Source organism: Bacillus swezeyi, from assembly GCF_001969815.1.
GTDB lineage: Bacteria > Bacillota > Bacilli > Bacillales > Bacillaceae > Bacillus > Bacillus swezeyi.
The window spans coordinates 1-57,671 of sequence record NZ_MRBK01000025.1 but is presented as its reverse complement, the minus strand read 5'-3'; the positions used below and the strand labels follow the sequence as shown (position 1 = coordinate 57,671).

56 protein-coding genes, 11 pseudogenes and 1 riboswitch (1 of these 68 running past the window's edge) are annotated in these 57,671 nt (G+C 39.4%); of the genes and pseudogenes, 59 read left to right on the top strand and 8 right to left on the bottom strand.

Going from position 1 to position 57,671, the window contains the following annotated elements:
- Positions 1-264, top strand: partial view of an NAD(P)/FAD-dependent oxidoreductase gene (locus tag BTA30_RS18185; protein ID WP_076762709.1) — the 3' end only. The gene continues 786 nt to the left of window position 1, outside the view; only the last 264 of its 1,050 coding nucleotides appear in the window; its start codon lies beyond the left edge, outside the window; it ends in the stop codon at positions 262-264.
- 347 nt (positions 265-611) lie between these two features.
- Positions 612-1,208, top strand: a complete 597-nt coding sequence (locus tag BTA30_RS18180; protein ID WP_076762708.1) for a class I SAM-dependent methyltransferase — start codon at positions 612-614, stop codon at positions 1,206-1,208.
- A gap of 89 nt (positions 1,209-1,297) precedes the next feature.
- On the opposite strand, the pseudogene BTA30_RS18175 reads toward BTA30_RS18180, so the two are convergent.
- A pseudogene (locus tag BTA30_RS18175) lies at positions 1,298-1,601 on the bottom strand (sigma factor-like helix-turn-helix DNA-binding protein); the annotation flags it as partial.
- Between the two features lie 321 nt (positions 1,602-1,922).
- Here BTA30_RS18175 and BTA30_RS18170 point away from each other — a divergent pair.
- From BTA30_RS18170 to BTA30_RS23540, 9 genes and pseudogenes are all read left to right on the top strand, one after another.
- A complete protein-coding gene (locus BTA30_RS18170; RefSeq protein WP_076762707.1) occupies positions 1,923-2,576 on the top strand; it encodes a TetR/AcrR family transcriptional regulator in 654 nt (217 codons plus the stop codon).
- Positions 2,577-2,628: 52 nt separating this feature from the next.
- Positions 2,629-3,150 carry a hypothetical protein gene (locus BTA30_RS18165; protein WP_076762706.1) on the top strand — a complete coding sequence of 174 codons (522 nt, stop codon included), beginning with the start codon at positions 2,629-2,631 and terminating at the stop codon, positions 3,148-3,150.
- A 794-nt stretch (positions 3,151-3,944) separates the two neighbouring features.
- Positions 3,945-4,262 carry an urease subunit gamma gene (gene ureA, locus BTA30_RS18160; RefSeq protein ID WP_076762705.1) on the top strand — a complete coding sequence of 106 codons (318 nt, stop codon included), beginning with the start codon at positions 3,945-3,947 and terminating at the stop codon, positions 4,260-4,262.
- Entirely contained in the window at positions 4,259-4,633 is a 375-nt protein-coding gene (gene ureB, locus BTA30_RS18155; protein ID WP_076762704.1) for an urease subunit beta, read from the top strand. The genes ureA and ureB overlap by 4 nt, the downstream gene beginning before the upstream one ends.
- On the top strand, positions 4,630-6,339 hold the full coding sequence (gene ureC, locus BTA30_RS18150) for an urease subunit alpha (RefSeq protein WP_076762703.1): 1,710 nt from the start codon (positions 4,630-4,632) through the stop codon (positions 6,337-6,339). Before ureB ends, ureC begins: the two co-directional genes overlap by 4 nt.
- Positions 6,340-6,643: 304 nt before the next feature.
- Positions 6,644-7,759 carry an NAD(P)/FAD-dependent oxidoreductase gene (locus BTA30_RS18145; RefSeq protein WP_083696867.1) on the top strand — a complete coding sequence of 372 codons (1,116 nt, stop codon included), beginning with the start codon at positions 6,644-6,646 and terminating at the stop codon, positions 7,757-7,759.
- Positions 7,753-9,417: a nucleoside recognition domain-containing protein gene (locus BTA30_RS18140; protein ID WP_076762701.1), complete on the top strand. Its 1,665-nt coding sequence runs from the start codon at positions 7,753-7,755 to the stop codon at positions 9,415-9,417. The genes BTA30_RS18145 and BTA30_RS18140 overlap by 7 nt, the downstream gene beginning before the upstream one ends.
- 100 nt (positions 9,418-9,517) lie before the next feature.
- A pseudogene (locus BTA30_RS22590) lies at positions 9,518-9,926 on the top strand (GTP-binding protein); the annotation flags it as partial.
- Positions 9,926-10,048, top strand: a pseudogene (locus BTA30_RS23540) (poly-gamma-glutamate hydrolase family protein); the annotation flags it as partial. The pseudogenes BTA30_RS22590 and BTA30_RS23540, both read left to right, overlap by 1 nt.
- Before the next feature lie 147 nt (positions 10,049-10,195).
- Here the strand turns inward: BTA30_RS23540 and BTA30_RS18130 are convergent.
- Positions 10,196-10,606: an Lrp/AsnC family transcriptional regulator gene (locus BTA30_RS18130; protein ID WP_076762700.1), complete on the bottom strand. Its 411-nt coding sequence runs from the start codon at positions 10,604-10,606 to the stop codon at positions 10,196-10,198.
- A 188-nt stretch (positions 10,607-10,794) separates the two neighbouring features.
- Here BTA30_RS18130 and BTA30_RS18125 point away from each other — a divergent pair.
- From BTA30_RS18125 to BTA30_RS18095, 7 genes and pseudogenes are all read left to right on the top strand, one after another.
- Positions 10,795-11,538: pseudogene (locus BTA30_RS18125) on the top strand (MBL fold metallo-hydrolase).
- Positions 11,539-11,746: 208 nt separating this feature from the next.
- Entirely contained in the window at positions 11,747-12,841 is a 1,095-nt protein-coding gene (locus BTA30_RS18120; RefSeq protein WP_083696866.1) for a PAS domain-containing sensor histidine kinase, read from the top strand.
- Entirely contained in the window at positions 12,816-13,460 is a 645-nt protein-coding gene (locus BTA30_RS18115; protein ID WP_076762699.1) for a response regulator, read from the top strand. The genes BTA30_RS18120 and BTA30_RS18115 overlap by 26 nt, the downstream gene beginning before the upstream one ends.
- A 166-nt stretch (positions 13,461-13,626) precedes the next feature.
- A complete protein-coding gene (locus BTA30_RS18110) occupies positions 13,627-14,826 on the top strand; it encodes an FAD/NAD(P)-binding oxidoreductase (protein ID WP_076762698.1) in 1,200 nt (399 codons plus the stop codon).
- Between the two features lie 271 nt (positions 14,827-15,097).
- Positions 15,098-16,507: an MBL fold metallo-hydrolase gene (locus BTA30_RS18105; RefSeq protein WP_076762697.1), complete on the top strand. Its 1,410-nt coding sequence runs from the start codon at positions 15,098-15,100 to the stop codon at positions 16,505-16,507.
- A gap of 106 nt (positions 16,508-16,613) precedes the next feature.
- Positions 16,614-17,195 carry a TetR/AcrR family transcriptional regulator gene (locus BTA30_RS18100; protein ID WP_076762696.1) on the top strand — a complete coding sequence of 194 codons (582 nt, stop codon included), beginning with the start codon at positions 16,614-16,616 and terminating at the stop codon, positions 17,193-17,195.
- Positions 17,196-17,626: 431 nt separating this feature from the next.
- Positions 17,627-18,529, top strand: a complete 903-nt coding sequence (locus BTA30_RS18095) for an alpha/beta fold hydrolase (RefSeq protein ID WP_204511316.1) — start codon at positions 17,627-17,629, stop codon at positions 18,527-18,529.
- 779 nt (positions 18,530-19,308) lie between these two features.
- On the opposite strand, the pseudogene BTA30_RS18085 reads toward BTA30_RS18095, so the two are convergent.
- Together BTA30_RS18085 and BTA30_RS18080 are read right to left on the bottom strand one after the other, a co-directional pair.
- A pseudogene (locus BTA30_RS18085) lies at positions 19,309-19,612 on the bottom strand (sigma factor-like helix-turn-helix DNA-binding protein); the annotation flags it as partial.
- 198 nt (positions 19,613-19,810) lie between these two features.
- Positions 19,811-20,632 carry a MerR family transcriptional regulator gene (locus tag BTA30_RS18080; RefSeq protein ID WP_076762693.1) on the bottom strand — a complete coding sequence of 274 codons (822 nt, stop codon included), beginning with the start codon at positions 20,630-20,632 and terminating at the stop codon, positions 19,811-19,813.
- Between the two features lie 105 nt (positions 20,633-20,737).
- Between BTA30_RS18080 and BTA30_RS18075 the strand changes: the two genes are divergently transcribed.
- The 10 genes and pseudogenes from BTA30_RS18075 to BTA30_RS18030 all read left to right on the top strand — a co-directional run bounded on the left by BTA30_RS18075 (position 20,738) and on the right by BTA30_RS18030 (position 31,569).
- Entirely contained in the window at positions 20,738-21,949 is a 1,212-nt protein-coding gene (locus BTA30_RS18075; protein ID WP_076762692.1) for an MFS transporter, read from the top strand.
- Positions 21,950-22,813: 864 nt separating this feature from the next.
- Entirely contained in the window at positions 22,814-24,127 is a 1,314-nt protein-coding gene (locus BTA30_RS18070; RefSeq protein WP_076762691.1) for a DUF3440 domain-containing protein, read from the top strand.
- The gene (locus tag BTA30_RS18065; protein WP_076762690.1) at positions 24,109-24,636 is read left to right on the top strand and encodes an IbrB-like domain-containing protein; all 528 of its coding nucleotides are present in this window, start codon (positions 24,109-24,111) and stop codon (positions 24,634-24,636) included. Before BTA30_RS18070 ends, BTA30_RS18065 begins: the two co-directional genes overlap by 19 nt.
- A gap of 927 nt (positions 24,637-25,563) precedes the next feature.
- Complete coding sequence (locus BTA30_RS18060) at positions 25,564-26,229, top strand: helix-turn-helix transcriptional regulator (protein ID WP_076762689.1); 666 nt, start codon at positions 25,564-25,566, stop codon at positions 26,227-26,229.
- A 5-nt stretch (positions 26,230-26,234) separates the two neighbouring features.
- Positions 26,235-26,609 (top strand): RidA family protein, encoded by a 375-nt coding sequence (locus tag BTA30_RS18055; protein ID WP_076762688.1) that lies wholly within the window; start codon positions 26,235-26,237, stop codon positions 26,607-26,609.
- 74 nt (positions 26,610-26,683) lie between these two features.
- The gene (locus BTA30_RS18050) at positions 26,684-27,787 is read left to right on the top strand and encodes a threonine synthase (RefSeq protein ID WP_076762687.1); all 1,104 of its coding nucleotides are present in this window, start codon (positions 26,684-26,686) and stop codon (positions 27,785-27,787) included.
- Positions 27,788-27,830: 43 nt separating this feature from the next.
- Positions 27,831-28,805, top strand: a complete 975-nt coding sequence (locus BTA30_RS18045) for an asparaginase (protein ID WP_076762686.1) — start codon at positions 27,831-27,833, stop codon at positions 28,803-28,805.
- 21 nt (positions 28,806-28,826) lie between these two features.
- A complete protein-coding gene (locus tag BTA30_RS18040) occupies positions 28,827-29,216 on the top strand; it encodes a RidA family protein (protein ID WP_076762685.1) in 390 nt (129 codons plus the stop codon).
- Complete coding sequence (locus tag BTA30_RS18035; RefSeq protein ID WP_076762684.1) at positions 29,213-30,319, top strand: D-TA family PLP-dependent enzyme; 1,107 nt, start codon at positions 29,213-29,215, stop codon at positions 30,317-30,319. Before BTA30_RS18040 ends, BTA30_RS18035 begins: the two co-directional genes overlap by 4 nt.
- A gap of 18 nt (positions 30,320-30,337) precedes the next feature.
- Positions 30,338-31,569, top strand: a pseudogene (locus BTA30_RS18030) (alanyl-tRNA editing protein).
- Between the two features lie 105 nt (positions 31,570-31,674).
- Here BTA30_RS18030 and BTA30_RS18025 read toward each other — a convergent pair.
- A pseudogene (locus tag BTA30_RS18025) lies at positions 31,675-31,983 on the bottom strand (sigma factor-like helix-turn-helix DNA-binding protein); the annotation flags it as partial.
- 123 nt (positions 31,984-32,106) lie between these two features.
- On the opposite strand from BTA30_RS18025, the pseudogene BTA30_RS18020 reads away from it, so the two are divergent.
- The 17 genes and pseudogenes from BTA30_RS18020 to BTA30_RS24505 all read left to right on the top strand — a co-directional run.
- Positions 32,107-32,553: pseudogene (locus BTA30_RS18020) on the top strand (ABC transporter ATP-binding protein); the annotation flags it as partial.
- Positions 32,554-32,899: 346 nt separating this feature from the next.
- Positions 32,900-33,331: a poly-gamma-glutamate hydrolase family protein gene (locus BTA30_RS24515; protein WP_076762683.1), complete on the top strand. Its 432-nt coding sequence runs from the start codon at positions 32,900-32,902 to the stop codon at positions 33,329-33,331.
- Positions 33,250-33,522: pseudogene (locus BTA30_RS24510) on the top strand (substrate-binding domain-containing protein); the annotation flags it as partial. The gene BTA30_RS24515 and the pseudogene BTA30_RS24510, both read left to right, overlap by 82 nt.
- Positions 33,523-33,756: 234 nt before the next feature.
- Positions 33,757-34,329 (top strand): TetR/AcrR family transcriptional regulator, encoded by a 573-nt coding sequence (locus BTA30_RS18005; RefSeq protein ID WP_043928354.1) that lies wholly within the window; start codon positions 33,757-33,759, stop codon positions 34,327-34,329.
- A 96-nt stretch (positions 34,330-34,425) separates the two neighbouring features.
- On the top strand, positions 34,426-34,944 hold the full coding sequence (locus BTA30_RS18000; RefSeq protein WP_076762682.1) for an OsmC family protein: 519 nt from the start codon (positions 34,426-34,428) through the stop codon (positions 34,942-34,944).
- Between the two features lie 90 nt (positions 34,945-35,034).
- Complete coding sequence (gcvH, locus tag BTA30_RS17995; RefSeq protein ID WP_076762681.1) at positions 35,035-35,400, top strand: glycine cleavage system protein GcvH; 366 nt, start codon at positions 35,035-35,037, stop codon at positions 35,398-35,400.
- A 25-nt stretch (positions 35,401-35,425) separates the two neighbouring features.
- On the top strand, positions 35,426-36,154 hold the full coding sequence (locus BTA30_RS17990) for a DsbA family oxidoreductase (protein ID WP_076762680.1): 729 nt from the start codon (positions 35,426-35,428) through the stop codon (positions 36,152-36,154).
- 142 nt (positions 36,155-36,296) lie between these two features.
- Positions 36,297-36,632, top strand: a complete 336-nt coding sequence (locus tag BTA30_RS17985) for a thioredoxin family protein (RefSeq protein WP_076762679.1) — start codon at positions 36,297-36,299, stop codon at positions 36,630-36,632.
- A gap of 54 nt (positions 36,633-36,686) precedes the next feature.
- Positions 36,687-37,121, top strand: coding sequence for an OsmC family protein (locus BTA30_RS17980; protein ID WP_076762678.1), 435 nt, complete (start codon positions 36,687-36,689; stop codon positions 37,119-37,121).
- Between the two features lie 51 nt (positions 37,122-37,172).
- Positions 37,173-37,496, top strand: coding sequence for a thioredoxin family protein (locus tag BTA30_RS17975; RefSeq protein ID WP_076762677.1), 324 nt, complete (start codon positions 37,173-37,175; stop codon positions 37,494-37,496).
- Positions 37,497-37,539: 43 nt separating this feature from the next.
- Entirely contained in the window at positions 37,540-38,475 is a 936-nt protein-coding gene (gene trxB, locus BTA30_RS17970) for a thioredoxin-disulfide reductase (protein WP_076762676.1), read from the top strand.
- Positions 38,476-38,695: 220 nt separating this feature from the next.
- On the top strand, positions 38,696-39,985 hold the full coding sequence (locus BTA30_RS17965) for a homocysteine synthase (RefSeq protein ID WP_076762675.1): 1,290 nt from the start codon (positions 38,696-38,698) through the stop codon (positions 39,983-39,985).
- A 724-nt stretch (positions 39,986-40,709) separates the two neighbouring features.
- Complete coding sequence (locus BTA30_RS17960; protein WP_076762674.1) at positions 40,710-41,183, top strand: Lrp/AsnC family transcriptional regulator; 474 nt, start codon at positions 40,710-40,712, stop codon at positions 41,181-41,183.
- Positions 41,184-41,195: 12 nt separating this feature from the next.
- Positions 41,196-41,960, top strand: coding sequence for an azaleucine resistance protein AzlC (gene azlC, locus BTA30_RS17955; protein WP_076762673.1), 765 nt, complete (start codon positions 41,196-41,198; stop codon positions 41,958-41,960).
- Positions 41,957-42,289 carry a branched-chain amino acid transporter permease gene (locus BTA30_RS17950; protein ID WP_076762672.1) on the top strand — a complete coding sequence of 111 codons (333 nt, stop codon included), beginning with the start codon at positions 41,957-41,959 and terminating at the stop codon, positions 42,287-42,289. The genes azlC and BTA30_RS17950 overlap by 4 nt, the downstream gene beginning before the upstream one ends.
- A gap of 43 nt (positions 42,290-42,332) precedes the next feature.
- A complete protein-coding gene (locus tag BTA30_RS24180; protein ID WP_275666994.1) occupies positions 42,333-42,461 on the top strand; it encodes a hypothetical protein in 129 nt (42 codons plus the stop codon).
- 329 nt (positions 42,462-42,790) lie between these two features.
- Positions 42,791-42,868, top strand: a complete 78-nt coding sequence (locus BTA30_RS24505; protein WP_420885556.1) for a hypothetical protein — start codon at positions 42,791-42,793, stop codon at positions 42,866-42,868.
- 167 nt (positions 42,869-43,035) lie between these two features.
- On the opposite strand, the pseudogene BTA30_RS17945 reads toward BTA30_RS24505, so the two are convergent.
- Positions 43,036-43,342: pseudogene (locus tag BTA30_RS17945) on the bottom strand (sigma-70 family RNA polymerase sigma factor); the annotation flags it as partial.
- A gap of 337 nt (positions 43,343-43,679) precedes the next feature.
- A riboswitch (TPP riboswitch) is annotated at positions 43,680-43,783 on the top strand.
- A gap of 76 nt (positions 43,784-43,859) precedes the next feature.
- On the opposite strand from BTA30_RS17945, the gene BTA30_RS17940 reads away from it, so the two are divergent.
- From BTA30_RS17940 to BTA30_RS17920, 5 genes are read left to right on the top strand one after another with little or no spacing between them, the layout of a single operon-like run.
- Positions 43,860-44,306: a nucleoside 2-deoxyribosyltransferase gene (locus BTA30_RS17940; RefSeq protein ID WP_076762670.1), complete on the top strand. Its 447-nt coding sequence runs from the start codon at positions 43,860-43,862 to the stop codon at positions 44,304-44,306.
- A gap of 14 nt (positions 44,307-44,320) precedes the next feature.
- Positions 44,321-45,328 (top strand): thymidylate synthase, encoded by a 1,008-nt coding sequence (locus BTA30_RS17935; RefSeq protein ID WP_076762669.1) that lies wholly within the window; start codon positions 44,321-44,323, stop codon positions 45,326-45,328.
- On the top strand, positions 45,328-46,086 hold the full coding sequence (locus BTA30_RS17930; protein ID WP_076762668.1) for a class I SAM-dependent methyltransferase: 759 nt from the start codon (positions 45,328-45,330) through the stop codon (positions 46,084-46,086). The genes BTA30_RS17935 and BTA30_RS17930 overlap by 1 nt, the downstream gene beginning before the upstream one ends.
- Before the next feature lie 14 nt (positions 46,087-46,100).
- Positions 46,101-46,919: a bifunctional hydroxymethylpyrimidine kinase/phosphomethylpyrimidine kinase gene (gene thiD / locus BTA30_RS17925; protein WP_076762667.1), complete on the top strand. Its 819-nt coding sequence runs from the start codon at positions 46,101-46,103 to the stop codon at positions 46,917-46,919.
- 11 nt (positions 46,920-46,930) lie between these two features.
- Positions 46,931-48,166, top strand: coding sequence for an HAD-IIA family hydrolase (locus BTA30_RS17920; protein WP_076762666.1), 1,236 nt, complete (start codon positions 46,931-46,933; stop codon positions 48,164-48,166).
- Positions 48,167-48,578: 412 nt separating this feature from the next.
- Here BTA30_RS17920 and BTA30_RS17915 read toward each other — a convergent pair.
- Positions 48,579-48,884: pseudogene (locus BTA30_RS17915) on the bottom strand (sigma-70 family RNA polymerase sigma factor); the annotation flags it as partial.
- A gap of 307 nt (positions 48,885-49,191) precedes the next feature.
- Between BTA30_RS17915 and BTA30_RS17910 the strand changes: the two are divergent.
- The 4 genes from BTA30_RS17910 (at position 49,192) to BTA30_RS17890 (ending at position 53,237) form a co-directional block, all read left to right on the top strand.
- The gene (locus BTA30_RS17910) at positions 49,192-49,479 is read left to right on the top strand and encodes a hypothetical protein (protein WP_076762665.1); all 288 of its coding nucleotides are present in this window, start codon (positions 49,192-49,194) and stop codon (positions 49,477-49,479) included.
- Positions 49,480-49,632: 153 nt separating this feature from the next.
- Positions 49,633-51,045 (top strand): SIR2 family protein, encoded by a 1,413-nt coding sequence (locus BTA30_RS17905; protein ID WP_076762664.1) that lies wholly within the window; start codon positions 49,633-49,635, stop codon positions 51,043-51,045.
- Positions 51,046-51,127: 82 nt separating this feature from the next.
- Positions 51,128-51,703 carry a lasso peptide biosynthesis protein gene (locus tag BTA30_RS17900; protein WP_076762663.1) on the top strand — a complete coding sequence of 192 codons (576 nt, stop codon included), beginning with the start codon at positions 51,128-51,130 and terminating at the stop codon, positions 51,701-51,703.
- Positions 51,704-52,793: 1,090 nt separating this feature from the next.
- Complete coding sequence (locus BTA30_RS17890; protein WP_076762661.1) at positions 52,794-53,237, top strand: hypothetical protein; 444 nt, start codon at positions 52,794-52,796, stop codon at positions 53,235-53,237.
- 200 nt (positions 53,238-53,437) lie between these two features.
- Here BTA30_RS17890 and sigK read toward each other — a convergent pair whose 3' ends face one another.
- Positions 53,438-54,163 carry an RNA polymerase sporulation sigma factor SigK gene (sigK, locus tag BTA30_RS17885; protein WP_003183729.1) on the bottom strand — a complete coding sequence of 242 codons (726 nt, stop codon included), beginning with the start codon at positions 54,161-54,163 and terminating at the stop codon, positions 53,438-53,440.
- A 338-nt stretch (positions 54,164-54,501) separates the two neighbouring features.
- Between sigK and BTA30_RS17880 the strand changes: the two genes are divergently transcribed.
- The 5 genes from BTA30_RS17880 to BTA30_RS23560 all read left to right on the top strand — a co-directional run.
- A complete protein-coding gene (locus tag BTA30_RS17880) occupies positions 54,502-54,771 on the top strand; it encodes a hypothetical protein (RefSeq protein ID WP_076762660.1) in 270 nt (89 codons plus the stop codon).
- A gap of 84 nt (positions 54,772-54,855) precedes the next feature.
- Entirely contained in the window at positions 54,856-56,229 is a 1,374-nt protein-coding gene (locus BTA30_RS17875; protein WP_125921348.1) for a hypothetical protein, read from the top strand.
- 3 nt (positions 56,230-56,232) lie between these two features.
- A complete protein-coding gene (locus tag BTA30_RS17870) occupies positions 56,233-56,889 on the top strand; it encodes an ATP-binding cassette domain-containing protein (RefSeq protein ID WP_076762658.1) in 657 nt (218 codons plus the stop codon).
- Positions 56,861-57,349, top strand: coding sequence for a stage II sporulation protein M (locus BTA30_RS17865; RefSeq protein ID WP_076762657.1), 489 nt, complete (start codon positions 56,861-56,863; stop codon positions 57,347-57,349). Before BTA30_RS17870 ends, BTA30_RS17865 begins: the two co-directional genes overlap by 29 nt.
- A gap of 4 nt (positions 57,350-57,353) precedes the next feature.
- The coding region (locus BTA30_RS23560; protein WP_204515379.1) for a hypothetical protein at positions 57,354-57,671 on the top strand (318 nt) is incomplete at its 3' end.

Sequence of the window (57,671 nt, the reverse complement as noted above, 5' to 3'; positions counted from 1 at the left end):
GATATTACCCGGGTCGATGACTATTTTATCGCGGGTACCGCCAACTGCCAGTCTTCGGTGCCAGGGCTGTATGCGGCGGGAGATATCCTGCATTACGAAGGCAAACTGCACCTGATCGCCGGAGCGTTTCAGGATGCAGCAAACGCGGTGAACAGCGCCAAGCGCTTTATTGATCCTGAAGCGCACAAGAGCGCGATGGTGTCATCGCATAACGAGGTTTTCAAAGAGCGCAACCGCGAGCTTGTGAAGAAGATGTTTGGGTAGCTAAGACTCAAATACAAAACGTAAGTCAAAAGGGTGTTCGCCGGCTCTGATATTTCAGACCGCGGAACGCCCTTTGTTAATTTTAAACTGATTTCACCTTTTATACATATATTGAATCTAAGCAGGGCGGGACAAACCGAAGGCGTCCATGTTTTCGATTTCTGTCATTGTTTTGCTTTTATAAGATCAGTCATAATGGATGAAGAAGGATACTAATTGATTGCTTCTTTCCTTTAACATTGAAATTATAAAAGAGTACATAGAATCCGCCATAAGTTTTAGGGGAGCATCGCTTTTGCTATAATGTCCACTATGTAGCTTTAATTTTAATAAATAGGAAGTGGAATATGGAAAATAACGTTTTTGAACAGATGGCAAAACGATATGATACAGAAGAAAGAATTGAATTAGCCAAAGTGATAGTTAATGAAGTAAGACCGGAATTACGAAATAGTCAATCAAAATCTTTAATTGACTATGGGAGTGGTACTGGTCTAATTAGTTTAGAATTATCAGATTTAGTAAATTCTATTTTGTTGGTTGATTCATCAAAACAAATGTTGGAGGTGGCGAAAGCTAAAATTTCTCGCAAACGAATTGCCAACGCAAAAGTGCTTTATTCAGATTTCACCCAAGAAACTCCTGAACTGAAGGCAGACATCGTTTTAATGTCACTCGTCCTTCTTCATATTCCGGATACGATTAAAATTTTACAGGAATTGTTCGGCATTTTAAATAATGGCGGTAAGCTCATGATTATTGATTTTGACAAAAACGATAAAATACAACATCCGAAAGTTCATAACGGTTTTTCGCACGAAGAATTGAAAAAAAGATTATCCGATGTTGGATTTAAATCAACTGAAATTAAGACATTCTATCATGGTCATCGTATTTTTATGGATCAAGATGCCTCAATGTTTATATCCAGTAGCATAAAGTGATTTCTTGTTTTTTATAACTCCATATATATGTCTTTACGATAAGTTTTAAAAGAAACAAGCCGGAAAATTAGATCCGGCTTCTTCTGCATTTTCCCCTCCGCCATCTTTCGCTTCTCCTTCTCCGCCCGATAAAACTCATGAAACATCTTCATCAACGCACGCTTTTCAACCGCGACACATAGCTCCGTGAGCTCCCGAGCTCCTTCGCAAGCGTCTTCTCTTTCTTCAAATCAAGGCCGAAGCGGCCGACGATGACTTCTTTTTCTCTTCGGTCCGAGGATGTCGATGTATTTTTTTACTTTTTCAAGCTCTGTGCCTGAGCTGGATGGTGTCGATGACGTCTTCGTTTTCCGATTTGAGGACATCGATGAGGCTGATTTCATTAGCACTTTGATGTTATCCGTTTTTTATACGTTAAAGTATTGTGGTGTTTTAGGTAAAGACAAGTTTGCATAAAGTAGCGGAATAATTGTGAAAGGTAAATGAAACTTCAATTTGGGACCCCAAGAGTTATTAAATAAACAATTTGTATTTGAATGAGGTGTTGCGATCGCAGTTTTTTTGATGAATGGATATGGTTCTAGGACTAAAGAAGAAATTTAGAACAATATCAAAAGTGTTGCGATTTCAAGCAGTGACTTTTGTATTGACAATAACTCCTATCTTCTTTATATTTTAATTGTCATGAATGTCAATTAAAATGAGGGATACACAATGTCGCCACGTACTAAAGAACAAAATGAAGAAATTCGAAACCAGCGGATGCAAGAGATTTTGCAGGCAGCCATTCACGTTTATGCGGAAAAAGGTTTCGCAGCATCCGAGATTGGTGAAGTAGCGGAACGGGCAGGTCTAGCGCGCGGGCTCGTTTATCACTATTTCAAAAACAAGCAAACCTTGTTTCGTGAACTATACGAGTACATGATGGAAAAGACTCAATGTTTTACGAAGTCGCATTTCGAGCAAGAGGACTCAACACTTCCTCTGTTCAGCGAGTATGCACGGATGGTTTGCAAACAAGTACTAGATGAACCTCATGTCTCTCGCTTTTATATGCGAATCAGTATGGATGTTCATTACTTGTATACGGCTGAACAATTCTCTCCGTTCGAATGGGTAAAGAGTTTCATGAAGCCGATGGCACAAGCCATTGAGAAGGGCATTAATCAAAAGACGATTCGTCAGGGTAATGCAAACCTAATGGCTATGCAATTTTGGGGTGCCATATCACAAGGCATGAACTACTTAGACAAACTTCAGCAAGATCTCTTGTCACAAGGAGCTTCGGAATTGGAGACGAAGGAGCAGCTAGAGACGAATTTAGAGCAAGTGATTGAGTCGGCTGTAGGAGTACTAAAACCAGAGTAATTTTTTTTACCCTTACTATTGACATTCATGACAGTCAAAAAGGAGTGAGTAAATGACATTAGTAACAGTGAGAAAAAAGGATTTCAATTTATTAGATGATGAAAGGCTTGGATGGATATGTATGGAGCCAACCTTTCTAAAAATTCGTGGAAAAGATATGTCTGTGAAAGCCCAAGTCATATCTCAACTTACCAAGGGACAACAAGCTTTATGCATGTTTAGAGTATTGTACGATCATGCAAAAAATTCGGTGAGTGAGTACTATACTTGGATATCCTATTTGCTGGATAAACCCAGTTATTGGATTGGAGTGACGGGTAGTTTACGTTTCTTTGGTGATACTTCCATGATTCGCTTGCTTGATGAAACGAAAGGAGTTCTCGAAGCAAGAAACCGCACGATAGGTCTTCAATGGAATGAAGCTACTTTTAAAGACTTGGATCACGATCATCAACTCCTAGTCACTGTAAGTTCTTTGTTTGAACGTTTCATGGAGATTGCTCCAAATAGTCTGAAACAAATTAGCACGTATATTCGATCTAATCCGCAAGAATTTGTGAAAATAGAAAGCTAACACGTACTCCTAGTTTAGAAGGGATAATACTACAAGAGTATATAGATATATTGGATAATTGCGGGTATAAAGCAATATGAATTTTTAAATAAGGAGCCATCCCCATGTCATGAAGGCTCCTTTTCAACACGTAAAAAAGGTGTTGCCAAACCTCATACAGTCGCAGTGGATACAAGACACCATTTCTAATTTCAGGACGTCGAACAAGCTGATTTCGATACCACTCACAGGTTGGCCAACGCTTTTCCATAAAAACAGATCTCTTTAAGGCTAATATCGGTCACTGGGAAATCGAAAGAAAACATGAAAGACAGGGTCTATATCGATGTAGAAAGATATTGAAAAACGGTAAACCATCAAAAAGTAAGGTTAATATAAGGGTATTTAACTCTATGCAAATTAAAAGTTCATTGGAAGAGACATGAGGGCCCCGGTACATATCGGGGCTTTTTTATCGACTTCACCATACTTCTCAAGGGGATTTTCTGAAATAAAATACAGTGTTCCGCCGTCAAATACAAACGCTTTTCTTGTCAACAAATCTGGGAAGTAAACAATTGATTGTTTCATTTTTTGTATTGCAGTCATCCAGAAACAAATGCCGAACACGGTGTTCTGGTGGCGAATACAGGGCTTTTTGCACGTAAATAAGATGGAGCTGCTTCCTTTTATAAGTAAAATAATTTATGAAGTTTAATATTAAGTTTAGTTATATTGTACGTTGGCAAGCATCAGGTGGAAAGATAAAATATGAAATAATCGGTTTTTATTTTGCTGTGAAAGGAAGGGGTAGCATGAAACTAACACCGACAGAACAGGAAAAACTATTAATGTTTACGGCCGGGGAACTGGCAAAAAAACGAAAAGAGCGGGGGCTGCTGTTAAATTACCCAGAGGCTGTCGCCTATTTGACATGTTTTATCATGGAAGGGGCGCGGGAAGGGAAGAGCGTCGCAGAGCTGATGGAGGCGGGACGGCATGTGTTGTCAGCTGAAGAACTGATGGATGGCGTGCCTGCAATGATTGACAGCATTCAGGTTGAAGCGACATTTCCTGACGGTGTGAAGCTTGTAACGGTTCATCAGCCGATTGTCCAGGAGGTGAAGTCATGAAGCCGGGAGCTTTTCAAATTGCTGACGGATACATCACGCTTAACGAGGAACAAGAAAAGACAGAATTATCTGTAAAAAATACCGGATCACGGTCTGTACAAGTCGGATCGCATTTTCATCTTGCGGAAGCGAATCGCGCCCTTTTGTTCGACCGCAAGAAAGCAATCGGTATGCGGCTTGATATTCCGTCAGGCACTTCAGTTCGGATTGAGCCGGGCGAGGAGCGAAAGGTAACACTGACAGCTATTGGCGGAAGAAAAACGGTGCGCGGTTTTAACGGACTTGCTGATGGGTGCATGGATGAAAGAGGGCGGCAAAAAACGCTCGAGCGCTTGCAAGGCGAAGGCTGGATTGAGGGGGTGGTTAAATGAAACTGACGAGACAGCAGTATGCAGAATTGTTCGGACCAACGACAGGAGACAAAGTGCGGCTTGCCGATACAGATTTATGGATTGAGATCGAAAAAGATTTTACCGTATACGGCGAGGAAGTCATCTTTGGCGGAGGGAAAACGATCAGGGATGGCATGGGCCAAAATGGAAGGGTGACAGGGAAAGACGGAGCGCTCGATCTTGTGATTACAAATGTAATCGTGCTGGATCACTCAGGGGTTCTGAAAGCTGATATCGGGATCAAAGACGGACGGATTGCCGGCATTGGAAAAAGCGGAAATCCGGATATCATGGACGGAGTCGATCCGAATATGATCATCGGGGCCGGAACGGAAGTGATTTCAGGCGAAGGGAAAATTTTGACTGCCGGTGCGGTGGATACACACATTCATTTTATATGCCCGCAGCAAATGGAATCAGCCCTCTCTTCCGGTGTGACGACGTTAATTGGCGGGGGAACGGGGCCGGCGACAGGAAGTAAAGCCACGACATGTACATCAGGCGCCTGGTATATGGCGAGAATGCTTGAAGCAGCCGAGGAGTTTCCCGTTAACGTAGGTTTTCTCGGCAAAGGAAACGCTTCTCATCCGGCGCCTCTGCTTGAGCAAATCGAAGCGGGCGCGGTTGGTCTCAAACTTCATGAAGATTGGGGCACAACGCCGAGGGCGATCGAGACGTGTATGGAAATCGCTGAAGAAGCCGATGTTCAGGTTGCTATCCATACGGATACACTGAATGAAGCGGGCTTCTTGGAGAATACGCTTGAAGCGATCGGTGATCGTGTCATCCATACGTACCATATCGAAGGAGCGGGCGGCGGACATGCCCCCGATATGCTGAAGCTTGCCTCCTATTCAAATATCCTGCCGTCTTCGACAACTCCGACGCTTCCGTATACAGTCAATACGATGGACGAACATCTGGATATGATGATGGTCTGCCACCATCTTGATGCCAATGTGCCTGAGGACGTGGCTTTCAGCCATTCACGAATCCGGGCGGCGACAATTGCAGCGGAGGATATTTTGCACGATATCGGCGCGATCAGCATGACTTCCTCTGACTCGCAGGCGATGGGCAGAGTCGGTGAAGTTATCATCAGGACATGGCAAACCGCCGATAAAATGAAAAAGCAGCGCGGCCGGCTGGCGGGAGAAGATCAACATGACAATGTGCGCGCCAAGCGCTACATTGCAAAATATACGATCAATCCAGCCATTACCCATGGCATCAGCCATGAGGTAGGCTCTGTTGAAAAAGGAAAGCTCGCTGATCTCGTCCTCTGGGACCCGGCCTTTTTTGGTGTCAAGCCTGAACTCGTTTTAAAAGGAGGAATGATTGCCCGCGCTCAAATGGGTGATCCGAATGCTTCAATTCCGACACCTGAACCCGTGCTTATGAGAAAAATGTACGCGGGTTACGGCAAAGCCAATCAGTCAACATCCCTGACCTTTATGTCACAGCGAAGTATAGAGCGCGGTGTGCCTCAATCATTAGGACTGACAAAAATGGTTTCACCTGTGCGTCATATTCGCGGATTGAGCAAACTGGACATGAAGTTAAATAGCGCACTGCCGAAAATCGAAGTCAACCATAAGACTTATCAGGTGTTTGCCGATGGTGAGGAGCTTTCCTGCCAGCCTGTCAGCCAAGTTCCACTCGCACAGCGCTATTTTTTGTTTTAAACGAGCACGCTGCCTTCGGGCAGCTGTTTTCATATTTTTACGGCATCATAAATGTTTCTTTTCGTGAGGAACATCATCCATCTCCCCAAAGTCCATTACTACCTGCAAAGGAAAGCTGTGTAAGTAATCGCCTTGTCTGTTCGCGTTTGCGGATCATTAAACGTTCCATAGGTAGATATCTTCACACATCTTAAATCGTAATCATTACTATTTACTTCAAGGAAGCACTGTGATAAAATCTATTGATCGTGTTGAACAAAAACACGACATCAATTGAAGTGATTTCGTTTAAGAGGTGATAACGTTGCATGATTGCGAAATCGTTATAGTCGGAGCGGGTCCCGCAGGCATTGGAATGGGAATCGTTCTGAAAAAACTCGGTTTTGAATCGTTCGCGATTTTAGAAAAAGACCGTGCAGGGGCCTCGTTTAATCTATGGCCCGAAGAAATGAAACTGATTACACCTTCCTTTACAGGACAGGGTTTTGGCGCTTTAGATTTAAATGCCGTCGCTCCGGGTACGTCACCGGCCTTTACATTTCAGCGCGAGCATTTGAGCGGATCGGAGTACGCGGAGTATTTGTCTCTTTTAGCCGACCATTTTCAGCTGCCTCTTGTCGAAGGCGCGGCAGTTCGGAAGGTGCATAAAGATGACGCCGGCTTTTTGCTTGAAACGGATCAAGGCAAGATAAAAGCAAAAGCGGTGATTTGGGGGGCAGGGGAGTTTCAGTTTCCGAAGCATTCGTTTCCGGGCGCTGAGCTTGGATTGCATAACAGCAAAGTAACTGCATGGAGCCAACTTGAAAAAGCTCATTATTATGTGGTCGGCGGTTATGAAAGCGCGATGGATGCGGCTTTTCAGCTGGCGGAGTATGGAAGTGATGTGACGGTGATTATGCCGAATTCGATAAAAGAAAACGCTGAGGCCGACCCGAGCCTGTCGCTTTCTCCGTATACATGGGAGCGCATTGAAGCGGCTTATCAAAAAGAGAAAGTGCAATTCTTAGAACACGCCAAGGTAGAGAAAATGACGAAAAAGGGATGCTCAGCATATGATCTGTACTTGGCTAACGGCAGAAAAATTCGTTCTGATACACGGCCGATTATTGCGACCGGATTTCATTCGGGAGCCAAACAAATCGAACATCTATTTGAGTGGGCTGAAAATGGCAAACCGTTGCTGACAGAAGCGGATATGTCGACAATCACGGATGACCTCTATTTAATCGGGCCCAGTGTCCAGCATCAGAAAGCCGTCTTTTGTTTTATCTATAAATTCCGGCAAAGGTTTGCGGTGATTGCAGAGCACTTGCTGAAAAAGTTAGGCTATCCGCCGGATGAAAAAGTACTTTCAGAATACAGAGAGAATCAAATGTTTCTGACTGATTTGAGCTGTTGTGAGGTTCATTGCGAATGTTAAAAAAACCGAAGCAACAACAGCGCCTGCTGCTGATCGGACTGGAGTCAGTCGGAAAAACGACGTTGTTTTCCTCCATCACAGATCAGCAAGTCGGAGAAGAGACCAATGTCAAAGGTTCGACGGCTTTTGTGACCGAAAGGGAGATCAAGAGCCTTCCAGGCTGGATGATCGTGGATACGCCTGGGATTAGGCTGGATGATAGCGTTGCTCAAAGAGCGGTGAAGAGAGAAATTGAAAAAGCGGACCACACGATAGCCGTTTTGCGCGGCACGCATTTTTCCGAAGAGCTTCAAACGATCCTCGGGCTCATTCCCCCGGATTGTCAGCATGTCTATTTTATCGTGACCTTTAAGGATAAAATGACGCCGAAGATGCGCCTTAAACTTTCTGATCAAATCAATCGATACGATTTGCCGGTTTTGCCCATCGATTCGCGAAAGATGACGGAAAGCAAAAAAGAGCGCCTCTTCGCTTTTTTAAGAAAGGATGCTTCATTTCATCCGCTGAAACGCAAACAGATCGAATGCTTAAAGCTTGAATCTGCGCCGCCTCAAAACATGTGGTTGGATCATCGCATCTGGGGGCCGCTCCTTTCGTTGCCGGTTTTATGTGTGTTGTTCATGCTGCCGGTTATGTTGGCTTTTCATGTTTCCGAATGGGCCCAGCAGTATGCGGGCGAATGGCTGATCGAACCGCTAAAAGAAGCGGCGGTAAGCTGGCCGTCCTGGCTTGAAGCGATATTGGCGGGAAGCTATGGCCTTTTTTCTCTCGGTATTTATTCATTCGTCTGGGCGTTTCCGGTCGTCTTATTTATGTCCATCGCAAATGCGGCAGCAGATGATTCGGGCTTAAAGGATCGAATTGTTGATTCATTGGACCCCTTCATGAGAAAAATCGGTATGAACGGCCAGGACTTAGTGCCGCTGCTCACCGGATTTGGCTGCAATGTCGTGGCTGTTCAGCAGACCCGCGCCTGCAGCATGTGTACCCGGAGGCCATGCATATCAATGATTTCTTTCGGTTCTGCATGCAGTTATCAAATCGGAGCATCGCTGTCCATTTTTCATGCTGCGGGGCAGGAGTGGCTGTTTATTCCATATCTTTTGACTCTCGCGGCAGTCGGTGCCGCTCATAATCGTTTTTGGTATCCAGTTGAGCAAAAGTGGTCCGCCTATTTTAAAAGCAGAAAATCCTTTTTGCAGCGGCCTTCATGGAAAGGAACCGTATTTCGGGTGAAAACGGTGCTCAGGCAGTTTATATTTCAGGCTATGCCGATCTTTTTTGTCATTTGTCTCGCGGCAACGATATTACATGAACTCGGTGTACTTCGTTTCTTCACAATGCTTGCATCGCCGGTTTTAAAAGCGTTCGGCGCCCCGGAAGAAGCTGCGCCCGGTCTTGTCTTCTCAATGATTAGGAAAGACGGCATATTGCTTTTCAATGAAGGCGGCGGAGCCCTTCTGCATGCTTTATCTGGAGGAACGCTGTTTTTGTTGGTTTATCTTGCATCGACCTTTTCATCCTGTATGGTGACGGTCTGGACAATTGCAAATGAATTGGGAATCAAAGCGGCTGCCGGGCTCATCGGCAAACAGATGCTGACAGCGGCGGTTTCAGCTCTTGTGCTGCTGTGCATGTTTAAGCTGCTGTCCTTATAAATGTGTTTCATTTCACTTGCAATGTAGTGAAATAACATAAAAATCGTAATTGTTTCGATTTGTTCGATGTGAGGAAGAAGGAGAACGAAATGAACAAAAAATGACTGTAACAGTTTTGATGAATACCTGGTGGCGGGCAAAACGACTTTGCTAGTTACATATTGCAAAATCGCCAGGGCATGAAGGTGACCGTTAATGACAAGAGTGAAGTCAACATTGACGCCGGACTTGTCAAGCAAGGCGGAGGTCTTGCGCGGACGGATGAAAAACCGGTCGAAATGTCAAACGGCTGCATTTGCCGCACTAGATGCTAGATGTTAGGAATATCGATTGAGTGAACCGGGATCAGCGAACTGATTCCGGTTGCACAACCTTTTCCTACATCGATGAGGGATTGGGTATTGATTTAACCCGATTTTGCCGGTTGTGAACGCCAATCGTTTTTGGCAGTTATTCCGGGGACAGCCTTTTGGACTGAAAAGAAAGCTGTCTGTGAAGAAGATGAGCGGAAGGCGGGACAAGCGAATTGGCTAGAGAGCTAAGCAAAAAATATTCTATTTATTGATTTGAAGGACTAAAAAAATCTCATGGAAATAAAGATTTGCATATTACTAGTGAAAACTTTGCTGAGCTTGCTGCTTAAAAAATGGCTGCCAAAAACGTTTATAACTCAGATGGCCCGATTTTCAAGTCAAACAAAAAGACACTGACCAGCATCTAAGACTGAAATAAAAAAACATACCAATATCGTGTGGTATGTTTCTCGATAAATTTTGGACTATTTATTAATAACAATCGACAATTTATAATTGACATGCTTGTCTAAGCCTACCAGAAATTCATCTAACAATTCAATAGATGGAAATCTACATTCAAGAAGATAACAGCTATCGCCACTAATTTTATAGTTATTGATTACATATTTCTCTTGCAAATTGATATATGAGAGATAAGGCTCATGATAAGAGCTTTTTGTCCAAATATGAATCAAAGCATGTACAAAATACCCTAATTTAACTTGATTCACTTTAATCGTATATCCTTCAATCACTCCGTTATCTTCTAATTTGGCAACCCTTGAGGCAGCTGCTTGCCCTGTCAAATGAACTTTATCTCCCAATTCTTTCATCGTAATCCGACTATTTTGAGATAACTCTTCTAATATTCGCATGTCCGTGTGATCCAACATAAAACCAAATCCTTTCAAACCGAAGTTACAATTTGTGTATATTTTAGACCGCTTTGATCATTTGCACAAAATAAATACATTCTTTCGAAATTCAAGTCAAACGGCCAAAAGACTTGATTTTATCCATGTATTTGAGAATGGGTCATCGTTTAAACTGTACGTAAATTGCAAGAAAAGGAGCTTTAAACATGAATATTCAACAAATTCGAAATGCAACACTTGTTGTCGAATATGCAGGAAAAATTCCTATTAGATCCAATGTTGGCAGAGATAGGGACTTACCTCCTTTCCCAAATTCAGCAAGACAAGATCAAAAAAATCCTTTAGTCAGCTTACCAACATCTGTTGATAAAATCATCAATCATGTTGATACGGTCATTGTTACTCACCTGCATTTAGACCACTTTGACGAGGCTGCTCAAAAAATATTACCAAAAGATATTAAAATGTTTGTTCAGAATGAAGCAGATGCTGAAGAAGTGAGAAATGCCCGTTTCCAAAATGTTGAGGTTTTAATAGAAGAGACTGTTTTCGAAGGTATCCAGCTCATCAAAACAAGAGGCGAACACGGAAGAGGAGAAATATTAAAACTAGCTGGCGAAGTGTGCGGTGTTGTTTTCAAACATCAAAATGAGAAACCGTTATATGTAGCTGGAGATACGGTATGGTATGTTGCGGTCCAAGAAGAGATTGATACACATCAACCAGAAATCATTGTAGTAGATGGCGGAAATAATCAATTCTTTGAAGGCGGTTCTCTCATCATGGGGAAAGAAGATATCTATGAAACGTACAAGGCAGCTCCTCATGCGAAAATTATCGTGAGCCACATGGAAGCTGTTAACCACTGGGAAGGATACTTATTCATGCACCTAATACGACTACGTTCGTTTCATTTTGAAACCTTACGAGACGAGGGAAAGCACAAGTAAATAGATTGGGGAACACTCAGAATTTCCTACTTATTCTATTCGTATGTCACGATCATGAACAGTCCAGAGATAGAAAAGGTGCTGGTTACAGGTTTCATCACCGGGTTCTTCCTACTCTTGCCCTTCTTCACTTTATTGATGAAAATAAAATATGTAGAAGGAAAGAAACGGGAATGATTTAAGAACCATTACGTGTGGAGGATTTGTTATGTGTCAAAACCTAACTTTTTTTGAACGGTATGAAGAAAAAGGAAAGACAATGGAAAGCGGCTATTTGAAGCAGATCTTCGACCACTTGCAAGATGGAATCATTATCATGGATCAGGAACGAAGAATTTTGGTGATGAATCCGTCCGCAGAGAAGATGACGGGGTGGAAATTAGAGGACAAGGTTCCATACTGTTCCTACTGTCAAACGAGAAAACTGGAAGCGGGAGAAGATCGTTGTTACTTGCTGGCCAAGCGTGAAGTCCCTTATTTTCTTTCTTCAATGCCCACCTATGAGGGGCGATTCGTCGACATGGAGATGAGCACGGCTGTCATCTATGAAAACGGCGAACAAATGAAGCAGGAAGTCCTTTTGGTCCTGAAAGATTTAACGAAGAAGAAAAAGGAAGAGGAAGCCAGGACCTCCAAGCTGGTTCTGCAAAAAACATTGGAAGCCCAGGAAAACGAGCACAAACGGTTGGCTCAGGAACTGCACGATGGTGTAGGACAATCGCTTTATTCGATTTCAGTAGGCATTCAAGCGATTCAATCACGTATTCAGCAGGAAGAAAAATTTAGAGAGTACATGCAGGAGATCGTGGATGAACTGGAAAAAGCGATACAAGACGTCAAGCTCTATTCTCTCCAGCTGCGTCCGCATAGTCTCGATCAGCTTGGGCTGCCCCCTACTGTCAAGTACCTTGTTTCCAGCTTGAACAAGACTCATAAGGATGTTTCCATTACGTTTACCTGCAGCCATGTCAGCGATCGCTTGCAGCCGATTTTGGAAATTAATTTGTATCGTATCATTCAAGAGGCGCTGCATAATGCCCTGAAATATTCGCAAGCGACACTTATTGAAGTCATACTGTTCAAAGAAGGCGACGAGCTGATTTTGATGCTTCGGGACAACGGTATCGGTTTTGAGCGCGATCTAGTAGAGGAAGGTCTGGGACTCAAACATATGAAAGAGAGAGTCGATCAGATGAAAGGAAGTCTTCAAATTCACTCCATCCCCCAGGAAGGTACGTCTATTAAAGTAATAGTACAGTACAAGGAGGGTGAGGAGAGTGATAAGGGTATTGTTGGTAGATGACCACACGATGATTCGGAAAGGCATACGTATGCTTTTGGAAGGTTTTCCCGAAATCAAAATTGTGGGGGAAAGCCACAATGGCAGCGATGCCATCCTAAAGACCAGTCAGTTGGAACCGGATGTGGTGCTGATGGATTTGTCGATGCCAAATGGATTGGATGGATTTACAGCGAGCAGTGAGATCCGAAAGTTGAATCCATCGGTTAAAATCGTGATTTTGACGATACATGACGAGGAAATTTTTGTCCATAAAGCAATCGAGGTGGGGGCTCATGGATACATCTTAAAGAACAGCCATTGCCAACTGCTTTTTCAGGCGATTGTCGAGGTGTACCGAGGAAAACATTTTTACAAGACATCCGTATCGCAAGACATCATCAGTCAATGGCTGAATACAAAGCCCAAAAAGCCGCCTTCTGTTTTAACGGTTCGCGAAAAGGAGATTGTCAGACTCATTGTGCTGGGCTATGCCAATAAGGAGATCGCGGATAAACTCTCGATCAGCGTCAAAACCGTGGAAAACCATAAAACGAATATCATGCAGAAGTTGGAGCTGGATTCGAAACACGAGTTGATCCAATATGCGATCAAAAACAAATATCTGGATTTGGCGTTGTAACACACTGTTCCTTGACCTGCCTTTTGTCAGCTTGAGAAGACGGGGGCTCACATAAAAGTAGGGGAGTTCCCCTATATAGAAAAAGGGAGATCAGTGTTAACTTAAAAACAGAGATACGCATCTTTAAGAAAAACATCAACTTTCTAAAAGCAAAAGGGGGTTGACTATGGCAAGACAAGTTCATTATTCCGTTGTCATTGTAGGAGCTGGGACTGCTGGCATCTCTGTAGCCGCCCGTCTCGTCCGGGCTTCTAAAAAACTCAAAGGACAAATTGCCATCATAGACCCACAAACAAAGCACTACTACCAGCCTTTGTGGACGCTAGTTGGAGCTGGCGCAGCGAAGAAGGAAGAGTCGGAGCGTGATCTGTCCTCCCTGATCCCCGCCGGCGTTGACTTGATTGGCGATGCCGTAACGGAGTTTCACCCGAAACAGAATGCACTCCTTACAAAACAGGGAACGATCGTTTCCTATGATTACCTCGTCGTAGCCGCCGGGCTGCAAATTAATTGGGACGGGGTCAAAGGCTTGAAGGATGCTGTCGGAAAAAACGGGGTTTGCAGTAACTATTCGTATCATACGGTGGACAGCACTTGGGAAAACATTCGCAACTTTAAAGGTGGAACCGCCATTTTTACTCATCCGGATTCTCCAGTGAAATGCGGGGGCGCTCCACAGAAAATTATGTACCTGGCAGACGACTATTTTCGCAAGTCCAATGTTCGCAATCAGTCGGAAATTATTTTTGCATCGGCGAAGACAATGATTTTCGATGTCGCGAAATACGCAAATACGCTCAATAAAGTCGTCCAGCGTAAGGGCATCCATACGATGTACAAAAGAAACCTGATCGAAGTTAGAGCGGATTCAAAAGAAGCCGTGTTCGAGAATCTGGAGACCAAAGAACAGGAAGTATTGAAATACGATCTTCTTCATGTGACCCCTCCGATGAAAGCGCCCGAATTGATGAAAGAGAGCGCGTTGGCGGATGAGGGTGGATGGGTGGATGTTGATCCGTACACTCTGCAACACAAACAGTTTGCCAATGTTTTCGGAATTGGCGACTGCACCAACTTGCCGACTTCCAAAACGGGAGCGGCGATTCGCAAACAAGCTCCGGTTATAGTACAAAACTTAATTTCCTTGATGAACGGCTCGTCATTAGATGCGAAGTATGATGGGTATACCTCTTGCCCGCTGGTTACAGGGTACAACAAAGTAGTACTTGCTGAGTTTGACTACAACAAGGTTCCGCAAGAAACGTTTCCGTTTGATCAGTCTAAGGAACGGCTCAGCATGTACATGTTAAAAAGAAGATTGCTTCCTGTTATATATTGGAATGGCATGTTAAAAGGACGGATGTAAGGGAGGATTCGAAGGGAAAGACGAAGTTTTGAACGACCATGTCATTGTATGATTTGTTTCCAAAAGCTCAGCAAGCGATTGTTACGTTGATTCACAATGAATGTGCTGAAATTGGGGACGGCGATCTGTCACTGAATGATCTTTTTGAGGAAACTGGAACAATAGTTTTTATCATAATGTAGATCTTCAGTTTAAAGACGCTGTGTTATTCAATCGTTGCGTAAAGTGCTCACAGAAAAAACAAATGATGATGTAAGAGGAGGAATGCAAAATGTTATTGCGCTACTTTTACGATGAAAAGCTGGCCCATGCATCATATCTGGTTGGCTGCCAAAAAACCGGAGACGCGATTGTGATTGACCCCGGCCGCGATCTGAAACCTTATTTTCAAGTAGCCAAAGAAGAAGAGCTAAATATCTCAGCGGCCGCAGAAACCCATATTCACGCCGACTTTGTCTCCGGTGCCCGCGAACTTGGTGTTACGTATCAAGCGAAGCTGTATCTTTCCGATGAAGGCGATGCAGATTGGAAATATCAATATGTCGATGATTTGAAACATCAGCTTGTGACAGATGGCGATCGCTTTTTCATCGGAAAACTGATTTTTGAGGTTATGCATACTCCCGGCCATACACCGGAAAGCATTTCCTTCTTATTGACGGACCGTGGAGGAAATGCGGACCGTCCTATTGGTATCTTTACGGGAGATTTCGTCTTTGTAGGTGACATCGGCAGACCCGATTTGCTGGAAAAAGCAGCGGGGATCAAGGGGACGTCAGATTCGGGAGCAAGAGCAATGTTCAAGTCTCTCTTGAAATTCAAACAAATGCCGGATTATCTTCAGGTCTGGCCGGCTCATGGTGCGGGCAGCGCTTGCGGCAAGGCATTGGGAGCGCTTCCTTCTTCGACTGTTGGTTACGAAAAGCTGTTTAACTGGGCAATGGCTTATACCCACGAAGAGGAATTTGTAGAAGCCTTGCTTGATGGGCAACCAGAACCACCAAAATATTTCTCCGTGATGAAACGAGTCAATAAAGAAGGTCCTGTGTTGCTTAAAGATTTGCCTGCTGTGCCAGAGATAACCTCGATGGAACAAGTGAAAAACTTGCTGGAAAACGGACAAATTGTGGATACCCGTCCTTCCCAAGAATTTGCCAAAGGGCATGTGGAAGGTACAATCAACATTCCGCTTAACAAAGCCTTTACCAACTGGGCAGGCTGGATTATCGACTACAATCGTCCTGTGTCCTTCATGACGAACCCGGATGAAGTGGACGAACTTCTAAAAGCGCTGCACTCTGTAGGCATAGACAATGTGGCAGGGTTCATGGACAGTGCCAAAATCCTTGCAAGCGGTGCGTTTTCACTCGAATCATATGGGGAGGTAACGCCGTTGGAGATGGCAAAAACAGTGGAAGGCGGATTCGTGCACGTGGTTGATGTTCGCAATCTGACTGAATGGCAAGAAGGCCACATTCCGAACGCACAGCATATCATGCTGGGAACACTCCAAGAACGGCTGGATGAAATCAAAAGAGACAAGCCGATCCTTATGCAATGCCGTTCCGGAGCTCGATCCGCCATTGGTGCCAGCATCCTGCAAGCTAACGGTTTCAAAAAAGTATTGAATTTGAGCGGCGGCATGGCTCAGTGGCAGAAAGAAGGTCTTGCGATCGTGTGACAAGCCATATATGAGTAATATTCCGTCTTAAGATATATTGTCTTGAACAGATATTGGACTTATCAGTCCGGAAATGTTATATTCCATTTTGAAAGGAGGGATGGCATTGGGACGTTCGAAGGAGTTCGTTCGTGAAGAGGCACTTAGAGCCGCTATGAAGACCTTTTGGAGTAAAGGATACGATGGTACTAGTATTCCCGACTTGATGCACAGCATGGGTATTAGCCGGTCGAGCCTATATGAAACCTTTGGTGATAAGCAGTCATTGCTCAATGAAGCTGCAATATATTACTCTCAACTGGTTGGTGAGAAAAGACGAAGCATTTTGGCGAATGCTAAAACCGTCAAGGAGGGGTTGACTGACTATTTCCGTTATCACAGGGAGGTAGCTTTGGCCGAAAACTGGCCGGGTGGCTGTCTGATTACTAATTTATCTATTTATTATGCCTACTTGGATGAGGAAACAAAGACACTTGTAATGGAAAGTATGGGGAAGCTGGAAGAGGCTTTTTATAACTTCCTAGAGAAGGGGAAGGAGACCGGTGAACTCTCATCTACATTGAATAGCCGAAAAACTGCTCGCCTACTGTTAGCAATCAATCATGGCATGAACGTGGTGTCGCGTGTCAAAGGGGAATCGTGTTTCCTCGAGGACATTTCAGAGAGCATTTTTCACCTGTTTACGTAACAGGTGGTTCTTTGTGAGTTTTTTGGACTTTTCGGTCCGAAAAAACTTAAGTCAGATCGGTGGTAAGTCAGTTAAAAGAAGTTTTTTTATCCTTTTTGAACTAAACAGTCCAAAAAGGAGGTTTTACTAGTCATTCATTACAAAAAGGGTCCAAATTAAAATAATTCAATTGATTCAAGTTAGATTTGAAAAAGTGGGTAAATGCCCTTAGGAGCTTCTCAGCAAAATGATAGCCTCGGCCCTAACAACTAAGGCGCTCTATGCCAACTATTTTTTACTTACAGCATCAATATGGTATCTCCAAGGTGAAAACATAATATAGCTTACTAGACAAATTAAGGAGTGTTAGCGATGAGTTCAATGAAAATCGAAAAAATGAGAAAAACCAAATGGCAGGGAAGGAGTCTGCCACGCCCCGGACTGAGAAGAGGATGATTGAAGCGCTTCCGGCGCATCGACTCGATCCGGCATTGGCCGGCTTCAAGCACTACTTTCAGACTGTTGACGGGGTAAGGCTCCATTACGTAGAAGGCGGTAATGAGAACGGTGAAGTGGTTGTGCTTCTTGCTGGATTCCCGGAGAGTTGGTTCGCATGGCGTAAAGTGATGCCGCTGCTCGCTCCGACCTTCAAGCTCATTGCACTGGATCTGCCTGGACAGGGTGATTCCGATCGGCCTGCGGTCGGCTATGACACGAAGACCCTTGCCATCATGGTGCACAAGTTTCTTCAGCAGCTTGGTACAAAACGATATTTTCTCGCCGCTCACGATGTTGGTGCGTGGGTCGCCTATCCTTATGCGGCGTTGTTTGGCGATGAGGTTCAACGCTTAGCTCTTATGGATGCAGGAATTCCAGGCATCACATTACCGGATGCTCTTCCAACCGCCCCCGAGCATGCATGGCGAACTTGGCATTTCGCATTTCATTCAGTTCCGGATCTTCCCGAACTGCTGATCGCCGGTCGAGAGCGTGAATATCTCGATTGGTTCTTGCGCCGAAAGGCGGCGAACCCAGAGGTGTTTTCAGAGGCTGACATCGAGGAATATCTGCGCGTTTTCAAGAAGGCAGGCGGGCTGCGTGCCGGCCTCGCCTATTACCGCGACGCATCCATGTCCGCTCAACAAAACCGCGAACTAAGCGCCTTGGGGAAACTAAAGACACCTATTCTCGCTCTTGGCGCTGATCAGGGTTCTATCGCAGATATGGTTACTCCCCTCAGAGCTTTTGTACAAGATGTACAAGGCGGCAATATAAGCTTCTGCGGACACTTCCTCCCAGAAGAGCAGCCAGAAGTGGTGGCCGGAGAACTGACGGCCTTTTTCAGTCTCGATTGAGGCGTGACAGCAGAGACGATCATGGCTACGATTGAGGGTTTTCAAACTGTTCGGGTTAGACTCAAGAGCGATTCAGAACGGGAAACGTACTATCACTATCACACAGCCTGACTGCGTGATTGGCCAGACGATTGAGTTAACGGGGCAGAAAAATAGAATAAAATAATTTAAAGGTGAAGCGTTATGACAACAGCAAACTTCCAATATCCACGTACAGGATTAGGTTGAAGGTGTAAAAAAGTATTTTCCTATACTCATCATTGCAGCCTGACTCGTTTTTACAGGCTATGGAGTCTGGAAGGCGACGGATATGCAAGAAGACGGAACAAACATTAGAGGAAGGCTAGCTTGCAAGCATCTCCGTCTTTCACATAACGGGAGAGCTAAAAAGAACGATTAATTAAAGAATATGGACCTTCAGAAATGAATTCCATCTTTACGCTGCAGCATGACAAAGAGGACTTACGATCCCTTTTCTTATAACGGCCATGTGCCAAAACGATACATCATTATGGAAAACGAATTTGATAAAAAGACCGGATTTTTCAATCCGGTCTTTTAGTGCTGTTTTTCTTTTGTTTAGAACCTTTCGGGCGTTTCTGGATAAGTAATGACATTCAACTTTTTTGATGGAAAAAGAGTGATGCCCATCTACCATATACAAAATTGAAGGCTCGTTTGAATAGCATTCTTCACGAAATGGCATGTATTTGCTAATGGAACCCAAGTTTAAAAGTTATTCTAAGAATACAAAGTGAAAAAAGACAAAGAGACCGGATTTATCTTATTACAGCCTCTTCGCTCGCCTCCGCCCGATAAAACTCATGAAACATCTTCATCAGCGCGCGCTTCTCAGGTCCGGACATATAACTCCGCGAGATCCCGAGCACCTTCGTGATCTCGCGCTGCGTTTTTTCCTTCTTCAAATCATGGCCGAAGCGGTCGACGATGACTTCTTTTTCTCTCTAGGCCTTGAGGATGTCGATGTATTTTTTGACTTTTTCTAGCTCCGTGCCTGAGCTGGATGGTGTCGATGACGTCTTCGTTTTCCGATTTCAGGACATCGATAAGGCTGATTTCGTTTACTACTAGATGTTATCCGTTTTTATTCCCTAAAAGTGAACGCTTGTCGTCAGTTTCAAAAGCCTGCTTAAATCAAACGTTTGAAGTTTATCATTAACACAAAACGGGCACTGTTTTTCACTATAAAAAATTTCGAATACTTAATGCATTCTCATTGGTGCCATGTTCGTTTACAGCAAACAACACAGTCAATTAACGTCACATCTCTTTAACTTGGAGGAGGATTTTGGTGATTTGATTTTCAAATCCATCGACCATCACTTCATCAAGCATGTACTCTTCATATGCATACTCACCTATCTGCATCCCGTTCTTTTCAATGAATTGAATCATTCTGTTGTAGGTATCTTCAACTTTTTCATCCTTTTGGTATCCAACTACATACAGACCTTTTGGTCTCACATGATCGTTTATCTTATCTTTTCCTTCCTTTACTTTTATATAAAAGTGATTGTAATTATAGAAGTCTTTTTTAAGAATTTGTTCCCGTGAAAAGATTCCGCCGACAGGATACCCCTCATCTAATGCATGAGACTCTACATAGTGAATGAGTTCTGAAATGGCTGCAATGTATTTTCGTTCCGGTAAATGTAATGTATTTCTGCTTATCATAAATTTTTCTTCGTCTAAATATTGAAATGAAACCGAGGAGAAATCGGTTTCTAACGCTTGTTCAGTTAAAGTCACTTTCGTCTGTATGATCTTTTGCAAATACTTCAGCTTTTTAATTTCGTTCTCAATTTCAGCCGACTTTTCTTTAAGAAGCGGAACGATCCTGCCTGGTGTTTTCCCTTTTAAGAGAGCCTTGATTTCTTTTAATGGTACACCAACCTCTTTAAACAAATTGATAACTTGAAAAAGTTCAAACTGATTATATGAATAATATCTATAACCATTCTCTTTTTTTATTTCTGGAGAAAATAGACCAATCTCGTCATAGTGAAACAAAGTTTGTTTTTTTATGCGGCAGAGCTTGGCAAACTCACCTGTGGTGAAATACTTTTTTAAATCTTCGCTCATAAAAACCTCCTTGACTATACGGTAACCATATACTTTATGATTTTATTGTACTTGAAAGAAGCTTCGACCATCAAAGAGATGGATAGATAAAAGAGGAGTTTTAAGATGAAAAAATCAATTAAAGAACAAAAGACGGTATTCATTATACTATTAAGCAACATTTTCATAGCATTTCTTGGCATCGGTTTAATTATTCCGGTTATGCCTTCTTTTATGAATATCATGAATTTATCCGGCAGCACCATGGGTTATCTTGTTGCAGTTTTTGCAATTTCCCAGTTAATGATTTCACCTTTTGCGGGAAGATGGGCTGACCGTTTCGGGAGAAAAAAAATGATTGTCTTCGGATTACTGATCTTCAGTATTTCAGAGTTGATTTTCGGCTTAGGAACCCATGTTTCAATTCTTTATTTATCGAGGATATTGGGCGGCATAAGCGCCGCTTTTATCATGCCTGCCGTAACAGCGTATGTAGCAGATATTACAACCCTAGAGGAAAGGTCGAAGGCTATGGGGTATGTTTCTGCATCTATTAGTACCGGCTTTATAATTGGGCCTGGGGCTGGAGGGTTTATTTCCGGCTATGGCATTCGCATGCCGTTCTTCTTCGCTGCAGCCTTAGCATTTTTGGCCGCTGTCTCTTCCGTTTTTATATTAAAAGAGTCATTGCCGAAAAAAGAGCGCGAACAACTCTTGTCAAATACAAAGGAATCCAATTTCTTCAAAGACTTAAAAAAATCCATTCATCCAGTCTATTTCATTGCATTTATTATTGTCTTTGTACTGGCTTTCGGCTTATCAGCCTATGAAACGGTATTCAGCTTGTTTTCTGATCATAAATTCGGCTTCACGCCAAAGGATATCGCCACCATTATTACGATTAGTTCGATCGTTGCCGTCATTATTCAAGTTTTATTATTCGGAAAATTGGTCAATAAACTTGGAGAGAAAAGGGTGATTCAACTTTGCTTAATCACCGGTGCGGTCTTAGCTTTCGTATCTGCTGTCATATCAGGGTTTTTAGCCGTTTTGCTTGTAACTTGTTTTATTTTTCTGGCGTTTGATTTGCTGCGCCCGGCCTTAACAACGTTTTTATCCAAAGTTGCCGGCAACCAGCAGGGTTTCGTAGCAGGCATGAACTCCACTTACACCAGCTTAGGGAATATTTTCGGCCCGGCTCTGGGCGGTATTCTGTTTGATGTTAACATACATTATCCTTTCCTTTTTGCAGGTATCGTTATGATTGTCGGCCTGAGTCTTACAATGGTTTGGAAAGAAAAAACGAATGAGGGTTCAGCCTTGAATGAACCGCTTTAAAAGCGTGAGGAACCATTTTTGATTTTATTAACTGGACGAAAAACATGAGAATCATGTATTTCAAGTAGGCAGGGGCAGCAGTTTTGGTAAATTCAATAATTGAATATGTAAATGATGATATAAGAAAAAGCGGTTAAGAGAGAGTTTTGTCGCATGATAGTTATATTGTACTATTGAAGTCTTGTGCATGTGTTGATAAGTTTGGACGATATGCCTCTTTAGAAATGAACCCCCTAACCTAAACGGATAGGGGGTTTTTTAACCTTGAATAGAAAACGCTTACTATTATATGTTAGATTTTGTGTGGTATAATCATGAAGGATATGAATGGCTAATAAGATGGGCTAAGTCCTAATACAATTAGTAGATTTGACTATAGAGATACACTTGAAAAATTAGTAACACAAGAACGGTACCCAGACCTTTATCCTGTTTTAATGTCAAGAGCTTATACCAAGGAAAATGAAGATGCTAATCCTATAGCTGATGATTTCGATTTTGGACTTGAACGAATATTAGATGGAATCGAGCACTATCTGTCATTCAAAGAAGAGAAAAAATAATAAATCCTTTATTTAATAAAAGAGCCTTCATGATATCAAAATGAATGGCCATTGTTACTGTATATAAAGTTTGATCAAAAATAACGTGTCAGACAAAGAACGCAGACACTCATGAAAGACCGTTATGTGCTTCTTACGAGACGGATAGACCTTAAAAGCTTTGGTGATCAACTAAAGTTGCAAGTATAGACTGATAATTTTCCTTTATTTGGTCGAGCATACGAACTTAAAGAGCGATTCTTTGATATCTATGAAGCTGAATTAATCAACGAAGAATATAAACTCTACATAGGAGCTTAATATGGGAAAAATTCATCTTGGAAAAAATGTGTATGAAGCTACGATGGAGCGTTTGGACTATATATTTCAACGATTCGACCATGTTGTGGTGCCTTTTTCCGGCGGAAAAGATTCTGGTTTGTTGCTAGAATTGGTGCATGTTTATTACGAACAACACCATCCCGATGCGCAAGTGTCCGTCTACCATATTGACTACGAAGGGAACTATCAACAAACCATTGAATATGTTAAGCGCTGTATGGGCAAATACCCGGAATTTCATTATTACCATCTTTGTATGCCAATTTCTGCATCTTGTGGCGTTTCCATGTATCAATCTACATGGATGCCTTGGAACCCGGAAGAAAAAGAGATTTGGTTTCGAGAGATGCCGGAGAATGTGATCAACTTTGACAACCATCCGTTCGATTTTTTTGAGGTAGGTATGTCGGACTATTCTTTTCAAACTAAATTTGGAAAGTGGCTCCATAAAGAGAAAAGCAAAAAACGTACGGCTATCCTTGTTGGCATACGTGCACAAGAAAGTCTGAATCGTTATCATGCCGTGACAAGAAACGACACCTTTACCATGTACGGAAAGTTGAACTATAGTAAGCGGATCGCAATGAACCTCTTTAACTTCTACCCGATTTATGATTGGAAAGTAGATGATGTATGGATAGCTAATGGAAAATTCGGCTTTGATTACAATCAACTGTACGATCTGTATTATCGGGCAGGTGTTTCGTTGAACGATATGCGGGTAGCAAATCCCTTTCATGATTGCGGGGTGAATGCATTGAAGTTGTATCGTGCCATTGAACCGACCGCTTGGAGCCGTCTTGTGGAGCGAGTGAACGGCGCTAATTTTGCGGCGATCTACGGTGGAACAAAAGCCGTTGGTTATAAATCGGTTTCTCTGCCGCCAGGACATACATGGAAAACCTACACCAATTTTCTTTTAAAGTCCCTACCTAAGAATACACGAGACATATATCTGCGCAAATTTCAAGCTTCCATTCGCTATTGGGTAGAAATAGGCGGCGCATTGCCTGTCTCGGTTGTTAAAGAGTTAGAGAAAACTGATCTTGTTTTTGAAAACCTCGGTAAACCAAAAAACAAGAGAAAATATAAGAAGGAGTATCATGTCATTCGTTTCAAAGTATACCCCGATGAAGTACATATAAAAGGATTTCGATTGGTTCCTTCATATAAGCGCATGTGTATTACTATTTTAAAAAATGACACTTCTTGTCATTACATGGGCTTTGGACAAACGAAAGATGAGTTGCAAAAGCAAAAGGAGGCAATGAAACAATGGGAAAACCTTTTATAAGCCCAGTATACAATATCTTACGGGTACCGATGAGTAAGATTCAAGCAAATTCCTACAATCCGAATTCTGTTGCCCCACCAGAAATGAAACTATTGGAGCGATCCATTTTAGAAGATGGCTATACGATGCCGATTGTTTGTTATTATTTGAAGGAAGAAGATCGCTACGAAATCGTGGACGGTTTCCACCGTTATATGGTGATGAAGCAATGTGAAGAAATCGCAAAACGTGAGGATTATTGCTTACCTGTTTCTGTCATTGACAAACCTTTATCCGATCGGATGGCAAGTACGATCCGGCACAATCGAGCACGTGGTACGCACTCGATTGATATTATGGTAGATATTGTTCGACAACTGACGGAAGCGGGACTTAGTGATTCGTGGATCATGGAAAATATCGGGATGGATCAAGACGAACTTTTGCGATTAAAACAGATCAGTGGCATCGCATCTTTGTTTGCGGAAGATGAATTTTCAGAAGCATGGGAAAGTGATGATATTATATGAATTGAACCTCTCGTGACTAAAGTCACGAAAGGTTCAAGCCAGACCGTTGACAAAATAGGAAGGATCATAAAAAAGGTGATTAAAAAACACCGGTGCATCCTTGTTTCGTGATTCAGTCAAGTACCATATCATGTATTCCGACCTGTCCAGCTAGATACTCAACATCTTTATTCAGTACCCTGTGTTCTCTATTCAATTTCTGAAGCATTGCAACAACCTTATCGTTTCCATGCTGTTCAATACGGTCAAGCTGTTCTTTAGCCTTTTACGTCTTGCTTCACGTTTTTCAAGTTCTTTTGCATTTCAAGAAGCAATTCATAAATTTTTTGTTCCATAAGAATCACTCCTGTTCTCATTAAAAGTATTTGCTGTTTCTTTACCAGATTTATATTACTGTAAGAGCATGAAGATTAGCAAGGCTCCCACCACTGGTCATAACTCCCCCTGACTTTTCATCATATCCAAACATACAGGAAATTGTTTTAAGTAATTGTGCTTCCTTTTTGAAAAAACTGGGGACATCTCAAGGCTTAGCATATTGTTATTAATGGAACTGCTAATGAACTCACCTAGACATGAAATTAGAGTGGGGGATTGAATCTATATGTTAATTATATCATTCTGACAGAATCGTAAAAAAATTTTGAATTGTTTAATCCATTACTCGGATATAGTCATTAACCTTTAATAATGGCTACTTTAACAATCATGGCACCAGTGACATGTGCATGCGACAACAATTATTTAGTAGTTTATTTACAGCTCAAACCATTTTGCGGCCAAAATAAAAATGAGTGTAATGAATGATCAATCCCATGTATAAAAAAATATATTTTTGTTTCATTTTTTTAAAAAAAATTATATAATGAATTCAAGAATTAAATCACTTGAGATGAATGCAGGGAAATGAAAGTTAGGTGTTTAGGTTTGACTGAAGCAAAACAGATTTTAAAAAGTTATATACCATTTGCAAAAACGATAGGGGAAATGTTTGGTCCAAATTGTGAGGTCGTCATTCACGATTTGACAACCCCCCAGTCTTCCGTCATTTTCACAATAAACAATCATGTAACAGGAAGAGAGGTTGGCCAATCCTTTGATCACTTGGTGAAAAAGGTTCTTTTATCCGGTGAATTTAAAGCGGATTACTTAGCTGGATATGAAATCCAAACAGATGATGGGAGAACAATAAAATCATCGACTACCCTCATTAGAGATGGCCAACAGCAGGTGATTGGGGCTTTTTGCATCAACTATGACATGAATGTCTTGATTCAAATGAAAGAAATGTTAAATGCATTTATGCCTGGCACGGAAAAGAAAAGTCAAATACAAACTCCGAATACGACGGAACAGGAAGCCTCCATTCAGAATGTAGAAGAGATTACGAATCAGTTAATTGAACAAATTGTAGCGAACCGCAAACATTCCCTAATGAAACGCCGGGAAAAAATCGAGCTGATCAAATTTATGGATGAAAAGGGGATATTCCTCATGAAAGGTGCCATTGATAAAGTGGCAGAACAATTAGGCATTTCAAAGGTAACAGTCTACAGCTATTTAGATGAAGTGAAAAAAAGACAATCGGAGTGAGCGGAGTGGAGAGTATTTTTGAGGCAGGGAATTTAAAATCGAACGGTCATTATGCGTTAGCTGTGATTCATCAAAACACGGTCTATGTATCAGGGCAATTTGCCATTGATCCAATCACGCAGGAAAAGAAATTTGGCATCATTGAAGAAGAGACTTTACAGGTATTGTCAAATATAGAGTATATCTTAAAAAAAGCCGGCAGCCATAAAGGAAAAATTGTAAAGATAACCCTATATCTTCACGATATCAATTTGTTAGATCGTGTTGACAATGTCTGTCAGAGTTTTTTTCACGATTATCGCCCAGCACGGTCAGTTGTTCCGACGAACGAGCTGCATTACGGTTTTCAGGTTGAAATTGAAGCAATCGCCAGTTTGTAATATATTTTTTTGCTTAAATCATATAAAAAAATATATAAAATATAAATAAATATATAATAGGAGGTCTAAAAATAATGGAACAGTATCAATGTCATTCCTGCCGTACGAAATACAATGTGTCTGAACAGGTGTGGAAATGCCAGTGTGGCGGAGTGTTAGACCTTGTAAAAGAAAAAGTAGAATGGTCCGATTCAAAAGTGCTCAAAGACATTCCTTCTATGTGGAGATATATTGATGCTATGCCATTTGATCGTGACTCCGCCATATGGAGCGGCATCACGATGGGGGAGGGATACACACCTTTCATCGTGTTAGACAGCGGGGAGCCGAATACTCTTGTGAAAGTGGATTATATGATGCCTACTTTGTCTTTTAAAGATCGCGGTGCCGCTGTATTAATGGCTAAGGCAAAAGAGCTGGGAGTGAAGCATGTGATAGCTGACAGCAGCGGAAATGCAGGGACATCTATTGCAGCTTACGCCAAGCGGGCTGACATCGCATGTGACATCTTTCTTGGAAAAGGGACATCACCTAAGAAAATCGCGCAGGTGAAAGCGCATGGAGCCAACGTTCGCGAAATTGAAGGCACAAGAGAAGATGTGGCTGAAGCAGCGCAAAAGGCTGTGAATATAGAGAAAAAATTCTATGCAAGTCACGTTTTTAATCCATATTTCTATGAAGGAACAAAAACGTATGCCTTTGAGATTTGGGAACAAATGAATGGAGCGCCGGATACGCTTATTATTCCAGTTGGCAATGGTACGTTATTACTTGGGGTTTACTATGGATTTAAAGAATTACTAGAGAACAAATGTATAGACAAAATGCCAAGACTGGTTGCGATACAGGCAGAGAATTGTGCGCCGTTGGCAAAGGCATTTATCAACAATCGACAAGCTGCTCAACCCGTCGAAAACAGCGGAACACTTGCAGAGGGCATCGCGATTGCCAAACCGGCAAGATCTGCTCAAATATTAGAAGCCATCCGTGCCACAAACGGCCAAATCATTACAACCAATGAGGAAGAGATTTTAAAAGCTCGTACAGCATTAGCTAGTAAAGGCTTTTATGTTGAGCCAACAACAGCGGCTAACTATGCAGGATATTTAAAATACGATCATTCTTCTGATGAAAAAATCGTGATTCCATTATGCGGGGCTGGGATTAAATCTAATTAGGAACTAAGAGAGAAACCTTTAATATGGAATTGGGGGAGTTAACATGGAAAACAAGAAAATCATTTTGCTGAGTACTGGCGGTACAATTGCAAGTAAGCCTGATCCTGAAACAGGTCTATTAGAAGCAGGTGCTATGACAGGTGAAGAGCTTTCTAAAATGTGTCGACTGCCTTCTCATATAGAGATTGAAATCAAGTCAGTCTTTCAAATGTCAAGCAGTCATATGACTTTTCATCACCTTGACATTCTGAAGCAAAATATAGAGAGTTTCTTCCGGAATGAAGATGTTGCCGGAATTGTGATATCGCATGGAACAGATACCCTTGAAGAGACTTCGTATTTCCTTGATCTGGTTATTTCTGATGAAAGGCAGGTCGTGTTAACAGGGTCACAAAGAGGACCGACACTTGAAGGTACAGATGCATTTGTGAACCTAAGACAAGCTTTCTTATTAGCGGCACATCCTGATGCGCGAGGCTTAGGGGTAACAGTGTTGTTTAATGAGAGGGTCTTTGCTGCTCGATATGTAAAAAAACAGCATGCGTCAAATGTTGATGGTTTTTTTTCACCGGGATTCGGTTATTTGGGAACGGCCGATCAAGATGAGATAGCAATTCATCAAAGATTAATCAAGCGTGAGACGTATCAGCTGATTCAACCATTGCCAAATGTAGAACTTATTAAGTGTTCACTTGGATCAGACGGAAAGTTTATAGATTATGCAGTTGAATGTGGGAGTGCAGGAATCATTATTGAGGCGCCGGGAAGAGGCCATACGGCTCCAGCAATATTAGAAAGTGCAAAGAAAGCCGTAGAGAAAGGGATTACTGTCGTTCTGACAACAAGTGCTGACGAAGGTGAAGTCAAGGGAGTATATGGATTCCAAGGAAGTGCTTCAACATATGCAGACGCCGGAATCATACTAGGCGGCAGCTATGACAGTAAGAAAGCAAGGATCAAACTCGCTGTTTTGCTGGCTGCTGACCAGAAGATAGATGAGGCAAGCTTTAAATATTAGGAATGATAGGAGGAGATTATTTTGAAGCCTGTACACACGAAATATTCAACACGTGATGGGGGCCATTACGTGCCAGCCATGGAACACAATGGTGTTCTCTATATTTCAGGGCAGTTGTCGATGAATCCGGAAACGGGGAAAATTCCAGCTGGGGGCATCAAAGAAGAAGCAAAACAGGCATTGGTAAATATGGAGCTGGTCCTCAAGGAACGGGGATTAGCCAAGGAAGATGTGATATTATGCCGGCTTTATACCCCAGATGTAAAGTATTGGCCGGATATCAATGAGGTCTATGCTCATTTCTTCGGCAATCATAAACCGGCAAGAGTAGTTGTTCCATCAAATCATTTATATGCCGGGTGTCTGGTGGAAGTTGAAGCCATTGCAGCGATAAAGGAGGAGGCACAATGAATGATTTACAATTAGATACACCAGCTCTTTTAATCGATAAAGACGTGATGTTAAGCAATATGAAGGATATGCAAAATTACGCTAACGAACAGAAGGTAAGCTTACGACCTCATACAAAAACACATAAAATGCCTAAATTAGCTAAGCTACAAGAAGAAATGGGGGCTACAGGAATCGCTGTAGCGAAAATAGGAGAAGCTGAAGTGATGGCGAGAAATGGTTTAAAAGATATCTTTATCGCAAATGAAATTGTTGGGAAGTCAAAGCTTGAACGTATTAGAAAACTATCTGAAACGATTGATATCTCTTTTGGAATCGATAGTGCGTATCAAGTACGTGAAATTGAAGAAGTATTTGAAGGAGCCACAAGGAAAGCCCAAGTGTTAGTGGAAATTGAAGTGGGAGAACAACGCTCCGGAATTATTGAAGAAGATGATTTTCGTACTTTATTAGAATTAATCAAAACATGTAAAAATGTCGAGCTTAAAGGAATCTTCTCACATGACGGACATTCTTATAAAGCGAAAAGTGTAGAACATTGTAAAGAACTCTATAAAGAAAGTGTAGAACGAACATTACATTTCGCCCGAATTGCGGAAGAAATGGATCTAAAGCCGAAAGTGGCTAGTATTGGCTCTACTCCTCCCTTCATGTTTAAGTTTGATATTCCAGAAGGGGTGACAGAAATTAGACCTGGCACTTACATTTTTATGGACGCCTCACAAGCAAATGTAATTGGTACGTATGATCGCTGTGCTGCTTTTGTACTCACAACCGTGATTAGTAAACCAACAAAAGAACGAGTCATTACAGATGTAGGGGCCAAGGGAATTACTGCCCAAACACGAAGTGAAGGGCTTACTGCAACCAAAGGACTTGGCCGTATCAAAGAATACGAGGACGTTTACATTCATGGCGTATTCGACGAACATGCTATTATTTACAATGAAGACTTTAGCAACCAAGTGAATATAGGAGATAAGGTTCAAATTATTCCTAATCATATTTGTCCGGTTGTTAATTTACATGAAAAAGCCTATCTAGTCTCTAATAGAGAGGTTGTAGAGGAATTAGACATTGAAGCTAGAGGAAGACTTCAATAAAAAATAAGGGGAGATGGCATGAGCCCGAATCATCACAAACTGTTTTACAAAGATCCCTATCTTAAAACGTTTGAAACGAAAATTTTGAAACAACAACAGGACAAAAAAGGTGATTTTTATATTACCCTAGAGGAAACAGCCTTTTATCCAACAGGCGGGGGCCAGCCCCATGATATAGGAACATTGAACGGAGTCAAGATTTTAAACGTTGAAGAGGTCGATGGAGAAATTCGTCATTATGTAGAAAGGACTTTACCGCATTTAGATGATCAGGTTGTTGGGGTTATTGATTGGGAACGGCGTTTTGATCACATGCAACAGCACACCGGGCAGCATATTTTGTCGGCGGCATTCGCGCAGTTGTACGATCTTCATACAGTTGGATTCCATCTTGGAAATGATACGGTTACCATTGACCTTGATGTATCAGAATTAACAGAGGAAATGGCAGGCAAAGCAGAGAAGCTTGCAAACGAGATCATAACGGAAAATAGGTCCATAGTCGCAAAGTGGGTAGAATATGATGACTTAGTAAATTATCCGATTCGTAAACCCCATCTGTAAAAGAAAATATTCGTCTTGTCATGATTGATGAATTTGATTACAACGGATGCGGCGGAACACACCCTAGTGCTACAGGGGAAGTCGGAGCAATAAAAGTATTGAATTGGGAAAGACAGAGGAAAAAAATTCGTCTGTATTTTGTATGCGGTAATCGGGTCATAACCCAATTCGATCAAAAACAAAAGGTAATCGTTGAATTGACTGGATTACTTAATCGTCCTGAAGGGGAATTAAGCGAAGCTGTCAAACGGTTGCTTGAAAATGTAAAGAAGCTAGACAAAGCGCTTCTAGAATCTAATGAAAAAAATCTTCAGTATGAAGCCAATGAATTATTAGCAAAAAGCGCCATTCAAAATGATACTGTCATGATGATGGAAACGTTTTCAGATCGATCGATTCAAGAACTTCAAAAGCTAGCAAAAATGATCGCTGATCGAGAAAAACGGGCCCTTATTTTTTTCTTGTCAGAGAACGATCATCGCTTCCAACTGGTTTGCGGGCGAGGAGAAGCAAATAAAATGAACATGAGAGACCTAATGCAAGAAAGCCTTTCCCTCATTGATGGAAAAGGTGGAGGAAATAAAATGTTCGCCCAAGGTGGAGGGACTGCTTTATTAACAAAAGAGGAATTTATGAAAAATGTTATGAACATTATAGCAACACAAATAAACTCAGAAGAAAATTAAAAGGTAACTTCAACAGGCCTCTGTAATTGGATAACAAGCTCCAGGTTTATTGAGGGCCTGGCAGAAAGAAATAGAAGCCGGTGTTTTAGGCCGGCTTCCATGACATCATTTCCCCTTCGCCTTCTTCAGCTTCTCCTTCTCCGCCCGGTAAAACTCATGAAACATCTTCATCAGCGCCCGCTTTTCAATCCGCGACACATAGCTCCGCGAAATCCCAAGCTCTTTCGCGATTTCACGCTACGTTTTTCTTTCTTCAAATCAAGGCCGAAGCGGCCGACGATGACTTCTTTTTCTCTGCCGTCCAGGATGTCGATGTATTTTTTGATTTTTTCAAGCTCTGTGCCTGAGCTGGATGGTGTCGATGACGTCTTCGTTTTCCGACTTAAGGACATCGATGAGCGAAATTTCAATGCCACTCACAGGTTATCCGTTTTTGTTTCGTTAAAGCGATAAAGGATTAATCGGTTTTGTTTAGGGAGCTTACTGTTACCCGATACTCCAAAGTCAGTTATTGCAATGAATATGCCCATTATAATTGCTTTACAAGCAACGGGGGAGGAGCTGCGCAATCGGACGCTTGATGCCATTTCGAGCGGACAAAGGCAGAGAGCCTGGATTTCCACGTCTTTGGCGCAAGGCACGGATCTGCTTCTGCTTGACGAGCCTACAACTTTTTTGGATATCGCGCATCAGATCGAATTATTGGAGCTGTTAAAACAACTGAATCGGGAGCATGGCCGTACAATTGTCATGGTATTGCACGATTTGAATCAGGCCTCACAGTACGCCGATTATTTAATCAGCATATTGGACGGGAAAGTATACAGCGCCGGTGCTCCTGTTGAAGTATTTACACCAGAGCTGTTCCGAGACGTTTTTGGACTTGAATGCTGCATTATGAAAAGCCCGGTCGATCAAATGCCGATGTGTCTGCCGACCGGATTATGCGGTAGAGCTCTTGTAAAAACAGGGCAAAATAGTTAGGCACAATGCGAAATATTTACTTTTGGAACAGATCTTTCGCTTGTCATTGTATTCCCTCAAACACTATTACGTAATAAAAAGACAGGCTCACGAAAAAATGTCCGTCTTTTATGTTTTTATATTCAGTTTTAGTGGATACTGTATTATTCTTTCGCGTGTATTCACACAGATAAGGAATATATTTTTTCACTGTTGTTTGGCTGGTGGGGTATGCTGCCGTCATGATTTCTTTTATGATTATCAATAAATAACAGCTGAGGGGAAGATAGTATGGCATTAATGATCGTGCAGATGATAAAAGCTACTCACTCCACCGTCCAATGCTTCAAAGGTACGCGGAGCGAGCGTGTTATTCGTTTCTTTCCTAGTGTTGTTTACTTCTATAAATATCACCTATGCTTCTGACAAGTATCGGAATTTCGCTGAACTTAAAGAGGGCGAAGACCCTGCGAGTTATAATATCTTTACTAGGGATCTAGGAACTTCTGCTCTAATCTTCGCGCCGCACGGCGGAGGGATCGAAGGAGGGACAAGCGAGATTGCCAAAGAACTCAGCACTCATTTCTCGACTTACTTGTTTGAAGCCTTAAAAATTCCGGGAGCGTTGGACCTGCATATTACGAGTACGAACTTCGACGAGCCACAAGCCTTAGACATATTGAACAATCATGATCTTACGCTTTCAGTTGACGGGATATTTTTGCAAGTGATGATATCATGGCTGCAGGAGTTATTACGGAAGCCAAAAAACGTGGAAAAGACATTCCAGATCAATTAAAAGTGATCGGTTATGACGGCACAGAAACCATTCAGGCTATTCTGCCAGAATTGATTACTATCCAACAGCCGATTGAATTAATTTCCAAAACGGCCATTAAGATTTTAGAAAAACAAATTGAAGACAAATTTGATGATTTGCCACTTGAAACGTATTTGCCCGTACAGCTTTTCGAAGGTAGGACAACTTAAAAATTGCTGGAGTAGGTACTCCATTGTGTAATCGAGTAATATTATTTCTCCAAAATCAGGGAAGGGGTGTCTGTTTCGAGTTCATTCAGAATCGCAACTGTTCATTACATGAAAGTAATATTCTGATGACTATACTGAATGATGGAAATGCGAACCATTCCTAAAATACTTGGCAAAAACCTAATGGAATCATATAATATATAAACTAAACTTTGCGATTAAGGTGTGAGAAATTTGTCTAAAAAGCAAGAAATAATATCAGCTGCAAGAGAGATTATTTATTCTAAGGGATTTCAAGCAACCTCTATAAAAGATATTCTTATGGCTGCAGAAATTGGAAAAGGCCAATTTTATCATTACTTCTCATCTAAATATGATTTAGGATTAGCAGTAGTGGAATCTATAGTCCATGAATATCAAACAGAGTTAATATCAAATATTCTTCAGTCCGATAATACTCCAGTAAATAAGTTAAATATGATGCTGGACAGAACCCTTACTTTTCATACTGAAGTGAAGAATAAATCAGGTTGTCCTATTGGAAACTTAGCCATTGAAATGAGTGAGCATGATGAAACGTTTCGTGTGAAAATTCAACATTTATTTGAATGTTGGATAGGGGCTATAGAGACTACATTAAATGAAATGGTTGAACAAGGTCTGTTAGATTCCTTTGATACTAAAAAAGATGCTCAAGCAATTGTAGCTATGATTGAAGGAGGAATTTTGTTAATGAAAAACCAACAAAACGTCAACTTTTTAAGTGACATTATAGAAGTAATCCGAAAACAATTTAATCTAGAATAGTCAACTGTTTTTTTTCTTGCAACATTGTTTTCCTTATGTTAAGTTCTTTTTGTACCGACTGGTAGGTATAATTCTGTACTGAAGGAGAGATAAACAATGGCAAAATTTAATGGTGTTGATATGAGTATTATTGAAGGTTTAGTGGAGCAATACAAAAAAAATCCTGCTGAAGGTACTGGAAGTTGGTCATCTTCTGTAAAATGGGATAATGGATTCCATGTTGAGGCAAAAGTAGGTGATCATGCTCCTATTCATGTTGATGAGCCAAAATGGTTAGCAGGTTCCAATAAGGGAGCAAACCCAGTGGAATATTTATTAAGCGCACTAGGTTCTTGCTTGTCAGTGGGGTTTATTGCAAATGCTAGTGGAATGGGAATCAAGATAAACTCGTTAGAAGTAGAGGTTTCAGGACAACTAGATTTGAATGTCTTTTTAGGATTAAAAGAAGGAAATCCTGGTTTTGATGAAATCAATGCTCATTTTAATGTCGATAGTGATGCGGATGAACATCAAATTGAAGAACTTGTTGCACAGGCCATGAAACTTTCACCTGTAAAAAATACAATCCAAAGAAATGTTCATGTTCAGGCATCTTTAAGTCACAATAAGAAATAAGAATAATTATAAGAGTATTTTTCGAAAGTTACTGTACCAAATAGTAGGTACAGTAACTTTCTTATAACTGACTGAAGGAGTACAACAGGTATGTATCATTCTAAAGAACATTTATGGGTAAAGGTTGATAACAGCATTGCTACCTTAGGAATTACTGATTATGCTCAATCAACGCTTGGAGAAATTGTATTTCTAGAACTCCCAGAAGTGGGAACTTCAACAGTGAAAGATGCTAGCTTTGGGAGTATTGAATCAGTTAAAATTACATCTGAGCTTTTTTCTCCGATTAACGGGCAGATTGTAGAAGTGAATACAGAATTAGAAGGTAGTCCAGAATTGGTGAATGAATCACCTTACGATAAAGGGTGGTTACTGAAAGTAAAGGCTTCTAACACAGAGGAGATAAAAGAGCTTCTAAATGCGGAGGAATACGATAATTACGTAAGTAAAAGCTAAATAATTTAATTAAAGGAGTGTTCATATGAAAATTGAAGTTTGGTCTGATGTAGCATGTCCCTTTTGTTATATAGGTAAACAAAATTTAGAAAAAGCATTGAAACAATTCCTTTTTAAAGATGAAGTTAAAGTTGAATATAAAAGCTTTGAATTAGATCCTAGTGCGCCAGTATATAATGGGCAAAGTTATTATGAAAAATTACTCCCTAAATTTGGGGGTTCCGAACAAACTAAACAGTTCCTTGAAAACCTAACCCAAAGTGCAAAAGAGGTTGGATTAATATTTAATTTAGAAGGTTTGAAACCAACTAATACGTTTGATTCCCATCGCTTAACAAAATGGGCAAAAACAAAAGGAAAAGAAGCTGATATCTCGGAAACTCTGCTTTATGCACACTTTACTGATTCTAAGGATGTAGGTGATCATGAAACCCTTGCAGATTTAGCAGAGGCTTCTGGTTTAGATAGACAAGAGGCTCTGAAGGTCCTTAATGACAAGTCTCTTTATGCAGATGAGGTAAGATCAGATCAAATAGAAGCTAAGCGTTATGGTATCTCTGGAGTTCCCTTTTTAATTATAAATCAGAAATACGCCGTTTCAGGTGCACAACCAGCGGAGGCTTTCTTAGAGGCACTCAACAAAGTATGGGAAGAAGTAAATCCGTTACTGAAACTTAAGAATCTATCAGTGAATAGTGAGGATGACACGCTTTGTTCTGATGGAAGCTGCGGAATTCCTACAAGTAAAAAATAAGTGGGAGCAACAAATTTCCCTTAGGTGAGTTGTTTCTAAACTCTAACTTCTCTTCTAAAACTAAAATTAGATCTGATCTCTATAGCAATGACAATTTTAAGTTTAATCCTATTAAAGACTAATATTAGGAGGAAGAGAACTAATGGTAGAAACAGTTGAATTAACATCTTTAGATTCAATAGATAACTTTATCCATCATAATAAATTTAGTTTTTTGTATATCTCAAGGCCGGATTGTGGAGTATGCCATGCAGTCTTGCCTCAACTTAGAGAATTACTGGATAAATTTCCACATATAAATTTAGGGTATATCAATGCTTACAGCGTAGAGAAGATAGCCTCAAGGTTTTCAATTCTTACAGTTCCTGCACTCCTTTTATTCATTGAAGGAACTGAATATTTGAGAGAAGTACGCTTTGTTCATTTTGAACAATTAGAAAAAAGACTAGAAAGAGTAAGTAAAATATATACAACATGATGTTTTAACAATGTTAAAAAAGTATGGCAATCAAAAACTTGAGGAGTGTTTAATATGTCTAATTTGAATGTAAAACTGAATGCTGTTTGGAAAGGAGGAGTAGAAGGTAACGGCACCATCAAATCTCAATATATTGATATACCCATTGCTATAGGAACAGAGTATGGAGGTAATGGGGAAGGGGCATCACCTAAAGAAATCCTGGTGTCATCAGTACAAGCTTGTTATGTAGCAACATTAGTGTCTATGGTTGAATCAAGAAAACTGCCAGTAGTGAGTATTGAGGTTGATTCTGAGATGGTTGCTTCTGACAGTAGTTTTGATATTATCCATTATCCTCGTGTTGTTTTATCTGCTGATGCAACAGAAAAAGAAGTACAGTCAATGCAAAGAGTGAATGAAGCAGCTGATAGAGCATGTATAGTAGGTAACATGATCAAAAAAGCAGGCGTAGAAATAGAAGTCAAAGGTAAAGTGTCTACTCTTTAATCGATTCAATTAATTTTTAAAAAAGCTTTTTACAACCAGGAGGAAAACAAAATGACTATAATCAAAGTAACAGATGGAAATTTACAAAAGAACTTAAATACAGATAAAGTGGTTTTACTAAACTTTTCAGCATCTTGGTGTGGACCATGCCGGGTTTTTGCTGAGACATTAGAGGAGTTTGACAAAGAGTTTGGTGATAAAGTACAAGTTGTTAAAGTTGATGTGGATGAGAATCCGGAGCTTGCTGCGGAATTTGGTGTAATGAGTATCCCTAATACACGCTTCTATTCTAATAATAAATTCGAAAAACCTTTTGCTGGTATTGTTGGTATTGCGCAATTAAAAGAAGAAGTTTCAAAAATTAAGTCCCTTTAATTAAATGTGTATTAATGAATTCTTTTAGAGGAGGGAGAACATATTGGAGGAAATGAAAATTTATGATGTCATCATAGTTGGGGCAGGACCCGCTGGAATGACAGCAGCAGTTTACACTTCACGTGCTAATTTAAACACATTGCTTATTGAACGTGGAATACCTGGTGGACAAATGGCTAATACGCAGGATGTAGAGAATTATCCTGGTTTTGATCATATTTTAGGTCCAGACCTCTCTAATAAAATGTTTGAGCACGCCAAAAAGTTTGGTGCTGTATATGAATATGGAGATATAAAAGAAATTATAGATGAAGGCAATTTGAAAAAAGTAGTAACTACAAAGAAAGAATTTTATGCAAAATCTGTTATCATCGCTACTGGGGCAGACCATAAAAAGCTTGGGGTTCCAGGGGAGAATGAGCTTGGTGGTCTAGGAGTTTCATATTGTGCTGTGTGTGATGGAGCATTCTTTAAAGGACGTGAACTTGTTGTTGTGGGTGGAGGAGACTCAGCTGTAGAAGAAGCTGTGTATCTTACACGTTTCGCTTCAAAAGTCACCATTATTCATCGTCGAGATCAGTTGCGTGCGCAAAAAATACTTCAAGAAAGAGCATTTAGCAATGAAAAGATTGAATTTATTTGGAATAAAGAAGTTACAAGTATAAATGCAGGAAATGGAATAGTGAATACAGTAACGTTAAAAGATACAAAAACAGGGGAACAATCTCAATTCCCTGCAAATGGTGTATTTATTTACGTGGGTACACTTCCGTTAAATGATGCATTCAAAAACTTAGATATAACCAATGAAGAAGGTTATGTAGTGACAGATGAAGCAATGGCTACAAAGATTCCTGGTATTTATGCAGCTGGAGATATCCGTGAAAAAACCTTGCGCCAAATTGTCACAGCTACGGGTGATGGATCAATAGCAGCTCAAAGCGTCCAACATTATATTGAAAACCTTGAGAATTCATAAGAAACAACATTGATCTATTTTGGTAATATATATCACACCTAATTGTACCGAATAGTAGGTACAGTTAGGTGTGAAATAAAAAAGTTAGAGGGGAAAATTATGAATCAGAACGATAGTTTATACAAAAAATTACAAACAAAATGGGTAGTAGAGAAGTAAACTCTGTAATATCATTACGTAATATTCAAAATATAAAGACGAGTGAAACGGGGGGATAATGATGGCGAAAAAGCATTCATTAGGGTTTGAAACAATCGCTCTTCATGGAGGACAAGTACCTGACCCTACTACAAATTCTAGAGCAGTCCCTATTTATCAAACAAGCTCATATATTTTTAACGACACAGATCATGCTGCAGATTTGTTTTCTTTAAAAGAACCCGGAAATATTTATACACGTATCATGAATCCTACTCATGATGTTTTTGAGCAACGTGTTGCCCTAATGGAAGGCGGCGTAGGGGCATTAGCAACTTCATCGGGACAGTCAGCTATTACATATTCTATTTTGAACATAGCGGAAGCAGGAGATGAAATTATCGCTTCCAGCAGCCTGTATGGGGGGACCTACGCTTTATTTGCTCATACTTTGACAAAGCTTGGAATCAAATTTCACTTGGTTGATGTAGATGATCCAGCTCAATTTCAAGAAAAAATGAATGATAAAACAAAGGCTGTGTTTATAGAAACGATTGGAAATCCTCGAATGAATATTGCGGATATTCAAGCGATTGCCGATATTGCACATGCAAATAATGTTCCGCTTATCGTTGATAATACATTTGCCTCCCCATATTTATGCAGGCCAATTGAGTATGGCGCAGATATTGTGGTTCATTCGGCTACCAAATTTATTGGCGGCCATGGAACCTCTATCGGCGGTGTTATTGTAGATTCTGGAAAATTTAATTGGGCTAACGGAAAATTTTCAGGTTTGTCAGAACCAGATCTAAGTTATCATGGGCTAGTTTATACAGATGCACTGGGATCGCTAGCTTATATTACAAAAGCACGCGTTACGTTGCTTAGAGACATTGGAGCTTCCGCTTCGCCATTCAATACATTTATGTTTCTTCAGGGATTAGAAACTCTTCCTCTACGGATGGAGCGCCATGTAGAAAATGCCCTTAAGGTTGCACAATTTTTAGAAAAACATCCCCATATCTCATGGGTTAATTATCCAGGCCTTGCATCAAACCCTTATCACGAACTTGCTCAAAAGTATTTGCCGAAAGGAGCAGGATCCATTTTCACATTTGGTATTAAAGGCGGTGTGGAAGAAGGGAAGAAATTTATTAACAGCGTGAAGATTTTCAGTCATTTGGCGAATGTTGGCGATGCGAAATCACTGGTTATTCATCCTGCCAGCACGACCCATCAACAGCTGGATGAAGAAAGTCAGGTAAAAGCCGGTGTTACTCCGGATATGATTCGTCTTTCTATTGGTATTGAAACGATTGATGATATTCTTTACGATTTAGACAACGCTCTCCAAGTCAGTCAGCAATAACATTACCTGCAGCTCATCGCAAAGCAAATTTAAAAAACGTCATTCTATCATTACAAACCAATAGAATGGCGTTTTTAAATAGAAGAAACAACGGGTTTTTAAGAATTATTATGGTGTTATCATGTAACAGCTAGCATATTGAAGATCTCCATTGTACGTATAAGTCGCTAAGTTGGAGTATATGACGAAGGCTGCGCAAGAGCTTCTGTTTTTGCTCAAATAAAGATTAAGGTAAATCACCAGTAGACACTAGATCACTTTGTTCCGACTAATGCAGGAGAAGGGGGAGAATTTCTTGTAGAACTAGCGAAAACAGGATTTCTCCCGGCCCCTCTGTTACGATACAGGTTACTTATCTTGGTCGTCATTTTCACTTTCTTGGATATGGTCTTTTTGTTATTGTACTTACAAATCGTATACCGCTGAAGGAAATGGACATAGCTTGAAATTTATCAGACGACAACTACGACTTTCCCAGGCACAACAAAAGCATTTATTTTAATCAATAATCTTCCGAAAGAAAAAACTGCAGATATTTTAGTAGATTTACTTAATGTAATAGGACCAACCTGAATCAACTGGTCCAACAGGAGACGTAAATAAATTTTATTCTCTGTATTATTGTTTTTTATAAATTTTATATAGTTAAACATACTGATTACCGGCATATAATACGTTAACATATCGATTAAACAATATATAAGATATTAATTGGAGGTTCGATATGGCGATTATTTTTGACGATTATGACAAGGCAATATTAAGAGAATTGCAGGAAGATGCTTCAATATCAAATCTAAATTTATCAAAGAAAATTGGGCTTTCACCATCGGCATGTCTTGCAAGAACAAAAAACCTAGTAGAAACTGGTATTATTAAAAAGTTTACGACGATTGTTGATGAGAAAAAATTAGGAATTGAAGTCACAGCATTAGCACTTATCAATTTATCACCCCTGAATATGGAAACCATTCATTCATTTTTAGAGGATATAAACAAATATCCTCAGGTTCAAGAGTGCTACACACTGACAGGAAGCCATGACTACATGCTTAAGATTGTAGCAAAGGACATGGAGAGTTATCGGAACTTTATCATTGATTCGTTAATGCAGAATCCGGCAATCAGTGGAGTTGATACAAGCATGGTTATGAGTACAGAAAAAAGGACGGTCAGTGTGCCGATTGACGAAGTTTAGGAGGTTATGGATTTGAATGAGAACAAGGATTCGTTAAATTTAAATTCTCTTAGGGCATACAATCAAGTGAATAAAAGAATTCAAATATGGGCTGCATTTCGTGCGGCTTTTCCGCATACGGTTCCTATTTTGGCGGGTTTTGTATTTTTGGGGATTGCCTATGGGATCTATATGAATTCATTAGGGTTCAGTGCCATTTATCCAATCATCATGAGCTTTGCCATTTTTGCAGGGTCAATGGAGTTTGTCGCAGCCAATTTTTTGCTTGTGGCGTTCAACCCGATGAATGCTCTTTTTTTAACGTTAATGGTGAACGCACGCCATTTGTTTTATGGCATTTCTATGCTGGATAAGTATAGGGGAACCGGGAAGAAAAAGTTTTATCTGATTTACGGGATGTGTGATGAGTCTTTCTCTATCAATTGTACAGTTGATATTCCGAAGAATGTGGACAAGGGCTGGTTTATGTTCTTTGTAACACTGCTTAATCATTCTTATTGGGTGATAGGGGCAGCGATAGGCGGCATTTTTGGCTCTCTTGTCAAGTTCAACACAGAAGGGCTCGATTTTGTGATGACGGCTCTTTTTGTTGTGATTTTCATTGAACAGTGGATCAAAGAGAAACGGCACTTCAGCAATCTCGCAGGACTTGGACTTTCAGCAGTCAGCCTTATGATTTTTGGCGGAAACAACTTCATTATTCCTGCGATGCTTGCTATTTTGGGGACGCTTACCGCTTTTAGAAAACCATTGGAGAAAGTTGAGGTTGCCCGATGACAATGAGTGTAACGCAGCAAATCATCACGATTGCCATAGTCGTGATAGGCACAATGCTGACAAGGTTTCTTCCATTTATGGTTTTCCCATCGGGTAAACCAACACCGAAGTATGTGCAGTATCTCGGTAAAGTACTGCCATCGGCAGTGTTAGGACTTTTGGTGATCTATTGTTTTAAGGATGTGAGCCTGCTTTCTGGCAGTCACGGGTTCCCTGAGCTTATTGCAGTAGGTGTAGTTGCACTGCTTCACTTCTGGAAGAAAAATATGCTCCTCTCCATAGCGGGAGGAACCGTTGTATATATGATTTTGGTGCAATTGGTTTTTTGATCATACTGATTTGGATTTATGAAAAGCAAAGGGGCGGGGAATGGTGAAAAAGAAAATTGACGAGTCTCAAATCTATGAACAATACCGTGAACAAATTTATAAACAAGTAGAGAATGATCCGTATGCACAGTCGTTAGGAAGATGCCTGATCAAAGAGAAGCTTTGCGTATGAGGTTAGTAGAATTAGATAAACTTGAAATGTCAATACTTCACTCGTTCTGATCAGTACGAGTGAAGATCTATGCACGTTTAAGAGAATTAGAACGACCTGAGTAAAGGGAAGAAGACTCCATCTCTATTTGAAGTCGTTGAACTAACAGCAAATGATGTAAAGAAATGCAACCAAAAAAATGTAACATTAAACGCATCGAACACCGAATCAATAAAGCAAGTGAGAAAAAAAGGCGACCGGGCAGAGTTGAATCAGAGGCCTTGCATGAAGCAGCATTATATATTAAAGCAGCAGGAAAAGCCGATTAGAAGTATCAATCTACAAAAAAGATTGAAAAGAAAACTGGTAAGCAAATCTCTAATATGACGGTATTTATGGATCAATTAAAGAAAAAAATCCAGAGATAAGAAAACCTCATAGAGGACGATATATTTTGGTGAGGACTTAAAAAATGATATGAGCGTAATACTTCAAGCGCTTGTAATACTGGGGAAATGTAATTTATATAAGTTTCCACTTTTTGAGGACCTAGTGAAAGAAATAGAAGCCGGAATTTTGGCCGGCTTCTACAGCGTTATTTCCCCTTCGCTTTTTTTCGCTTCTCCTTCTCCGCCCGATAAAACTCATGAAACATTTTCATTAGCGCGCGCTTCTCAATCCGCGACACATAGCTCCGCGAAATCCCGAGCTCCTTCGCGATTTCGCGCTGCGTTTTTTCTTTCTTCAAATCAAGGCCAAATCTGCCGACGATGACTTCTTTTTCTCTGCCGTCCAAGATGTCGATGTATTTTTTCACTTTTTCAAGCTCTGTGCCTGAGCTGGATGGTGTCGATGACGTCTTCGTTTTCCGATTTGAGGACGTCGATGAGGCTGATTTCGTTGACTCCTAGAGGTTATCCGTTTTTGTTGTGTTAAAGCGATAAAGGATTAACTGGTTTTGTTTAGGGAGCTTACTGTTACCGGTTAGGTTTATTAGGTAATATGTTTTTACTTGATGGGAAACTCAAACTAATTAAAAAATAGCGAACTATATCGGCATTTTTTGCTACTATTAAAGTTATTGAATCCCTCTAGGAGTACCCATGACATGCCATCAAATGCAAGTCATGATTAACTTTCAAAAACCTTTTGTCGGTTGATACGTAGGGTTCAACGTTAATCCTATCATTGTTTGACAAATGGTATGGAATAGTTTAGGATTAAAGTAAATATTTATATTTTATCCACTGGGGGAGCTTTTAGAAGCTGAGAAGAGACATAAGTCCTGACCCTTTGAACCTGATTTGGTTAATACCAGCGTAGGGAAGTGAAAAAATTAGAGAGATTTTTTATCTTATCTATATTTAAGCCACTTTCATATGAAAGTGGCTTTATTTATTTTGAAAGGATGATATTAAAGTGACAACTAAAAAAGTTTTTTTAGCAGGGCCTTTTAAAAGTTTAGTAGATGAGAATACTGGATTGATGAGTTTACATGAAAGGGGAAAGTTAGAGTCATTAATTTCTTTTTTTGAAAATGAAGGATGGTTAGTTCATAATGCCCACAAGCGAGAAGGATGGGGGAAAGATTTCATGACACCCCAACAATGCACTAAAATTGATTTTGATGAAATAAGCACTTGCGACCTTTTTGTAGCTTTTCCTGGTTCACCGGCTTCTCCTGGAACGCATATAGAAATTGGATGGGCTTCTGCCTTGAAAAAAAAGATAGTGTTATTACTAGAAAATGATAGGGATTACGCATTCTTAATCCAAGGGTTAAATGTAGTAGCTGATGTTGAATACATTAATTTTAAAGATACTGATGATTTATTAGAGAAGATTAAAAGTATCCTTATGAAATAAAAGGTGGAATCTAAATGAGAAAGAAAACTTTTCATGAAGCATATATGGAAACCCTGTATGACATCTATTACAACCCTGAATATTTGAATTCACCGCGTGGACAAAAAAGCAAAGAACAATTGAACTATCATCTGACCCTTGAAAATCCAATAGAACGTGTCACTTACTTACCCTCTAGAAAAACAAATATCGTGTTTAATTTTGCTGAAGTTTTATGGTATTTATCGGGGAGTAACAACTTAGATTTTATTAGTTATTACAATAAAAAAATGCCTTTATATTCAATGAATAAAAAAACATTAACAGGTACTGCGTATGGACCTAAAATATTTGAATTTGGAAACGCAAAACTAAATCAATGGAACAGAATAAAAAATCTTTTGACAAGAGAAGACATTGATTCAAAAAGGGCATTTATTCAAATATTCGATGCCTCGGAACTCTTCGTTTCTGGAAACATTGATGTTTCTTGCACAATCGGTTTGCAATTTTTCATAAGAGAAGACAAGTTATACATGTCTTCCGTAATGCGTGCAAATGATGCATTTCGAGGGATGGTTAGTGATCTTTTCTCTTTTACATTTATGCAAGAATTAATGGCGAGAGAACTTCATTTAGAAGTCGGGGAATATTTCCATAATGTTGGTTCCATTCATATTTACGAGTCGGACAATGAATGGGCAAAAACAGTACTTGAGGAAGCAAAAAACCATAATGGTATCTCGGCTTTTGAATTTCCTAAAATGCCTACCGGGAATAATTGGATCTTCATCGAAACAGTTTTAGAATATGAGGCTTTGCTTAGAAAAGATCAAATTTCAATGTCAAAGCAGGATATTGAAACTCTAGACTTACCTGAATATTGGAAACAGATTCTTTTACTTTTCAGTATATATCAGCATATTGCTTATAAACGAGATATGGATCATTCTCTATTTCAAGGCTTACTTCCTATTTATCAATTTTTTGTTAGAAATAAGTGGTTTAATTATTTCTCAACTAAACAAAAGGAGGAAATTTAATGAAAACTTCTTGGAAAGAAGACAGTGTTGCTGGTAAATTCGATGCTTATAACGACGTTTTAGAACAAACATTAGGTTTTGAGTATGTTTTTCGTAAATTTGATAAAGCGGATATTAAAAAGGTGGTCGATTTTGGCTGTGGTCCCGGAAAGGTAGCATATAGGTTAGCTGACAGAATAGATTGCAATGTAATCGCAGTAGATGAATCAAGTAAGATGTTAGATATAGCAAAGACAAAAAGAAAGCATCCACATGTTGACTATCATTTAATTGAACATGATAATCTTTCCTTCTTACCAGATCATTCAGTTGATGCTGCTATGGCCTGTTACGTCTTTATTAATACAGATAGTGATCAACGTATCAAAAGAATAATGGATGAAATTTTTCGTGTGTTAAAACCGGGCGCTTCTTTTGTTATACTCGATACGAACCCTGATTCAACCGGAATAGAATTTTCAACCTTTCGCAACGGAATACCGGGGAAAGAATATTCTTATGGAGAAGAAAGAAATGAGTGGCTTCATGTTCCTGAACAAGCAGATTTAATTTTAAATGACTTTCATTGGCCGAAGTCAATGTACTATAAACTTTTATCTAATGCAGGTTTTGAAAGTGTAACTTTACTAGAACCAACGTTAAACGAAATTGACGGAGAGCAGTTAAAGGCCATCGAACAAAAATTTAAATTTAATAATTGGAAAAGTGAAAAGGAATATCCACCTTTCATAATTTTTGAAGCAGTTAAACCTACCTAAAGGAGGAGTATGAGTTGACGGATATCTACAAAGCACTTTCGATTGCTGGAACAGACCCAACCGGGGGAGCGGGAATTCATGCAGACTTAAAAACCTTTCAGGAACAGCAAGTATATGGAATGGCTGTTATTACATCAGTTGTTGCTCAAAACACACTTGGTGTGAAAAGTTTTGAGGAGGTATCTCTGAATAATATATCTCAGCAAATAGACTGTGTCATTGGAGACATAAAACCAGATGCTATAAAAACTGGTATGCTTGCAAGTGTGGAAATTATTGAACTGATAGCTGAAAAATTAAAAGCGGCTCATATCCAATCGTATGTGATGGACCCAGTTATGGTTGCTAAAAGCGGACATCATCTGCTTCATAAGGATGCCGTTAATCATTTGAAAAAATTATTAATACCTCAAACAACTGTTATTACTCCAAATATTCCAGAAGCAGAAGTAATAATCGGCAAATCAATAAAAACTATACAGCAGATGCGTGATGCTGCTAAAGAAATTGTGGAAGTATATGGAGCAAAGAGTGCTGTCGTAAAAGGGGGGCATTTGAACGGAGAAGCTCGCGATATTATGTACTTTGACGAGACCTTCGAGGAATTTGTTTCTCCTCGCTTTGAAACAAAACATACCCATGGAACAGGCTGTACTTTTTCTGCCGTTATAACTGCAGAACTAGCAAAGCAGCACAGTATACCAGAATCTGTCGCAACAGGAAAAGAATTTATTTCAGCAGCCATTAAACATCCCATAGGAATTGGGAAGGGACAAGGGCCTACAAATCATTTCGCGTATCGCTCAATCATTAATCAAGAGACAACTACTTAAGGAGTGTTACGATGATTTACAAGGAATATGATGTATTTTTATTCGATTTAGACGGAGTTATTTATATAGGAGACAAAGCTTTACCAGAAGCTGTTTCTTCTTTAAAACGCCTCCGTGAAGAAAAGAAATCCATTCGTTTTTTAACAAATGATCCCTGTGTTACAAGAGAAACGATTGTTAAAAGGCTTCATAAACTCGGTTTTTCAGCAAGTATTGATGAAGTCATTACTTCGGGGTGGGCAACAGCTGATTACCTTGTTAAGGCTGGAATAAAGAAAGCATATATATTAGGAAATGATCAACTTAAAAGCGAGATTCGAAAAGCTGGAATTGATCTTGAAGAAGATCTAGCAGAGGCTGTTGTCATTGGATGGGATAACAATATTACTTTTCAAGATATACATAAGGCAGTAAATCTCATCCGCTGTGGGGCTTCATTTATTGCTACAAATGGGGATAAAACATTTCCCACCGCTAAAGGACCAGCTCCAGCTACAGGTGCCATAGTTGAGGCTGTTAAAACGGGAGCAGATAAAGAGCCCATCATAATTGGAAAACCGGAGTCTTCAATATTTGAAAAAGTACTTGAGTCCTTTGAAGACAAAGAGAGATGCGTCATGATTGGAGATACACCTGAGACAGATATTATTGGAGCGAACCGAATGGGCATAGCTTCTATCTTAGTTTCTGATCAAAATACTCTATTTCCTGTAGAACATGACTTTAGAAATCCAGATGTTGTGATCCGCGATTTGAAGTATTTGTTCGATAGTGAAATTAAGATAGAAGTACGTGAAAAACCAGATTATCAATGGACAGAACAAGTTAAAGCTGGAGTCGCTGGAATAATAATCAAAGAATCAAGTTCGGTTTTATTAATGAAGCGTGCTGATAATGGTCAATGGGGCATACCTTCAGGACATGTGGAACCTGGTGAATCAGTTGAACAAGCGATAATAAGAGAAATAAAAGAGGAAACCGGATTAACTGTTAAAGTTTCTAAAATGATTGGAGTTTATTCAGATCCAAGCTCACAGACATTTATTTACCCTGACGGAAGAGTCAGTCACTTTATTACCAACTGTTTTCAATGTGAAGTGATTGGAGGGACATTGAAAAAATCCACAGAGGAGGCCTTAGAAATTAGGTATTTTAATATCCACGAGTTACCAGAAAATCTATTGCCAATGCACCCTAGGTGGTTGGAGGATGCTTTAGCACAGAAAGACCTTGCTTTTATTCGTTAAGTTAACTTTATATTTTCCATTAGTAAGATGAAATATGCAAACAATTGTAAAGGGAATCAAATAGAGAAGATGCCAAAGATTAAATTGGTATCTTTTTTGTTTTTCATCCCTACAGGTTTATCTTTGATGCAGTATCAGTGATTATTTTGTACACAAAATGAATGTAACTTTATGCAAACATAGAGGTTGATGGGCCTTCACGCTTGAAATATAGGATCAGAAAAAACAAAGAATTGCAAAACGTTAGGCTCTCCATTTTTTAACCATAATTCATATAAACGTAAAGAAATGGTGCAAAGTGAATATACGAGTGTAATGAAAATAAGCTTTCATAACCAACGATATGGATTCACTATGTTGAGGGCCTAATGGAATGAAAAGAAGTCGGAATTTTAGACCGGCTTCTATGACATTATTTCCCCTTCGCCTTCTTCCGCTTTTCCTTCTCCGCCCGGTAAAACTCATGGAACATCTTCATCAACGCCCGCTTCTCAATCCGCGACACATAGCTCCGCGAAATCCCGAGCTCTTTCGCGATTTCGCGCTGCGTCTTTTCTTTCTTCAAATCAAGGCCGAAGCGGCCGACGATGACTTCTTTTTCTCTGCCGTCCAAGATGTCGATGTATTTTTTCACTTTTTCAAGCTCCATGTTGAGCTGGATGGTGTCGATGACGTCTTCGTTTTCTGATTTGAGGACATCGATGAGGCTGATTTCATTAGCACCTAGATGTTATCCGTTTTTGTTGCGTTATTTGTTATTTTACTCAATTCACCAGGGGAATAAAGGCATCTTGTCCATATCATAATTGATTAACACGACAGCTAAACAGACTGCTCTGTCCATTTTGACAAATTGAATTTTAAAAACTGATTTTTAAGAATGACTGTTATGTTATACCACTAGTTAATGGACAAAAATTGAATGTAAGAGTACTATTTCATTGGTATGGATAATGGACAGTATTTTATGGGAGGAAATTGTTATTAAGTGTCGAATAATTAAAAACAATTGGAGGTGAGAATAAATGAGTATAGAGATGGAATTTCCAACTTTATTAATTAATCATTTAATTGATAAAGGAGCTAAAGAGGAAATCACAGTTGTTAAGGAAAAAAGCTTAAATCGAACTCTATTTACCTATTTAGGGAAAAAATATGATATGCCTGATTTAGCTGATTTTGCAAACAAATCAGAAACTGAGGAATATCTTGAAGGTTGGTTTAACACTTACAATGGCAGTGATTATAAAAGAAAATTCAATGTAGAAAACAATGGATTAAATCTTCTTGTTGCAGCATTAATATTTTCATAAATAAAACATGGGTTCAGCTTGTAGTCAAATATCCCGCCGCGCTTTACAAGCTACGTGCCGAATGATATCAGTGACCCAGAATCAGTTCTTTAAGTAGTTTATTCTTTCTTTTTAGTACTATTTATGGATTTAATGTAAAAATAGGGGGGAGCTATGTCAAACTATGATTTTTATTTGAATAGTTCTGTAGGCCATTTAAAACAATATATAGCTGATATGAAAAGTAGGCCAATTTTTTTCATTGGTTCGGGTTTTTCCCAAAGATATATAAATTCTCCGACGTGGTCTGGTTTATTAAAGCAGTTGATAGAAGATAACCCAGAAATTGAAATGCCTATGCAGTTTTTTATTCAAGAGCATAATGGTGATTATGCAAAAATTGCAACAGAACTAGTAGATTTTTATCATACGTACGCTTGGAAAAATTATTCTGATAAAGAACGATTTCCTCCATTTTTATTTGAGTCGTCTTCAAGAAGCATTCACTTAAAATATAAAATTGCGAGTATATTAATCGAGCTTATGGAACAATTTGATGCAGATAATCATGAGTTAAATACAGAAATTGAGTTGATCAAAAAACTAAACCCTCAAGCTATCATTACAACTAACTATGATACTTTATTAGAAACATTATTCCCTAAATACGAAGCTATAGTTGGTCAACAAGTTATTCGCCAAAAGAAATCAACGAGTATTGGTCATATTTTAAAAATTCATGGATCTGTTGAAGATAGTAAAAGTATTATTATCGAACAGCAAGATTACGACAATTTTTTTAAAACGCAAATCTATTTAATTGCAAAGTTATTTACATATTTCATGGAGCATCCAATCCTTTTTATTGGATACAGCTTAAGCGATGAAAATATTAAATCAATTTTATATAATGTCAAACAAATTATTGACACAGAAACCGAGCCAATGATTGGGAATATGTGGTTTATTGAGTGGAGTAGCGAACCAATTAGTAATACCATACCACCGAAAGAAAAATCAATATCTGTTGGAAATGGCGAGTCAGTTAGACTTAATTATATAAAGTTACATTCATACGAAAAGCTATATGAAGCTTTATATCAAGATTCTGTAGATATAGAATTACTTAAACAAATTGAAGAGACGGTGTATAATGTGGTAAAAAGTGATTCCATCAAGAATCTTGAAGTAGATATCGCTAGCTTACGATATTTAACAGACCGAGAAAGTTTCTTAGACTTATTTACATCATCTACAGTAGATGGAAACACACTCGTTACTTTTGCTGATATTCAAGATCCAAATCAACTAGCTGTTCAATATACTCTCACAGCAACTGAACTGTGTAAACGAGTATATGATGGGGAGCGCTCATATTGGTCTCACGCTTATGATTTAATAAGGGATATTAGTATTAACACTGGTGTAGACTTACGTGCGAGTAATAATATTTATCATGTTTATATGAATGGAATAAGCAGGTATTCAATGAATATGGTTCACTTGTTGAAAAAAGTGAAAGACATGGAGCCATATGTAATAAAAATTGATGAGCGAGAAATAGCTTATCCGCCTATTGAAGAGTAAAAAATGATGCTACATTAGGTAAGGCGAAAGGTCTGCTTGTAGCTATTACGGTGAAGATGAGTGTATGGGGGGGGAATTTCACATGTTAAGCGCAAATACAATCGATATAACTCAATGCAGATATCATGCACTAAAGGTATCAGACGATCAAAAATTAGTTGATGCTTATTTTACAGTCTTTAGGGAATTTAGAAATAGTGCTGGATCATGCCATGTTTCTTCAGCTATTTTATTTGTCATTTTAAAAGAATTAGGATATGATGCAAAGCTATGCTTAGGTGTAGTAAGGAGTGGGGCATTTCATTTTGATCATTCGTGGATAGAGATAGATGGAAAAGTATATGATTCAGCCATTAATATGGGGCTTCAGGGAGTAAGAATGGCAGAACCGGTATTTGCAGATTATTACTTAGAGTCTGGGCAAAAAATGCACGATATTGAGTACGGACAAGAAGAGGGAGGAACTCCTGATATAGGGGTAGCCACAATTCTGAAAATAGGGTTTGTCCGATATATGGATGATGCTCCTAGAAAAAATGGGTTGTGGTCCGTAGTCAAGAAACTTGGAAAGGAAGTTCATTTGAAGCTAAACATTCAAGAGCTAAGACAAAAATATCGAGAGAATCAATGGATTGTTAAATCAAAATATACAAATTAAAGAAGTAGGTGGCTAATGCTTTTTTAAAGAACCTTTTAAAACCAATGAAAAACAGTAGTAGCCCAAGTGAAGGTTTCTATTACAAATTTAACTTAAACTCGGGCTATTTTAATTTAAATAGGAAAAGAGGCCAGGTTTATATACTCCTTCACCTTTTCATTGTTCTTATTTCCCCTTTGCTTTTTTTCTTCTTCTCCGCACAATAAAAATCATGGAACATTATTCACAAGTGCCTATTTAATTCGTGAGACATAACTCCGTAAAATAACCAAGCTCATTAATAATTTTCTTTTTGTTTTCTCTCCAGTATCAACCTACTCGCAATCATTCTTTTTCAGACAGCCAAAATATCGATGTATATTTAACTATGCAACTGGATCATGTTAAGTCTCTGCTCTCTGGTTTTAAAATGTCAGTTGAAGTAATTTAAAGGAGCACTCGGAAGTTATCTGTTTTTACTCTAAAATAAAAGGCGTATATTTTCTTATGTGAAATTTTTTTGTTTGGAATGATGATCATTATGCATTTTATAGGAAACTAACATCTCTTATCCTTGGATAAAGTTTATTACTACCTACATTTTGCTTTTGTCATACTTTTGCCACCTATTTATGAAAGGCTATAGCGTTTAGAAGTTAACTATGAATCTATTAAATGTTTACATTGAACAGAAAGATATAAGTACCCACAATTCAAAAATAAAAATTAAAAAAGAAGGTGAATTAAATGATTATTATAGCTTTTATTTTATACTTAGTTTCTATACCATTAGCGTGGTTCATGATCAGGATAGGACATCAAAGAGTTTATACAAACATTCCGCCACAGATTTCTGACATTTTTTATGTGTTTCTTCCCTTCTGTAATACAATGATTGCATTTTTTTTTGGAGTTGAGATTGTAAAAATAATGTTGTTTCGAGGAGTTGATACAAGAAAATTTTTTAGGTTGCCAAGTAAAAAAGAGAAATGAATCTCAGTTTTAAACCGAATTTCAGTAAAAACATGCCTTAGATTATGTAGATATGATGGAAATTAAATAAGGCAGTCTAGTATAATAATAACCAAAAAGTATACAGAAAGGGATTATTATGAACTGGACTCAAATTTTAACGGTGGTCATCACTGCTTTATTATCTGCGTTTTTTACCAATCTAGGTGCTTATGCAAAGGATAAAAAACTAAGAAATGAAAATGCAACTTCCAAGTACACAGAAGATGCATTGATGAAAATCTACTCACCTCTATATAAAATTGTGACAAGCAAAAGATATACCCCGAAAGGATATGATGGTTTGACACATGAGCAAATGATTAAGATAAAAGGTATTATTGAAAGTTTTCCGGAACTTTGTCCTCCTGATTTAGAGGATTTGGTAGGTGATCTATACGATGACTCAATCCGGCTGTACCAAATGAATAAAATGGGTTATGGTAGTGAACCAAAAGTAGATGAAGATAGGAGGCTTTTAAATTACATAACAAACAGCTTTAATAAAACAAGAAAGGAATTGGGGATTATATCCGATAAATGATTCCGAAGAGAATTTGCAAAGTGGCATTGTCCCTGTCGCTGCTCTTTCCTGTAATAATATGATGGGTTAAAATGTTTGCTGCTAGATCAAAATTAAACGGGAAAATCTCGAAAGTTTTTATTTTTTCCTTTAAAATTTTGTTTTACCATTTAAATAAAAAGAAGGCCAGGTTAATATAACCCTAAGCCTCTTCATTGATCTCACTTCCCCTTCGCCTTCTTCCGCTTCTCCTTCTCAGCCCGATAAAACTCATGAAACATTTTCATTAGCGCGCGCTTCTCAATCCGCGACACATAGCTCCGCGAAATCCCGAGCTCCTTCGCGATTTCGCGCTGCGTTTTCTCTTTCTTCAAATCAAGGCCAAATCTGCCGACGATGACTTCCTTTTCCCGTCCGTCCAAGATGTCGATGTATTTTTTCACTTTTTCAAGCTCCATGTTGAGCTGGATGGTGTCGATGACGTCTTCGTTTTCTGATTTGAGGACGTCGATGAGGCTGATTTCGTTTCCTTCTTTGTCTTGGCCGATCGGATCGTGAAGGGAGACGTCTTTTTTCGTTTTTTTCAAAGCGCGAAGATGCATGAGGATTTCGTTTTCAATACATCTCGCTGCATACGTGGCAAGCTTTGTTCCTTTTCCGGCCGAATAGCTTTCGATCGCCTTGATCAGCCCGATCGTTCCGATGGAGATCAGGTCTTCGGCATCTTCCCCGGTGTTTTCAAATTTTTTGACGATATGGGCGACAAGCCTGAGGTTATGCTCAATCAGCATGTTTCTCGCGTGCTCATCCCCTTGGGCCATCAATTCTAAGTACTTCTTTTCGTCACTGCTTGATAGCGGTTGTGGAAAGGCATTGTTTTTCACATATGATACTAAAAAAACAAGTTCCTTGATGACATACCCGAGCGCTGCAAAAACACCTGTCATTAATCGGCACCTCCACAAAATGTATGTAGGCAGAAGCCTATATATAAATGTATGTGGGAGGGGGGCTGTCTGTGTCTGTACGGGGCAAAATTACTGTTGATCAATTTAGGCGGATATGAAAGCTGCATCCATTTCTCATCTATGGAGAATTAGCAATAGTTAATAATTGTGATATTTGACTCAATTTTAAATTAGACTAAAGTCGGATTGACTTGTTTCTATTAAAAGTAAAATATTTTTTCGACATCGATAGACAAAACTAGGCAAAAATCACTGTTGAAATTCAGTATGTACTAAAATACCATTTACAGTAGATTTGATTGAAGGGAGGTAGAAATATGCTGAATAATAGCGTGAAAAAACTCTCCGTTGCCGCTTTCTGTCTTGCACTTAGTATATTGGCAGTAGGAACGGGGATTTTTGAAGCAACAAAAGTATTAGGTTTAACTTCTGCAACTGCTGCATCCCTTTATTATTCCTTACAGGTGATTGGATGGGGGATGACGGCCGCTTCAATCGTGTCAACCTTTGGATTGAGCACTGTATTGACGGGAGCCATCGTACGAGCGGTAAGCAGATACGGATTTAAAGGATTTGTTTCTTGGTAAAAAATGAAGGCTTACTTTTGTCAGCACGGCTGCCATTCCGGTGATCAATTGGCGGCTGTGCGGCCGTAAAGGATTGAATGGATTGTGTCTCGAATAGAAATACTCATCTATCTTATGAAACACTATAACCGGCAGAGCCGTTTTATGCTGGAATTTAAGCTGAAGCAACTGTCACCGGAATTAGAGGCGTGGGCTCCTATGATCCGTTTTTTTCAGTTGGCTTTCAATCTGGTTTATCCAATATTATTGATGTTCGTCCATATAGACCGCATTCCTTATGTTGATAACGTAGATGCCAAATGGGTAGTGCTTTTTTTGGTCAGCTGCTTCATCGGTTTTAGCTATCATGGACTTTCTTTTAAAAACCCGGTTCTTGAGCGATATCATTTCAAGCTTTACTTATTAAATGCGATCTTTAGCAAGCGAATCTTATTTTTGAATCTCTTAGCTATTCATATTGTCTGTTTTAAATTTTTCGTTTATCAATCTATCGCCGTTCTGCCGATTTTTCTCATAGAAATTGGGATTCTTGTAATATTGCTGATCTGGAAAAAAGCGCGATTCAAACATATCAAAAAGATGAGCTTAAGCGTTTCAGGCATTTTGGCTTTGTTTTTATTGTTGTCTTCTTTCAATACATATCAGCCATTTTTCGAAAGCATACTGAAAAGTTTGGCAGGAGAAACGGTTATCGCCGTTATCCTTATGTTTTCCGTTCTGAAATTCATTAACGGCTATTTGAAGCGGCATAGGATTGATGATGTTGAGTTGAAACAGATTTCCGGTGACCCAAGCTATACTGCTATTATCTTTTTGATGATGATCGAACTCATGAAAGCAAATGCTTTTTTCGCAAACTTATCTGTTGAACTCGTGTTTTTTGCGTTTTTCTTTATTGTGCTACTGAAAAAAACAAAGCTCTTTTATTTGCTGAGCTATGAGGGATATCAATCTTTTTTATTCTATTTGAAAAATATCGACTATCCTTTTAAAAAAATCATTATTAAAAAAATACTGGTATTCTTTTATGTCATGGGAGCGGACTGTTTATTGTTCGTTTTTTATTTAGTTTTTGAAGGGAAGATAAATTTTGCTTTTATCTTTTTGCTATTGACGGCTTTAGATGTTTCTTTGGGGTTAACTTTATCGTTGATCTATCCAACAAAACTAGATGCGAAAGACAGGCTCCAGCTTTACCATCATTCCAAGTTCCAGTTGTCAACTGTACTTATCTTAATCGTAACTATGGGCATAGTTGCACAAAAAATCCTTTTCGTTTTACATATCAGTTCATTGCTTGAAGTGATAAATCACAAGACGCTGGATTTAATCGAATTGTTCGTCGGCACCTCGGTTTTCATCATCAATTTATTTGCGGTTTATTTTTTGATCATTTGGACAAAGACCTTTTTCAGTAAACTGTATGCAGATCAATATGATTCGGAAAAAGGAGGATGAGCCTTGCTGAGTGTCGACAATCTTTCATATAAGATAAATAACAAAGACATCTTAAAGAATGTCAATTTCACCATTGCAGAGCAAGCCATAACAGCAATAGTCGGTCCAAATGGAGCTGGAAAAACGACTCTTATTGAAATCCTTGCAAGGATTAGAGGGGAAAAAGTGAACATTGATTTTCCGAAAAACAAAAGGATGATCTACATTCATCCAGATATGCTCGTGCTTGACTTTTTAAAGACGAAAGAATATATCGACATGATGAAGTCTTTAAACGGTATTTCTGATCAAGAATTTGCGAAGGTTTTAGATGATTTTACCCCTTTAAAAATCAATGATTTTCAGGAGACTGAACTAAGGCATTTGTCTCTGGGTCAAAAGCAAAAAGTTCTGTTATTAAGTGGTTTTTTATCCAAGCCTGATCTGCTTTTATTTGATGAACCATTTAATGCACTTGACATCAATGCTTATAATGCGGCTGTTGATTTGTTTCAGCAATATAAGCATAAGTTCGGCATCTTTTTTTCTACCCATGAATTGCAAGGGTTGTCAGAAATCTCTGATTCAATCATTTTCATCGAGAATGGAACAATTAAAAAACAGCTGCAAAAACATAGTGGTGATCTAAAAAATGATTCTGAATTTCTTCAGCTATTTTAATATTCGGGGCAAATCAATGCTCAGAGACACAATGGTGATGTTGTTCTTTTTGGCGGCAGGATATGTTTTGGCAAGTTCTTTTGGACTTGACGTACATGTTGCTGCCAGTTCTTCCTTAAGTCCATTAAAGATATTTGCTAATAATATAGCGGTTGCCATTTTAAGTGTACTTGGAACATGTTTTTTAGCATACTTTATTTTTTTTGTTAACAGCTTGTTTCTAGGGATGAATATTTATTTTTCATTAAATGTGTATTCATTTTCTGAAATGATGCGCTTACTGTCTTTTCACGCGCCAGTAGAGGTGTTTTGCTGGCTGTTGACGCTTCAGATCAGCGTTCAGTTTACAAAGTTTTTGTTTGTGCAAAAAGATATTTTTCCAAGAAGGAAAACGGTTTTATTGACATCTATATGCTTTTTTTTAGCTGCTGTTATTGAAAGTTTGATTTCAAGGGGGTGAATACATGCTGACACGATTAAAACGGCATGTTAATACGATCATTTTGATTTTGCTATATACAGTGGGGATTCAGATTGTATCTCAATCCATCCTGTATTCAAAAATAGATGAATTAGAAAACTCAAATATTCAAAATATTGACCTTTTTCTTTTTGTGATCAATTTGCTTATCGTTATATTTTCTGTGTTGTTTATTTTCTTTCAATCTTGTTTGTATAAAATCTTTTTAGTCTTTTTTCAGTTTGATAAAACGATATCTTTTATGAGAAATTTTTCACATGTATTAAAAGGAACAATGCCGTTTGTGATTGTGTGTTTGATT

What these genes read in the sequence shown, in the direction of transcription:
- BTA30_RS18180 (WP_076762708.1), top strand. Translation starts at nt 612, where the DNA reads ATGGAAAATAACGTTTTTGAACAGATGGCAAAACGATATGATACAGAA.
- BTA30_RS18170 (WP_076762707.1), top strand. Translation starts at nt 1,923, where the DNA reads ATGTCGCCACGTACTAAAGAACAAAATGAAGAAATTCGAAACCAGCGG.
- BTA30_RS18165 (WP_076762706.1), top strand. Translation starts at nt 2,629, where the DNA reads ATGACATTAGTAACAGTGAGAAAAAAGGATTTCAATTTATTAGATGAT.
- ureA (WP_076762705.1), top strand. Translation starts at nt 3,945, where the DNA reads ATGAAACTAACACCGACAGAACAGGAAAAACTATTAATGTTTACGGCC.
- ureB (WP_076762704.1), top strand. Translation starts at nt 4,259, where the DNA reads ATGAAGCCGGGAGCTTTTCAAATTGCTGACGGATACATCACGCTTAAC.
- ureC (WP_076762703.1), top strand. Translation starts at nt 4,630, where the DNA reads ATGAAACTGACGAGACAGCAGTATGCAGAATTGTTCGGACCAACGACA.
- BTA30_RS18140 (WP_076762701.1), top strand. Translation starts at nt 7,753, where the DNA reads ATGTTAAAAAAACCGAAGCAACAACAGCGCCTGCTGCTGATCGGACTG.
- BTA30_RS18130 (WP_076762700.1), bottom strand. Translation starts at nt 10,606, where the DNA reads ATGTTGGATCACACGGACATGCGAATATTAGAAGAGTTATCTCAAAAT.
- BTA30_RS18120 (WP_083696866.1), top strand. Translation starts at nt 11,747, where the DNA reads ATGTGTCAAAACCTAACTTTTTTTGAACGGTATGAAGAAAAAGGAAAG.
- BTA30_RS18110 (WP_076762698.1), top strand. Translation starts at nt 13,627, where the DNA reads ATGGCAAGACAAGTTCATTATTCCGTTGTCATTGTAGGAGCTGGGACT.
- BTA30_RS18105 (WP_076762697.1), top strand. Translation starts at nt 15,098, where the DNA reads ATGTTATTGCGCTACTTTTACGATGAAAAGCTGGCCCATGCATCATAT.
- BTA30_RS18095 (WP_204511316.1), top strand. Translation starts at nt 17,627, where the DNA reads ATGATTGAAGCGCTTCCGGCGCATCGACTCGATCCGGCATTGGCCGGC.
- BTA30_RS18080 (WP_076762693.1), bottom strand. Translation starts at nt 20,632, where the DNA reads ATGAGCGAAGATTTAAAAAAGTATTTCACCACAGGTGAGTTTGCCAAG.
- BTA30_RS18075 (WP_076762692.1), top strand. Translation starts at nt 20,738, where the DNA reads ATGAAAAAATCAATTAAAGAACAAAAGACGGTATTCATTATACTATTA.
- BTA30_RS18070 (WP_076762691.1), top strand. Translation starts at nt 22,814, where the DNA reads ATGGGAAAAATTCATCTTGGAAAAAATGTGTATGAAGCTACGATGGAG.
- BTA30_RS18065 (WP_076762690.1), top strand. Translation starts at nt 24,109, where the DNA reads ATGGGAAAACCTTTTATAAGCCCAGTATACAATATCTTACGGGTACCG.
- BTA30_RS18050 (WP_076762687.1), top strand. Translation starts at nt 26,684, where the DNA reads ATGGAACAGTATCAATGTCATTCCTGCCGTACGAAATACAATGTGTCT.
- BTA30_RS18045 (WP_076762686.1), top strand. Translation starts at nt 27,831, where the DNA reads ATGGAAAACAAGAAAATCATTTTGCTGAGTACTGGCGGTACAATTGCA.
- BTA30_RS18035 (WP_076762684.1), top strand. Translation starts at nt 29,213, where the DNA reads ATGAATGATTTACAATTAGATACACCAGCTCTTTTAATCGATAAAGAC.
- BTA30_RS18000 (WP_076762682.1), top strand. Translation starts at nt 34,426, where the DNA reads ATGGCAAAATTTAATGGTGTTGATATGAGTATTATTGAAGGTTTAGTG.
- gcvH (WP_076762681.1), top strand. Translation starts at nt 35,035, where the DNA reads ATGTATCATTCTAAAGAACATTTATGGGTAAAGGTTGATAACAGCATT.
- BTA30_RS17990 (WP_076762680.1), top strand. Translation starts at nt 35,426, where the DNA reads ATGAAAATTGAAGTTTGGTCTGATGTAGCATGTCCCTTTTGTTATATA.
- BTA30_RS17985 (WP_076762679.1), top strand. Translation starts at nt 36,297, where the DNA reads ATGGTAGAAACAGTTGAATTAACATCTTTAGATTCAATAGATAACTTT.
- BTA30_RS17980 (WP_076762678.1), top strand. Translation starts at nt 36,687, where the DNA reads ATGTCTAATTTGAATGTAAAACTGAATGCTGTTTGGAAAGGAGGAGTA.
- BTA30_RS17975 (WP_076762677.1), top strand. Translation starts at nt 37,173, where the DNA reads ATGACTATAATCAAAGTAACAGATGGAAATTTACAAAAGAACTTAAAT.
- BTA30_RS17965 (WP_076762675.1), top strand. Translation starts at nt 38,696, where the DNA reads ATGGCGAAAAAGCATTCATTAGGGTTTGAAACAATCGCTCTTCATGGA.
- BTA30_RS17960 (WP_076762674.1), top strand. Translation starts at nt 40,710, where the DNA reads ATGGCGATTATTTTTGACGATTATGACAAGGCAATATTAAGAGAATTG.
- BTA30_RS17950 (WP_076762672.1), top strand. Translation starts at nt 41,957, where the DNA reads ATGACAATGAGTGTAACGCAGCAAATCATCACGATTGCCATAGTCGTG.
- BTA30_RS17935 (WP_076762669.1), top strand. Translation starts at nt 44,321, where the DNA reads ATGAGAAAGAAAACTTTTCATGAAGCATATATGGAAACCCTGTATGAC.
- BTA30_RS17930 (WP_076762668.1), top strand. Translation starts at nt 45,328, where the DNA reads ATGAAAACTTCTTGGAAAGAAGACAGTGTTGCTGGTAAATTCGATGCT.
- BTA30_RS17920 (WP_076762666.1), top strand. Translation starts at nt 46,931, where the DNA reads ATGATTTACAAGGAATATGATGTATTTTTATTCGATTTAGACGGAGTT.
- BTA30_RS17910 (WP_076762665.1), top strand. Translation starts at nt 49,192, where the DNA reads ATGAGTATAGAGATGGAATTTCCAACTTTATTAATTAATCATTTAATT.
- BTA30_RS17905 (WP_076762664.1), top strand. Translation starts at nt 49,633, where the DNA reads ATGTCAAACTATGATTTTTATTTGAATAGTTCTGTAGGCCATTTAAAA.
- BTA30_RS17900 (WP_076762663.1), top strand. Translation starts at nt 51,128, where the DNA reads ATGTTAAGCGCAAATACAATCGATATAACTCAATGCAGATATCATGCA.
- BTA30_RS17890 (WP_076762661.1), top strand. Translation starts at nt 52,794, where the DNA reads ATGAACTGGACTCAAATTTTAACGGTGGTCATCACTGCTTTATTATCT.
- sigK (WP_003183729.1), bottom strand. Translation starts at nt 54,163, where the DNA reads ATGACAGGTGTTTTTGCAGCGCTCGGGTATGTCATCAAGGAACTTGTT.
- BTA30_RS17880 (WP_076762660.1), top strand. Translation starts at nt 54,502, where the DNA reads ATGCTGAATAATAGCGTGAAAAAACTCTCCGTTGCCGCTTTCTGTCTT.
- BTA30_RS17865 (WP_076762657.1), top strand. Translation starts at nt 56,861, where the DNA reads ATGATTCTGAATTTCTTCAGCTATTTTAATATTCGGGGCAAATCAATG.